Raw genomic sequence first — 51,623 nt, forward strand, 5'->3', positions numbered from 1 at the left:
ATGCAACCGTTAATGACAATTGCTGCAGAGCGTGATAAAAAGAAAAACCGTCGGGTGGTGGGCGAAGCTAAAACTGAAATGCAAGGGCAGATAAAACGCTGGAATGTTTTTCAGTAATATCGTTGTGTATAGACTGCAGGCTTTCTGAGGGTAAAAGCCCAATAGCACACATACAAATATAATTGTAACAACAGAAAGGTTTAATTTAAAAATTGAAATATTTTTTAAATTAAACCTTCATTATCATCCATTAAGTTAGACGCTTGTTTTTGGCCGGTATGTTCTCGATACCAGCGACGGCTGAGTAGTTTTTCCTGGACAGGGGCTGGAAGCTCAGTAAATTGAAAGACCTCTTTATTTATCAATAACTCGATTATATCTTCTAAAACCCTGATAAAATCCGCATCGGCATCTTCTAAAATCCGGTGTTTTAACTCTTCATCTTCATTACGAGCCAAGAACTCTCGCATGGCGTGATCTGTAAAAGAAACCAGCTGCCACTCATCACTTTCTTTGTGTTGTGAAATGGCAGTAATCAGCCCTGATTCGTCTTTTTTTGCATACAGCATACTAAGCAGCTCCCACCTTTAGCGGTACTGTAAATATACCCTTCACGAATCATTTTAGGTTTTGTTATCATTGCCCCCAATCACCTATTACTTATAGGCTCATGGATTTTCGTCGCTTGATAGCCTCACCTAAAAACCCTTCGTATTGGGTATAAGTTTAGCGTCCTTCTGGGAGGGAATACTTTTTAGTTAGTCTTCAATGGTAAATTTGTTAGTAAAGAGCTAATAAGCGGGCGGGTGATTTCGTATACCGATTGCCCTCGCATACCTTCACTACTGCCACTAATGGTCCAGAGCAGTTCATCATTCTTCAGATCATAGACTTCTAGAGTAAGGTTAATCATAGCGGGCTGATTAATATCGGCATCAGCATCATTCCAAGAAAGTACTTTGCCTGTTAGGCTGTATTGAAAATCCTGGCTTTTAGCCCACTCTTTAGCTGCTTGGATACGGTTTGCATCGTCTAGTAAACCGACTTCAGATTCAATTTCAGGGTCTGGCGGCCGTTTAAGGCTTTTTAAACCGATGGAAGGTGTTAATACTGCCATCATTCGCTCAACTTGTTCATCAGCATCAGTTGAGGGAGAAAAATTGACGATAGGCACTAAAACCCAGTTTGCATCAGCTGCTAGCTCATCGTTGCCGAATAAATTGGTTAGAGAGAGACTGCTACAGCCAGTCATGGTCAGTATACCGCTTAACAATAAACTGGCTTTTAGGCTGGGTTTTAGTTGCATGTGTTACCTCTTGGGTTGGAGGGTGTCACCTTCGCTCATTACCTTTTGCAACCCTCTCTCAAGCTAAAAGGTTGAGCTTTATGTTTGGCTAAAGCGCTCCTGGATATCTGATTTATTTAGGGCGAGCCACTGCAGAGCAATAATTGAAGCAGCGTTGTTAATTTTGCCATCTTGCACCATAGTGATGGCTTGCTTTGCCGGGATACAGCTTACGCGAATATCTTCTCCTTCTTCTGCCAACCCGAACACACCTTCAACTACAACTGAGGTATCTATAATGCCGCAAAACAGGTGAAGTTTTTCAGAGCAGCCACCAGGGCTGGGATAGTATTCACAAATAGGTAAAAGCTGTTGTATGTCACAATTGGCCTCCTCCTTGGCTTCGCGAATAGCAACATCTTCTGCAGTCTCTCCAGTTTCGATAATACCCGCGACTATTTCTATTAGCCAAGGGTTTTTGTCGTTAGCAGCCAAAGCTCCAACTCTGAACTGTTCTACAATGACAACTTGATCGTGGTGAGGGTCATAAAGTAAAACGGCAGTTGCTGGACGCCTAACCATGACCTCTCTAGACAATGGGTTGCTCCAGCCGCCCTGAAACAGGCGGTGCTTAAGCTGATAGCAATCAATTTTGAAAAAACCGTTGTATGCGCGATCTTGCTGAATAACTTCAGCATCTTGTAGTGTAAAGCTGGGTTTGGCCATAAAATTGATCACCTTATTGTGCTTGAAGAGATTGGTATAAACCTGTTTCAAAGATGTAGTCAGTCACTTCTGGAGATAACAGCCCAGCTAACTCTGACTTATCTGCACCTGCTGCAAGCAGGCTTCTTACTTTTGTACTACGCACCGTTCTCTTTTCTTGTACAGGGTATAACACCCAACGTTGTTTGATTTCATCCGCCCGATAGAATTTTTGCCAGGTCTCTGGAGCCATGTTATCAGGCCCTAAAATAAAACTAAGCTGAACTGATTGGCTGCTTGCCTGGTACTTTTCATCTAGCTTATTCAACAGATCATAGGTAAAAACAGGCTTATCGGGTTGCTGTTTTAGCATTTCCATTTCTATTGAGCAGATGCTGAGCTGGCAGGAGAGGTTTGTAAACTGGAGGATGAACTTTTCCAGCAGGGTAACCCGTTCAGCAAAGTCCAACATCTCTTTATCAAAGGCATGAGCGGCACTAGGCACTAGCAAAATTTGATCAAAATCTGTTGCTGCTTGCTCAATAACGCTGGCATGTCCCTGGGTGGGTGGATTGAAAGCTGAGCCAAAAACGCCAATATGTTTGGTTTTGTGGTCCATAGATAGGGTGGTTTCCTGTGAATCTTATTACAAAAATTTTAAAAAAATGATATCGATTAAATGGTGGTTAAATGTCTGTATTTAAAGGTTTTGTATATACATGATAAGTATTTGCCGAAGCTTTTATGTGTATAAGTACTGATACGGGCTTTGGTTTAATTTGATAGGATTGCCGCCGTTAAGACACTCCTTAACTTTATGGAATTTCTTAGATGCCCTAACTTCCCCGATTGTTAGGGCTTTTTTTTGTCTATTGTAATACCAATCCTCTCTTATCTAGCAAACCTTAATAGACAGCCTCTAATCTTAGTCAATATCTAGTGAACTAACATCAAAAGCAGAATAAACCCTACATTCTTCAGCTAACAAATTTACTAGCTTTGTTTTTAGAAACTGTCTTGTTTAAGAGCTAGTCAGGTTGCACAGTGGCTATAAACAACTATGAGAGGCGCCTAAAAAATGAACAGCAATGCTTCATACTATGTGTCTAATACGTAGTTCAACTATGCTTATATACTAGAGCTAATTGAAGTATTTATAAGTGGCCTGGTTATGAAATTGTTAATTGTAAGTTTTCTCTGGGTTTGCTTTTTATTTTCAAAATGCTTATATGCAAATCAAGGAATAATGGCCTGTAGTGTTCATTACCCACCTTTTGTAATAGAGAAAGGGGATTCATTAACGGGAATTATCCCTGAAGTATTAACAATTGTTTTTGATAAAAAGTTGGGTATTCCTATAACTTTTCGTAGGTGGGGAAGCTGGAAGCGATGTCAAAAAGCAGTTGAATCTGGTCGATTTGATATAATGATGGCTGCTGTTCACAATGACGAAAGAGAAATATATGCAGTTTATACTAAAGTCCCTATTGCAGAAGACCCACAATCAGTTTTTGTATGGAAAGGAAGGGAGTTTACATTTCAGGAGTGGAATGATCTTAAAGGTAAAAGAGCGGGTGTTAGGCTAGGAATATCATTAGGAAAAAAATTCGACTCTTTTCTATCTGAAAACTTTCCTTTAAGAGCTCACCTGCCCTCAAGAGCACAAGTTTACAAAATGCTTGAGCTTAACAGAATAGACTTTACGCCTGATGGTTTTTATCCTGGTTTCATAACAGTTAAAGAGCTAGGATACAGTGATAAAATAGTTGCTCTAAAGAATAATATTGATAGTGAATTTTTATTTGCACCTATGTCTAAAAAATCAAAACATATAGATAGTTTTAATAAATATGATGAGCTCCTTGAAGTTTTAAAAGCAGATGGTGTTATTGATAAGGTCATTGAGCATCATGAAAAAGCCCTTCTTGAGTAAAAAAAGTAGCTTCTTCTTAGTAAATATGGCTAGTATTTTTATACTAGAGATGTTCTTATGAGCGATAGGTAAAATAATGGATGTTGAGTATTTTGATTTTAATGATCACGTAGAGTCAGTTGAATGGGTTTATCAACTTCCTGCTGGGTTAGTGAGTGAAAAAATTGATTTGAGATATAACTCAGTCAATATCAAAAAAGAAAAGAATGGATACCAGATTTATATTGGCCCTAAAAATCCAAGTGATGGTGGTGATGGGCTATTAATTAATCTTGATAATAACATGAAGCTAATAGACTATGTTATTGAGCGTATAGACCCGCCGCCCCAAATTGAGGGTGAATAGCTCGTATCACTAAAAGCATGCGTAAGTAAAAAACTACCTACACATACTCTTAATATGCTGATAATTCAGCAGTCTAGCACTTTATTTATGCTTTTATACTAATCACCAACTTTATTTGAAATTAAATGCTTTCTACCATCACACGAGTATCTGGTAAAACTGACAAGTGTGGTATTTGCAAGTCTGGGCGTGACAAGCGACTGAGCGCATTCAGTGCTGATGCTATTGCTCCTTCCTGCCATCCAGGTAAAGAGGATACTTGGTCACCTACGATAAAAAAGTTTGGCTTTTCTTCCCCGTCTACTCCAGTTCCTTGAATTAATTGGTTAAAGTGCTTCACACTTTCTTGAGAGTCTTTACCAACCAAATACCACTGTGCCCAGCCACCCTTAATATACGGCATGTTTTGCCATGCGATGGCAACGCCATGGGTTAAGCCATTACCAAATGCTTCACCAAAGAGCTTGGCTCCTTCTCTTGCTTGGTCAAGTCGCTTACTAACTGGCTCGTTACCCATCTTAAAAGCATTCTCCTGAAAATTATAACAACCTGTTAATGTACCTTTTTTATCGTGGTAACCAGTTGAGGGATACCAAATTTGGGTAATTGGATTATCAGTCCAAGATATGCCGCCAAAAATTGGGACAACACCTATTTCAGAGTCAGGAACACTTAACATCTCTTCACTGACCTCTTTGTTGTATACATTACCAATTGTACTGCCTTGCCATAAATAACGATCGGCTTGCCATCCTACTTTTGTGGTACAGGCTAAAAATTTTGCTTCAGGAAATTCAGTTGTTTTACTGGGGTCTGGTGAAAATTGTGCTTGATATACCGCCTGGAGAGCCTGCTTGAAACTTTCTGAAAAACCTTTGCCTACAGTTTTGCATTGTAGACGCTCAGAAAGTAGCTCCTTGAGGAAAGGGATGGCAGCATTACTAAAACAGTAATCGGCTGTATATACTTCACATTCTGTGCTGGCCATTTTGCTAACATAAATAGTAAACTGCTGTTTTATATCATCCCAATCTATTTTTTGTACAGGGCTGTTTAGGTGTACCGTACCACCAAGCGCTGCAATTTGTTGGGCGAAAGCATGTTGCACTCTATCCATTCCTCCAACAGGCTGGAAGAGAGTGGGTTGCCAAAGAAAGTCTTCTGGTTGATAGAAACGGGTTTTCTTCCAAAACTCAGAATCTAAAAGACTATTTAAACTTAAGGCTTCCGCTACTTCTCCACTATCTACACCAGGTAGTATCGTATAGCCTGCTCTATCAGAAGCACCATCATCTTGGCCTTCGATATTGGCGCTAACTTGATATTTGCCTTCACTGGTTAAATTACCAAAAGTAACCATTAAGCATTGTAATTTATTTATCAACTCTTGCTTGCTGGTGTCATCCTTTGTACTGGTTGCACTTTCAATTAGTGTTTGTGCATTTTGATATACCATTTCAGCTAGCCAACCTCTAGTATTATGATCTAATCGCCGATTAACAATTGGCTTGCCGTGAAAAGGCCCTCCTGCCATTTGGGTGAGATTTGAGCCGCTGTTCATTACATAGACCTCTAGGTCAACACCAAACTTTTTCAAATAATGCAGCAGTCGTTTATGGCTAGAGGGAATTCGGCCAGGTCCTGCATTTAAATATGGTTCACTATCATTTAGTGGGCGATCAAAACGAACGACTTGTGTTTCTCCAGGAGTAGAGTTAAATAGTTCTCTATCTTTATCTTCAGTTAAAGTATCACCTGTACGTAAGGTTAAGCAACGGCCGCCAGTTCGGTTGTGTGCTTCCAATATAATTACTTCCATGCCTGACTGCTGAGCTAACAGCTCATAAGCAGTTGTTAAACCGCCAATGCCTGAACCGATTATTACTGCTCGTTTACCAGAGAAAGCATTATTTTTTACTTTAACTGGGCCTGGTGTAGTCTTTTGTTGTTGATTTACTGCATGATTTAATGCGGACCATGCGCAAGCGTGAGGGTTATTTTTCAAAAAATCTAAACGACTTTGCCCTGTTGTTGTCATCTCTCTTCTCCTTGATTTTGATTTGAGCAAAAACGTTAGATAAGGCTAGATTATATTAGCAAGAGCACCAAGTGAGTATTTTTACAGTCATATCATGAGTTAGTAAGGAAATATGACGTTGCTTCCTGTGGTTTTATTAAAGGAGGGTACGGGTTACTTTCTATTTATTTAAACAATATTGCCTGTACTGATTTATGCATAACCTACACAGATGCTTATTCCAACAAGTTGAATTGTCTTGAATCGGTTGAATTTTTTAGACTAAATACAGATTTGGTAGTAATTTACCGGCAGAGGTTGAGTCATATTACCAGTGAATAAAAAATATGTTTACTTCCATAACAGCGGAAAGGTATCCAATGGAAAATAATAATTATGTTATTCGAACAATGCATCGAGAAGAGGTTGCTCTTGCCATTAATTGGGCTGCTAAAGAGGGATGGAATCCAGGTGTTAATGATGCAGAATGTTACTATCATGCTGATCCCAATGGCTTTCTTATCGGGCTTCTTGATAATGAGCCTATAGCGACGATTTCAGCGGTTAAATATGGTGAGTCGTTTGGCTTTCTAGGTTTCTATATTGTTCACCCAAGTTATCGTGGCAAAGGCTATGGGCTGAAAATTTGGGAAGCAGGTATTAACTATTTGAAAGGATGCAATATTGGTCTGGATGGTGTAGTTGAGCAACAAGAAAACTATAAAAAATATGGCTTTCAACTGGCCTATCGTAATATTCGATTTGAAGGTTTAGGAGGTGGAAGTTCTACCATTCAATCAAATATTGTTGATCTCTCTACAGTGCCATTTGCAACCATTGAGCAGTATAGCCGTCCTTTTTTCCCTGCAAAAAGAACTATGTTTCTGAAGTCATGGATCAATCAGTCTGATTGTAACGCTCTAGGTGCTGTGCAAAATGATAGCTTGGCAGGGTATGGTGTTATTCGTAAAGCGTTGAGTGGTTACAAGGTAGGGCCTTTATTTGCTAATACGCCAGAAATTGCTGATGATCTCTTTTTGGCTTTAAAGCAGGGGATAGAACCATCGCAACCTGTTTATCTTGATATACCAGAGGTTAACCAAGAGGCTCTGAAGCTGGCGAAACGCTATAACATGCAAAGTGTGTTTGAAACAGCGAGAATGTACTCAATTAAAACTCCAGATTTACCTCTCGATCGTTTTTATGGTGTAGCCTCCTTTGAGGTAGGGTAAATGCTGTCTATTAGGTCAATATATAGGTAATATTAATAAAATTAATGATTGCTAAAGAGAGGCCTTAGCCAGTGAAGAAGGGGTTGATACAGGCGCTTAATTCACGTAAGTCTTGATAAATATGTAGGATACTAGGTTAGCACTCATTACATTACGTACAATCCACAGTACTGATCGTAAAATTACGGATTTGTGATTTTATGTAAGTTTACTACAATGCTGGTCAGCAGTTGAGTTAACCCCTTAACTCCTAGGCAAAGTAATTGATTCGCCCTGATCCCCCCTATGATCAGGGCTTTTTTTTGCTCGAAAACTGTAAATCCAGCCTATGTGTCTATATGTTCCTTCTCTGCATGGAAGTTGCCTACCAGAAAATAAATGGCTTTGAATATTGTTATCTGGCTTTACACAGCGCTACTAGCCGAACCTTTTTGTCTATTTGTAGAGCAAAAAATATATTAAAAACGACATTCACAAAGGCAAGTCGTGCTGAAATATTTATAGTTTTTTAACATAGAGAAACATTAATGAAACACCAAGGATGAGCTGTGATGGATTTAGAGGTTAAACTATTTGGACCTTTACGACTGCAAGCTGGGGCTGACTCATTTAAGATAAAGTTAACTAACAACAACCTTTCTTCTGCTATTAATCAACTTTCTCACTTAAATGAGCTGAAAGGCGCCTTGATAAGGCCTGATGGAAAGCTATGTCAGTCAGTTATTTACTTAATCGGCAATGAGCAGGTTAACATTGAAGATAATCCCGCTTTTCAACAAGGGGATGTATTGACTTTATTAGCCCCTATTTCTGGAGGGTGAACATGTTGAGTTGTGTTGAGCCAATTGAGCTAACAGAAGAAGAGCGAGCCATCTATCAATGGCAAATGTGGGTACCAGGTTTTGGTGAACAAGGCCAACAAGCCTTACGCAATGCAACTGTACTTATTTCCAGAGTAGGTGGGTTAGGCTCAGTGGTGGCTTATGAGCTGGCAGCCGCTGGAGTTGGACGAATGGTTTTGGCTCACGCAGGTAGCATTAAGTATTCAGACTTAAATCGGCAACTGTTGATGACATATGATGGTGTTGGAGTTACTGAGCGAGTGTACTCAGCAGAGCAGCGACTGAAACAGCTCAACCCACGTTTGGAAATCGTTTCTTATCCAGAAAATGCAAATATGAATAACATTAGTAAATTAATGGATGGAGTTGATGTTGTGATAGATTGTGCTCCATTATTTCAAGAAAGATTTGCGATGAATCAGGAGGCGGTTAAGCACGACATACCATTAATAGAGTGCGCTATGTATTCAATGGAAGCACAAATTACCACGATAATTCCTGGTAAAACACCTTGCCTGTCCTGTATTTATCCAGTTGAACCACCTCAATGGAAACGAGAGTTTCCTGTAATAGGTGCAACATCAGGTACTGTGGGGTGTATGGCTGCAATGGAAGCAATTAAGTTGATAACAGGTATTGGCAGCCCATTGACAAATACTTTGTTAACTATGGATTTAGCAAGTATGGAATTTAAACGATGGCAATTGCAACGCAGGGCAAATTGTGACGTTTGTTCTATAAAATAGTGAAAATAATCGATTTATTTTGATATAAAGCTGTAGTCGTCTAATTTATAATTGAAGAGATTCTGTGTTTAAATATAGAGTCTGCTTTACTCAATAAGTTGGGTATAAATAATAGGACGGGAACAATAATAGAAGGTTGGTATACCCTATATATTATTTTTATAGGGTATGCGGCCTTAATCTGATAATAATCTTGTAAGCTTAATTTATTACTGTAATTAAAATTGTATATAATAAGTATAGTGAAATCTGTGAGTTAGATTGCTCCAGGGTTGCTATATTTTTTCACAACTGAATCAATAAACCCTTCTGTGCGAAGCTGATTTAAGTTTGCATTTAGTGTTGAAACAGTGTCGTCACTAATATCTTTATTTAAAGCCAACCAAAGTGCACTTCTATTAAATTTATAGACAACTTCCAAGTTATGCATGCTATACCGCTTGGCTATTACAGGGCCGGAAAGTGAGCTAGTTGCCCATAAATCAATTTTACCTAGTTTTAACTTGGCTGCATTTACAACATCGCCTTTTGCTTTGATCAGTTTGACACCATTTTTAATTAGATACTTACTAATTTCATCTTGTTCATAACTACCTATACGGTATTTATGTAAGTCACTTAACTGCTTAATAACAATTTTTTTATTTTTTGGAGCAAGGATAATCCAATCTTCTTCAAAGAGAGGTCCAACCCACTTGAAAATATGTTGACTTTGTTTAGTTTTAAAGGTGGTGAATACACCATAGTTATTATTATGGGTGGCAATTTCTTGGCTTTCTTCAGCAGAGGGTTGTAAGGTTATGGTGTATTTTATATTTGAGCGAGTAAATAGCTTGTTTATAATTTCAGTTGCAAGGCCAGTAACATTTTCATCTTTCCCAAAGCCATTGTTGCTCACAGTCATGTGAAGTGGTGGAAAAGGATTGGTTAATAAATGAATAGGCTGAGAGTAGGTTTTAGTAGTAACCACCAACAAAAAAAATATAGCAAAGAGCGTTTTGATAAGATGACTCATAGAACAATCCGTATCCAGTAAAAAATCAGTTAGTATAGTATTAATAAATCATTACCCAATTCTAATATCGAGCAGTTACACCCATAACGTAGGGTTTTTAGGACACTAGCTACTAAACTGTTGAGTCTTACAACAAGCCCAAAAAATCATTCGTGAAGGGTATAATCCAACATCAGATAAAAGTGACTTATATTATAAGAAGAAACCAAAATATTACAATGGACTCTGCGTTTTATATTAGATCATTAAGGTAAGACATGAAGGCTAATGAAATCAGGGGTTTCAGGGTTATTACACTCATTATAGTTTGTACTTTAATACCGTAATCTTTGGCATTAACTATCACGCTTAGCTTGTATTTTAGTTCTTTGAAATTAGACTTTAGTATAGCTGTATCGAGTAGTTTTTGGCGTTTGTATTATTCATGTGTCATTTTGTTACAGATTTATGTGCTTTTAATGGGAAAGACTGTCTAAAAAATGCACTTTATGTGACGTGATAGTTAGTAATATATATCTATTATGGATCACTTTTAGTTGTAAAAATTAACTGACATATACTCATGTTGACAGGGACTGATAGGTTTACTGTATTTGTTCACTATATAAGATTTGTGAATATTTTATTAAGTATATTCTAATAAATATCTCTAAAAATTGGTTATTGATCTTAATAATAGGTTAATAATTACCTGCTACTTATTGTATCTAGACTCAGAATAGTGAGTTGAGCTTTCTGAATAACTTTTGCACGTACAAAAATAATAAAAAGGAAAAATTATGTCTGTCAATGTTAGCCGGAGAAGCCTTGTAAGTTTGCTTGGTGGTATAGTAACAGCACCTTATTTATTAACAATAAATAATTTAAAAGCTGGTACATATAATGCGCCAATTGAAAGCTATACAGCTAATGCCTTACCTGATAATACTACTGTAGACTCTGATCTTGCTAATACAGTGTTTCCATTATCTGTGGCCTCTGGTGATCCAAGTGATACAGGTATTATTCTTTGGACTAGGTTGAACCCAACAGAATTTAAACCTTATGAACCATTGCTTTTTGAAATTTATGCTGACCCCAAAGCAGAGTTGTTATTGATTCAAGGGCAAGTGGATACTCAACTGGTACAGTTTACTGATTTTACCATAAAAGTTGATTTATCTGAGCAGTTGCAGCCTGCTACATGCTATTATTATCGATTCATTTATAAGGGAGTGAGTAGTCGTATAGGTAGATGTAAAACACTGCCTGCAGTTTCTCAAACAGTAGATAAAATTAACTTTGCAGTATTAACCTGTCAAGATTATACCAATGGCTATTATAATGTTTATTATGAACTAGCAAATATTCATGAAATAGATTTTATTCTGCATTTAGGTGATTTTATTTATGAAAGTATTGGTGATAAACGGTTTCAAACAGATAAATATACAGATAGAAAGATTAAATTAAATCATGATTATTCAGTGGCAATGGACTTAGATGATTATCGGACTATTTATCGGACTTATCGGCAAGATCCTTGGTTGAGACAAGCAATGGAAAATCATAGCTGGATTATTACAACCGATGACCATGAAATTGCCAATGATTGCTATTGGGATTATCAACAAGATGCTTTAGGTGCGCCAGATCATCCTTATACTAATAGCCCTGAATTTGCTACTAACCGACTTGACTATTTACGGCAGTTGAAGTTGTCGGCACAACAAGCTTGGTGTGAATATACACCAACACGAATTAAGCTAAACCCAAATACGGCTCACCCTCATCGTTATAGTCAGATTTATCGCCAATTCCAGTTTGGTAATTTAGTTAATCTATTTATGTTAGATACTCGCACTTACCGTACTGCACAGCCTTGTGGGCAAGGAGATGTGCTTGAAAGATATCTACCAATAGGCTGCACTAATGGTACTAATCAAGAAAATACTATGTTTGGCAGTCAACAAAAAGATTGGCTATTCAGTGGCCTGGCAAGTAGTCGCTGTCGGTGGCAAGTATTAGGAAATCAAACCTTCATGGGACGTTTGTCTGCTACTTTACTAGGCCAGGAGCTGGCGCCTTTTTCAGTGGATGGTTGGGATGGCTATCAAGCTGAAAGACAACAATTAGCAGAGCTGTCTCAACATTATGATATTGATAATTTGGTGGTATTAACTGGGGATTTGCATGCCAGTATAGCGTCTTACTTGAAAGTTGATTACTCTAAATCATTGAACTGGAACTGGAATAACCTTGCAGGTGTTGAGTTTATGACACCTGCCGTAACTTCTGCGGGATTAATAGAAGGCGCTAGCCGACTACTAAAATATAAAGTTAAGCGACCAGAAGTAGTAAAACTATTAAGCGAGGCTGCAGTTAGGCTAAATAACCCTCATATTAAGCGTTTCAACGCTAATGATCATGGTTTTGCAACTATTGAGTTTGGTCAGTCACAGTGTGAATGGCGGGTTTATAAAGTAGATAAAGAGCAACGTCAGTCTGCTGGAAAACAATTAACAATGAAAGTGACTAAATATGATGGAGTGCCTTGGTTGTATAGTTAATATACTCATACAATGATGTAATTATCGTTAGCTACTAACTATTGTGTCATTTAGGCAGTAATCATTTAGATAATAATATAGTAGCTAACTAATATGTGTTTATAAGTGACAGCAATATTAATTACTTGATAATGGCACAGGCAAGCCTTCCTCCTGAACCGCCGATGGGTTGGCTGGTGTGGTCATCTTTATTAGCATGAATAATCAGTGCTGATCCATCTTCATCAAGCAGTTTTGCTGGCCCTTCCTTGAGTTGAACCATATGGCTATACAACTCTACTTCAACGCTGCCATCTTGGTTAACAATCAGGTTAGGTAAGTTGCCTTCATGGGGGCCTTTGGGGTTCAAATAACCATGAGGTTTCTTGTGTGGGTCAATATGACCTTCTGCCGATTTAAAAGTGGCTAAATCACTACAATCTCCCTTACGATGAAAGTGCATACCATGGTAGCCTGGTGGCAATCCTTTTGCTTTAATATTGATCAATACTCCTTCTGTACCTTGCTTTATTGCTACATTGCCAATGGTTTTGCCTTGGTTATTGATGATAGGGAAGTCCCCACCTGCCAAGATGCTTGATGAATAACAAATGGCCAGAGGTAAAAGCAGTTTTCTTAACATAGTAAAAGACCCTTTAAAATTGTTGAAAAACAAGTACTGTAACTGTTGTAGAGGAGGTTTTTGTTGTTATTTACCTATTATGGCATTTAGTTGAGAATAGTGGATAATAAATATCATTAATATATTTGATAGAAATATATAACTAAGTCGCTATGCCTTTCACTTTGGGGAGTGTAGGTATCTTACTCCACTTTTTGCAAACTTAAATTCAAATTAAGGTTCAATTAATCATAGCCAATTATTCTTGTTGCAGGTTTACAGAGAGTATCTGCCAATGCCCTAATACACGGTGCATTTGGTGTAAGTTGAAAGCTTAAGGCAAGTAGTCATCTTATTGGGAGTAGCAGCTGATGCAAAAAACTAAATTTCTTCTGAGTATACCTGTTATTACTAGTCTGGTTGGTTGTGTAATTGAACCTCAAGCAGTTGCTTGGGAATATTACGAGCCTCAAACGTCACAATATTCTTCACAAGCTGTTTACCAAACCACTTCGCCTAAACCAAAAAGAAAGCGCGTTACATTATTTAGGCATTGTGATTTTCAAGGGAATTATGCAAATTTAAAACGAGGAAAATATAATTTAGCAAAGCTTAATCGCTATGGGATATTAAATGATGATGTATCGTCTCTTTATGTACCATACGGATATCAGGTGACTTTATATGAACATGACAATTTTCAAGGTCGAGCTATCACCCTCACCGGAAATGATCGTTGCCTTGTGAATAACGGTTTTAATGATAAAGTTTCTTCATTAATTATTAGTAAGGTGCGTCACGCTCCACAGCCGCAGCAGCCTTATAGACCTTATAATCCAAATTTAGTTACTGCTTATCAACACTGTAAGTTCAAGGGATATCGTTCATCTTTACGGCCAGGATACTACAACTTACAACAGTTACGGCAGCTTGGAATAAAAAATGACGATATTTCTTCTTTTAGTGTGCCAAGAGGATATGAAGTAACACTATATGAGCATGATAATTTTAAAGGTCGGTCTATTACCTTACAAAGCAGTGATAAATGTTTAGTTAATAATGGGTTTAATGATAAACTGTCATCTTTAGTTGTTCGAAAAGTAAGCTACTCGTGGCCAATTACATCTAAACCCCCTGCAACCGTTTATCAGCATTGTAATTTTGATGGATATGGTGTTCGTTTAGCGCCTGGCCACTATAACTTACGTCAGTTAAGAGGGCTAGGGATTAGAAACGACGATTTATCATCTATTAGAGTGCCTTATGGTGTTTCAGTTACTCTATATGAGCATGATAACTTTAGAGGGCGGGCTTGGCGATTAAACTCAGACACTAGCTGCCTGGTTAGCAGAGGGGCAAATGATCAGGTGTCTTCTATAGTAGTTGAATAAGTAACAATTATTTTTTTGTGAGCGCCTCAATAACCATATTCGCTAAGTCATTAGTTACAAATTTAGTTAAAGCTGCATTGGCACCACATCGTGTAGCATTAACTGCGCTCACTGTTGTTGTTAAAGAGGTATGTAATAAAATATAGATTGAGGATAACTCTTCATTAGATTCTTGCCTAATTTCTTGTGTTAGAGTGTAGCCGTCCATAGTGGGCATTTCGATGTCTGAAATAATCATATCAACCCGCTTGTTCTGTGCATCCAGGTCATGAATTTTTTCAATGGCCTGTTTCCCGTTGCAAGTTAGTAAATACTGCACACCTATAGATTTTAGTGTATTGGCAACTTGTTTACGGGCCATGGAAGAGTCATCAACCACTACTACGAGTTTATTTTTTAATATTTGTTTAAATTCATAAGGAAGTTCATTAACTAGTTGGGTATTGTAATCTGGTGTGGGAATTACCTCATTTATTACTTTTTCAACATCAATTATTTCTACCATTTTTTCATTTAGTTTGGTAATTCCAGTTATGTAAATATTGCTACCCATGGTAGCAGGAGGAGGAACAATATCATGCCAACTACAGTTAATAATTCGGCTAACATGGTTTACCAAAAATCCCTGTATAGAGCGATTTAATTCGGTAATGATGATTGACTCTTTTCTATCAGCTGTTTGATGAGCTGGTATCCCAAGTGCAAGGGCAAGGTTAATAACGGTGAAAGGAACACCTCTTAGCTTAGCAATGCCCATTACCGCAGGGTGAGAAAAAGGCAGTTTAGCTAGTCGTTGAGTTGGAATGATTTCTTTAACTTTAAGAACATTAATACCAAATAATTGCTTGCCAGTTAGCTGAAAAATTAATAGCTCTTGCTGGTTTAGGAATGATGCTTGTTGAGCTGAGTTGAGCATGTGAGTCGTCTATCCCTGACTGGTATTGGTTATACACAGCCCAGATCCTGCAGGCAATGGGCATAACTATATCTTAGCAGTTATACCCCATATGTAGGATTTATCCGAAGCGCTCAGTTTGACTGGTTGTAAACAAAATGTCTTTTAGATAATCAAAGTATGCTGTTCTAATAGAGCTACTTTCATTCACTAAATGATGTTTGGCTGTTGGGAGATAAAATACAGTTGGCTCGCTGAAAAGCTTTTGTAAAACTGGAATATTATATTGCCAGTCAACGGTTTGATCATCTTTACCCTGTATGATTATGGGTGACAAAGAAGAAGGTGGCATGTGTTCTATTCGTTTTATCCACTCTCGAAGAGCACCTAACCATTTTACAGATGAGTGGCTAGGCTGGAGAGGATCTTGATGTTTTACAAAGTGTAAAAATGTTTCATCATGAGAGTTTGGGGCAAAACTACGTTTTACATTGCTGAGTAACGAGCCAAGGAACCGGTGAGCGAGTTCAATCATGCCCCAGTTTTTTGGACGGATAAGGGGAGCAAATAAAACAATTTTGCTGAAAGGGCTGTTATTTGGGGTGAATTTTTCGGTTAAAAGATAATCAGTTATAACGGCGCCACCGGTGCTTTGCCCTAAAAGAAACCAGGGTTTTGCAGTGGAGTCAGTTGCGATACTGATGCATTGCTTTAATGCAGTTACATAGTCTGTAAAGTCTGCAATGCAGGCTCTATTGCCTGAAGATAAGCCATGCCCTGGTAAATCAAAGCAGACGACATTCAAATTTTGATCCAATAAAAACTTAATTAAATTACCATATAGCCCAACATGATCATAATAACCATGTACAACAAATGCTGTGCCTTGGTTTGAAGCTTTCCAGTAATAATGGCAGGCTACTCGGTAGTGAATAGAATCAAAATAGCCCATACTATGATTGATTTCAGGATTTTCAGTGTCAAAGTCTATCCCATAAAAAGCACTATACTGTTGCTCTGCTTCTGTTAGTGGTTGAGGATTAGCCAGATGAAGTGGTTTAAGTTGAGCGCATAGTTGCTGGTTAATAATAGGGTGTTGCATTATGACACCTGATTCACATGATTGGCTGAAATGGCATAGATACTATTCAAACATATGTTTGAAATGGTTGCAAACCATGCTGCCTCTATAATATCTTGAGTTTCAATGTTTTTGATGACTAACTCGTTAGCGAGCAACATTTAGCTCCAACTCTTCTTTGGTAGGTACTGCGACACCATATTTTGCGTAAATTGCGTGCATTTTACCACTTTGGTGTAAGTCAGTTATGGTCTTATTTAGCTTTTTATTATCTATAAAGCTATAAGGGTGATAGTTGTCGAAAACAGTAGGCAGCACTGATTGACTAGAAGTAATTGAGCTACTAAAAGCTAAAGTCAAAAAAAACATGTAGAACAAAAAGCGGTTTTTTTTCATTGTTTTATTAAATTAGTTAGCTCTGCAGCTTTATATTTAGTTAAAATAGCTTTTCGCTTGCCTGCTTTCTTAAACTTTTGATATGCGGCCTTAAATTGTTTTAATAGAGCTTCTGAATTTGGCCAAGCTTTGCTAATGCCTGCATGAAATGAACGGATAGGGCCAATCGCTTTAGGTATATAATCGATTACTGCTTGCCACCTGGGGTTGTTTCTTAAATGGAATAGACAAACATTAACTTCACAGATAATAAGGTCTACTCGGTCATTAAATAAGTTTTTAAGATGTTGTAATTCTGGGTGTTCTAATGCAGGAGACTTTCTTGCAATAAATTCTTTATTCGCTATAGCACGTAAAAAGCTACTGTGGTAATTATATCCATCAGTATAACCAATGCGGTAGTTAGCCAAATCTGCTAATGTTTCCCATTGTATCTGCTTTGATTTTTTTTTGAAAAACACATCAGCAATGGGAAGAATCATGTCAGTGAAGTAAAACTCCTTCTTCCTTTGCTCATTCTGAGTGAAGGTAAATAATATAGCAGCTTTACCTTGAGCGGCTGTATGGTAAGCACGCTTCCACGGTAGCGTTCGTACATTAGGCTGGTAGCCCATCTCTGTGACAACACCGGTTATAATTTCATAACTGATGCCTTTCATCTTACCCTGCTCATCAACATAATTAACAGGAGGGAAGTTGGCAAATAGCAAAGGCAACTCTTCAGTCAGGGCTGACTGGCAAGCCAAAATAGTACACAGAAAAATTATTGTTATTTTAGCCACAAACAGCTCTCTTTTGCACATATAACAACGCTATGAGCAGGCTCAAGATTAAGGATAGCAAGTTTGAAAGGTAAGGTTACTATTAATGCAAAGGTTTACTAATTCATAAGATAGTTATAATTTAAATATATTCTTTGTATTGGCTATATAATAAAAAATAATTATAACAATGGAGTGTTATATGCAAAAACCAGTCAACTTCTGCTTACCTTATGCTGTAGCCATTGTGCCTGGATTGTCTTTTGCAATTGGGGGTTGGGGCTATGGAATTTTCTTGGTTGTTTACCTTGGCTTTCCCTTACTGGATTTTTTTATCGGTAAAACCTTTCGTAATCCTTCCTCTGATCAAGAAGCTACTCTTAGCCAGCAGTGGCGTTATGCCATGATTTTATGGGGTTATGCATTAATTCAGTTGAGTTATTTGGCTGTTGGTAGTTATTTGGTTGAGCAGCGGCAAAACTGGTTTGATACCTGGTTTTTTGCAATGAATACAGGGCTGTTAATTGGTGCTGCCAGTATTACCGTTGCCCATGAGTTAGTCCATAAAACCAACCGGTTTGAGCGTGGGTTAGGTGGTTTTATGTTGGCGTTAGTTTGTTATGGTACTTTCAAAGTGGAACATGTGCGTGGCCATCATGTTAATGTATCTACCCCAAAAGATGCTTCTTCTGCCCGGCTGGGGCAGTCTATTTATCACTTTGTACCTCAAGCAATGATACGTAATGTTTTCAATGGTTTTCGTTTAGAAGCAAAACGATTACAACGTAAAGGTTTATCTCCATTGCATTGGCGCAATGAAGTACTTGGTTGGACGTTATTAAGTGTTGTAGTTGCTGTTGCCTGCTTATTATTAACTGGTGCTCATGGTTTGGTTTTCTTTTTAGTCAGCAGTTTTTTTGCTGTGCTGGCTTTAGAAATCGTCAATTATGTTGAGCATTATGGCTTAGAGCGACGGCAACTGGCCAATGGGCGTTATGAACGAGTGAGCCCCCTACATTCCTGGAATGCTAGTGAAAAATTGGCCAATGCTGGCATTTATAATTTGCAGCGCCACTCTGACCATCATGCATTCCCAACCCGTCGCTATCAAATATTACGTCACTATGATCAAAGCCCGCAGTTACCTACCAGCTATGGTGGTATGATTATCCTGGCTTTGTTTCCACCTCTATGGCACAAAGTGATGGACCCACTGGCCAAAGAGCATATGGAAAAACTCCAGCAGTCAGAACCCGATCCAGTGGACTTTGAGTATAAAATAGGATAAGTCTAAATCTGTTATTTTGTGTTTGGCTTGTTATAAGCTGATGTCTATGTATAGATAGTGAGCATATTTTAATATGTCTGTTGCTACTGTTTGACCAGTGGTTGTGATTCATTCAGAATCTGTTGTCCGATAATACTTTGATGGTCGTGTTGTTTTGAAACTGAATAGCTGTATCAGCTCTCAAGACATCAAAGATATAGACTATCAGCAATAGGTTGAGCAGTAAGATGAAAAAAGCAAATATTCTGACAGCAGCAACGCTATCCCTGCTAATAGGTGGTTGTACAACCACAGGAAATTTCAATATACCCGAGAATAGTGAACTGTATATTTACAATCGAGCAGAACCTGTAGAAATGCAAGATAATGGTGATGTAACTACTAGGCCATTTTTCTGGACAGCCGCAGGGATACCACCAGGTGGTGGTATCCCCTATCGGTTAGAGCAAAATGGACAAGTGATTAAGCAGGGTAGATTGCGTACCAAGTTTAGGGTTGTGTCAGCGTTTTGGCCTCCTTTTGCTGCGATTTATTGGCCAATGGGTTTTAACCCAGATATTACTTATGATTTGATAAATGATACGCAAGAATAAAACTGGATTTTAGCTAGATAGTATTTTTCAACAATAGGATATGTTTCATTTGTTTGCTGTTGATATCCTATTGTTTTTTTATCTGTATCCTAAAAAATCTTCATCAAAGAAACTTTATAATTTTGGTATATCTGGCCATACAACTTCATTAGGGTTCGAATAGGTTTGTGGAATTTCTCTGAGTCGTTGACGATAGATCTTGAACTGCTCTTTTAGTTTTTTTTCTTCTTTGGTCCTTAATAAGGTATCTGGAAGTTGAGTCCAGTCAGTTAGACGTAATCGTTCATTTCTTTTTTGTCGAAAGCTGTTCCAGTAGTGTTTATGATAGGCTTCATCATATAGCGCTTTGGCTTTGTTAGCCTCAAAACCCATTTCAACTAATGTATTAATATCGGCAGGTACATTATAGAGTGTATGGCCGCTAGGCTTGATTAAAGTATCAATATATAACATTTTATTATCCTTTTAGCTTAATTGATATGGTATAGCTGTTGCACTATCTTGTCCGTTTAATGGATAGTCTTCACCTAGCAGAGAGTCTGTCTTCAGAAGAGGTTTGACATAATAAGATATTTCCCATTTATTTTCTGCAGAAAAATGAGTGTAAATGGTTCTCTCTTCATTCGCTTTGAGATAGTCAAGTGAATTAACCCCATTGTGAGTAAATATATAGCTAAGGCCTCCCCGTAAGTAACATCCACTAAAAACTCTACTTTCAACAAACTGATCTTTTTCATGACCTGAATATATTGGATATGTGCCATCAACGTTTGAAATAAAACAATTGAATCCAAAAGAAACTTTGCGAATAGTATGCCTATAAGTTTGTCTCAGTCTTTTTATTGTTAAGTAGTTAGCATCACCACTCCATGGGTATGCATTACCTTCTAGTTGACATAGTAAGCCTGCTACATGAGGTTTTCCACCGTCTTTGAAAGGGTCTAGTTTTTGGTCTCTTGTATAATTGCGTGATATGGTAACATTTCCATTTGGTTTTGTATTACCAGGGAAGCGCCACCAAACAGGATAAAATTTATCTGTATCTAGGTGCGTAAGATCTATTATTTCCTCATAACGGGGTTCGCCATTAATATCTTTAGCTTCGGCTGATGCTTTCCATCCGTTTAGTTTTTGAATAGTATCATTAAGTTTACTATCAATTCCTTTTATCTTTTCATCTACGATAGTTGTCAACCGATTTGATGCTTCAACCAGGCGACTAATGTCCTGTTCTAATGCCATAAGACTAAATCACTCCTTTTTCCAGTAAAATAAATTTTTGTTTGATATATCGATACATATTTGTTATTTCAGCCGTCGCCATTTTGGCGAGTTCTGGGGCGATTAGAATATTCAAGTCTACTCCTTGGTCTTTTATGGTCACCTTATTGGCAGGCAGCGCTGTTAATGCCAAGTCGAAGGCCAGTAGTAAATCAACCTCTGGTGATTTATAGGCCAGTGCTTTAGTTGGATGTGAATAGACGGCAAATAAAGTACCATCTTCTAAGTAAAAACCAACTTCTTTTACCCAGTAACTTTTGTCGCTGTCTTCAAGAATATTAAGGTGCAACTGGTGTTTACCGACCTTTCTGCCACTGGCTATGCCTATGGTATTTTTTACTTCTTTTAACCTGGTTTGATTAGGTTTTGGTGTATAACCTGCTGTACCTAAACTGACTTTGGTAATTTTTGCTGCTAAGCCATTATTATCTGCATTAAATACAGCTTGTAACCCCTGGTCAGTAATTACCGGAGTGAGTATTGTGCTCACACATTTTTCTCCTTTTTATATATAATGCCCTATGATTGTTAAAAACACCGCTTATGCCCCCTCTCCCTCTGGGAGAGGGCTGGGGTGAGGGTGTCGCAAAAGTTACTTCCCCCCTTTAATAAAGGGGGGCTAGGGGGGATTTAAATGGATCAGGGTTATAAACCATCTTTGCCTTATTTGTATGTAAAAATCCCCCTCAATCCCCCTTTTGCAAAGGGGGGAGCTCGATTGTGCTATAGTTCTAATGCCCCTGTTTTTGACAGCAGTTTTAGAATACCCTGTTACTTCATATTTACTCTCCAGAACCCTTTCGCGACACCCACTTTGGGAGGGGGCCGGGGTGAAGAACGATGGTAACAAAGCTTAAAAATCATTCGCGAAGAGTATAGTATCTTGCCACACTCATGGGGCGTCTCGTCAGGTGAAATATTGCACTTAAGTTATTTTTATAACTTGAATTTTCAACTTGTAATTGACAACTGTTGCGGCCAACTTGCTGCCAGCCACCACTTACACTGCCAACAAGAAAAGTATTTTGTAGCCTGGCACCAGTATAAAGCTGATATTGGCTTCGTTCTGGCTTGACTTTATCAATTGCCTGTTTAATTGCTAGGTATAGTTCAGGGTTTAAAAAAGTTTCGTGGCTGGTATAAGGGTTTTCGTTGGCCCATGCGATTAAAATAAAAGTATGAGGCTTGGGTTGATTATTATTTTCAAAAAGGGGGGCAATACTTATATCATCACGGTCTTGAAACCACTCGATAAAATCCAGCGAAACCCCTAATGGTTTAACTGCACGTTTTACTGCTCCTACTGTACCTTTATAACGATGTACTGAAATAGCTTGTTGAATTTTTTCCCGTTTGGTTCGCTCTGTCCAATTATGGTCCCAAGAATCAACTGATAAAGACCAGGCAAGCCAAGGTAATAGCTCGCTGGGGCAGGTTGCGGGGTTCCATAGGTTGCCTAATTCTGAAGGTACTTCAGTTGCTCTGGTGATAATCGCTTCTAACTTCTGTTCTAGCAGATCAGTATTGGGAGGCAGTAGGTGTTTATTTTCCATACTAGTAAGTCTTTCTCCAGTAAAAATGAGTTGATTTACTACAGAAGATTACGGGAATTAACGCTGAACAGTCAGGTGAAAAATTTCACCTGATATTAGTTGCTATAAAAGGCTAAAGTGAGCAACTTAAGAGGAGGGATCAGTTGTCTTGAGCTGCTTTTTCTTTGTTGGTCATAATACGCACGATCAGCCTGGCAAATACAGTAAATAAAATAAGCGGATAGCCTAAGCTAATATTGCCAGCAAATCGTAGAGCAGTTGGGTCTTGGAATAATTGATAGGCAAAAATACCAATGCCTGCCATACCGGAAAGAACGGTGAGAGTGCCAAGTAGTGTTTTCATCTTACAACCCAAAGTATCATAATAATGGATAGATATTATACTGTCTTGATGACGTAGGAGAAATGACTTGTTACAACTTGGCCCAAACCTGATTCAATTTCAAACAGTTAAAGAGCTTACTGAGCATTGTCCGGCAGCAAAGGAAATTCAACAAGAGCTAACCAATGTCAATCAGCAAACAGGGATAAAATGGGTGTTTGCGAATGGTTTTTGGGATCAGGCAAAAAACAAATGTAGTGTGATTTATCACCACTCTGATGAGCCAGCCAATGAAGAGTACCAGCTCACTGTGTTTGCGAAGCAAGCTGGGAATAGCTGGCAAGTTAGTCATCAACTAAAGCAGCCAAATTGAAAGCATGATTAATTTAGTTAAAACTTAAAAACTTTAAGTTTTAATTTGATTGGTGGTCTGTGAGTGAAGTTATTTCTGATTTTGTGCATAGACCACTAGGAGCCTGTCTGAGAATAGAAACCGTAGTAGGTTCTCTATTCTCAGACAGGCTCCTAGTGCTGTATCTAAAGTGCCCGTCCAGTAAAGATAACCTTCCCTACAATTGAGCAGGTGCCTTTCATTGGGATGATTTTGTCTGGCCAGTCTGGATTAAGCGGCTTTAAGAAGTGATGACCATCTTCAATAATCAGTTGCTTAAAAGTCGCCTCATTTGATTCATCCAGTCTGGCGACAATGAAAGAGCCGCTATGACAATGTGCCTCGGGGTCAACGAATAATAGATCCCCTTCATGAAACACAGGTTCCATGCTAATGCCTTGCACTCGGAGTACAAAGGTTTGATCGCTGCATTTTACTGGACACGGAATCAAATCTGCGTCGTTAGCATCAACTTCGTAGATGGGTTGCCAGCTGCCTGCTTGAACCCAGCTAATAAGAGGGCAAAGGCCTTTTTCTCGGTATGGTGTGCGTTGTTCAATAGTGCCTTCAAGCCAAAAAGGCGGGTTAATACCATATTGCAACCACTCTGGTGATACGTTTAATGCTTGTGCCAGTTTTTTGGTAGATCTCGGTTGTTGGGTAATTCCATCTTCAATTTTATAGATAGCTGTTTGGGAAATACTGACTAACTCGGCTAGTTCTTCTTGGGTCAGTCCCAAGTGCTCCCGTGCTTGTTTTAATCGTTTGCCAATCATAGCTTATAACTTTTTGTGGTAGCGAAATTCAAATTTAGGTAGCATTATACAACTTATAGTTGTATAATAAGTGCTGATGATGGTCATTGGCAATATTAATAAGCTTATTAATAGTGATCACTCGACTAATATAGAGATATTTACTTGGATATGCTTTGTGAGAAAGCTTGCTATGACTTATTTATAACCTATGAGGCATTATATTGAAAGGTTGAGTATATCTAAAAGTTGTTTAAACAAGGAGAAATTAACAGTCTATGACTTTAAAGGAAGTCACCCGTAATCAAAAGACTAGTGAAATATCTGGTCTACATAGCATTTTTCTGTGGTTTGATAAAATATTCGGGCTAGGGCATCTATGTAGTAGCTAATGCAGTGAAAAAGCTTTCGTGAAGGGTATACCAGTCTGTAACTCTCATATTGTATAGGTTTAAGCAGACATTGAGTTGCTAACCAACTACCTGACAGATATTTGCATTGTGTCAGACTTACACAACGTAAGTCGTTTTGTATAAGATCCTATCTGGTTGTGTAAAAATTATAAACCGGGGGTAGAGCTAGTATTTATTTATATAGTAACCTGGATACCTTTACATTAAAAATCTTAATTTTTCTATAACAGCAACAACAAGAGAAAAACATGGGATACACATTAACACCACAAGACCTAAATGGTACTCTTGAAGAACTGGCCCAGGTTATAGGCGTATCTGCAGCTATTATGTTGGCGCAACGCATGGGTGGTGCAAGAGTTTATATTCCGGAAACATCAAGGCAAGATCACCCGATAGCTATAGCTATTGGTTTTGATAATGCCAAAAAGCTAAGTGAAAAGTTTCCCGGAGAATATCTGGAAATACCAAGTAAATCAGCATTTCGCAAAGTAAGAAATAAACTGATTTGCAGGTTATATATCGATGGGAAAACAGCTAATGCAATTGCCCCTTTGTTTGGTTTAACAAGAAGGCAAGTGTTTAATATCGTTAATGAGCTTAAAAATCATACAGTACATTAAACTGAATCTTCACTAAGATCAAGAATGATTTCTATGTAAACTATTGGCTTATGCATAAAATAAGGTAGCTATACCTTCTTCCCTTTCCCCTGGCAGTATTAAAGATGCCTGTATTTATATTTGAGCCAGCATCTTTGATTTCAGATAAAACATTCATATTGAAACTCCCTCCAAAAGCTTATTTCTGGAGGGGAGACTTTTTTAAAAAAGAGTGAAATTTTTCACCTGATCAAAGTCAAAAACTCCTGCTAAGCTATATCAAAGTAAGTAAAGAGTATTAGCTAAAATGCAATTGAATAATACTTCGTAATACAACTCATAAAATCATGCATTAAAATAGGAGCATACAATGAATTCGGTGGGACAAACCAATACACTAGAAGCCACTCAGATAAAGCACTGGCATTTAGATAGAACTGTAAGTATAACTCATATAATTAGCACTATTGCAGTAGTCGTTTCACTATTTGCCTGGGGTGGGTCAATTGACAAGCGTATTGATCAAAATGCACAAACGATAAAACATTTAACAGAGTTGCAACAGAGACAAGAAAACAGAATTAATGAAGTAAAAAGTGAAATAAGATCTGATCTAAAAATCATCAATGGCAAATTAGATAGAATGATGGAAACTAGAATAAAAAAATAAAATGCTTAGATTATGTATTGGTTTGCTAAGAATCTAAATGAATAAATTCACCTGATTTTTGTAGTAGGTATCTCATGAAAGATAGTCTCTGCTATTAGAGTAACAAACTAATAGATTTAAAAAGGTATTCATGAAAAATATACGGTAAATAATATGAAACTCTCTATCATCACTAATAAAATGATTGAGTACATCGAACAAAACATCACTGAAGTTGATAATGTTGGTAGCCAATCGGGTTTAGTATATGAAAGAAAACCAATTATCTTAACAGATATATTTCCAGCAATTCGAATAGTACCAAAACTGCTTAAACCAAAGCAACAAGATCTTTTTGATACTCAAGAATATGAAGCAACCTATGCGCTGTATTATTTTAATCAAGTTAAGGATGATTGGGCTGATGATATGATTGCCTTGAATCATCTAGATAAACTACTTCGTTTGATTAAATCAAGCAAATGGGGATTGGGTATTCTAACGCCTGCATCAAATGTAACGGCTGATGCGTTAAATATACATGAAGCGGATGGGAAACTAATAAGTGGCTGGAAAATTGAGTGGCAGCACCTAATTCAGTTACCTCATGATAGCCCAACGACAATTACACCAATAAACCCAGAAAACCTGTATATCAGCACTGATCGTGATGACTTTGGTATTGCTGAAAAATATAATGAGGTAAAGCATTAATGATACAAAATTTGCTTTATCGAGTATCTCAACTAGAAAGAAAACTGGCAAATACAGTCATTATCGGAACTATATATGATGTGGACTATGATGAGGCTTTAGTTAGAGTAGAGTCGGGCGATTTTATTTCAGGGTGGCTACCCTGGTTGACCACCCGAGCTCATAATGATACTGAATACTGGGCACCAGAAATGGGAGAGCAAGTAGTGATGTTTTCCCCTGATGGAGAGCCTGAGCAAGGTGTGGTATTACCTGCCTTATATCAACAGCAGTATGATAAGTTGGCTAACAATCCAGATGTTCACATAAAAAAATATAAAGATCAGACCACTTTTTCGTATAACCGAAAAGATAAAAAATTAACAATTGCGTTAGCAGCAGGTGGAAATACTGAATTAATAAGTGATGGAGGAATAAGTATTAAAGGCGATGTCTCTATTCAAGGTAATCTTAAAGCATCAGGCGATATTGCTGATAAGACAAGAACTATGGCAGGTGACCGAGAAATATATAATGAGCACACTCACAAAGTACCTGGCTGTAGTGAATCAAAACCAACAGGAAAAATACAATAATGATAGGAATGAACCGAAAAACTGGTAAAGAAAAAGGAGGCTTAGAGCATTTAAAGCAGTCTATTGTAGATATTCTAACCACTCCTTTGGGTAGCCGGGTAATGAGAAGGAGCTATGGCAGTAGACTCCATGAATTAATTGATTCTCCTTTAAATCAACAAACTATTGCGGCTTTTTATGCAGCTGTCGCTGATGCATTGGTTTTATGGGAGCCAAGATTTCGTTTGCAACAGGTTAGTTTAAAAAGTCTGACTAATAATAAAGCTCTGTTTGAACTCAAAGGTATATATTTGCCTGAGCAACAAGTTGTTACACTTGAAGGAATAGAAATATGACAACAGAAATTAATTTATCTCAACTGCCATCACCAGATATTGTAGAGCAGCTTGATTATGAAGTTATTTTGAAGGAAATGGTTGATGACTTGCACAAAGATTACAGTGCAATTGTAGAGTCTGATCCAGCTTATAAAATACTGGAAATAGCTGCTTACCGTGAACTGTTGATTAGACTACGAATTAATGATGCAGCTCGTTCAGTAATGGTGGCTTATGCTAGAGGAGCAGATTTAGATAACCTAGCTGCTTTGATTGGCGTAGAAAGAAAAGTCATCCAAGAAGCTGATTCAAAAACTGAACCACCCAAGAAGCTTATACTGGAAAGTGATGAAATACTGCGTCAGCGAATAATTCTAGGTCCAGAGGGTTTTAGTACTGCCGGGCCTAAAGGGGCTTACCGTTTTCATGCATTGGCTGCATCAGATAAAGTGAAAGATATTCATGTAACGGGTAAAGAAGATGAGCCAGGTACTGTTTATGTGACTGTGCAAAGTTATGAAGGTGATGGTACGCCAGATGAAGCGACTTTAGAAAAAGTGACTAAAGTATTAAATGATGAAGATATCCGGCCGTTAACCGATAAAGTAGTTGTTCAAGCAGTAGAGCCTATTCATTATAAAATTGAAGCTGACATTACCTTTTATTCTGGGCCAGATAGACAAGTAGTTTTACAAGAATCAGAAAAAAGAATAAAAGCGTTTGTTAAGGAGCATCATTATTTAGGGCATGATATTACTGAATCAGGGATTTTAGCTGCTTTACATGTTCCTGGAGTACAGAAAGTAAATTTAAAGACACCTGTTAATGGTATAAAAGTAGAGCCTAACCGAGTCGCTTATTGCAATCCTGGTGATCCAGAAAACCCAGAAGTTCCTTCAGATATTACAATAAATGTCGTAGGAGTAGACCTATAATTTTTAAACAAATAAGTAGCTAACTAATGAATGAATCACTACTACCAGTTAATAGCTCTGATTTAGAAAAAAATATTGAGCTATTAATTAAACGAGCTGCAGAAGTTAATGTAGATTTCAGCAAATTATGGAACCTAGAAAAATGCCCTACAGAATATTTGCCTTGGCTAGCCTGGGCATTATCTGTTGATGAGTGGGATAATGGCTGGGATGAACAAACCAAACGTAATGTAATCAGGGAGTCGATTAAAGTTCATCGGCAAAAAGGTACAATTGGTGCTTTAAAAAAAGCATTAGCTGCAACAGATGTCGATATTCAAATTGAAGAGTGGTTTAAATACGAAGATGAAGCAGAACGAGTGCCTGGTACATTTAGGGCAAATGTATATAGTCGGTCTAGAGGCATCAATGAGTCTGAATATAACAATATAAAGCAAATAATTGAAAAAACAAAAAATGCTCGTAGTCAGTATGACTTGCGATTATATCTTGCTAATGAGTCAACAACTCCTTATGTAGGCGTAGCAGCACAGAGTGGTAATACCACAACAGTTTATCCATTTATTATTAAAAATATAGAAAGCAATTTATGCTATTCAATAGCAAGCGGTTATCAGTCGGTTAATACTATTACTATATACCCAAAAGGTTATGTTGCAGTGGTTTAATTCTGGGGGCACGAAAGACGCTTTAGCGCTCTCTATCTGAGAATGTGTCACGCAAGGAACCCAAACCAAGTCCCTTCTCCCCAATGGGGGAGGGAGCTAAATACAACTTCCCCCTTTAATAAAGGGGGATTGAGGGGGATTTTTACATACAAATAAGACTCAGATGATTCAATGGTTCGGGTATCGATAAATCCCCCCCTAGACTCCCTTTTTCAAAGGGGGGAAAGTGAATATCGAGATAACGATTTAGAGAAAAAAATCGGATTGATTTTGAGTTTTTTAAAACATCTCCTTTAAAAATAATTCAAATAAGGAATCCAAATAATTGGAAAACAAATTCTACAGTATATTTACAGATATAGGTAAAGCTCAGCTGGCAAATGCCACCGCATTAGGGCAGACATTAAATATTTCAAAAATAAAAATAGGTGATGGAGGCGACGACAATGGTGCTGAGAGTAACCCAAAAGAAACGGACACAGATATTGTACGTGGTCGATGGGAAGGGCCAATCAATGACCTGAAAAAGCACCCAAAGAACGATAAATGGCTAGTCACTGAAACAATAATTCCTGATACGGTGGGAAATTTCTACATTACTGAGTTTGGTTTGTATGATGACCAAGATAATTTGATAGTCATTGGGAAATACCCAAAAACCTATAAACCTACGCTTGAGGAAGGTAGTGCTAGTAGTTCCTATATTAAAGTCATTATAGAATTGGCGAATAGTGATACAATACAACTGAAGGTTGATCCAACAATAATGTTGGCATCTAAAGAATATGTGGATCAGGAGTTAGCTCTGCATAAGCAACAGTCAAATCCTCACCCACAGTATGCATTGCAGCTAGAGCATTTATCTAAACTACCATTTTATCCTGAAGTACTTAATTCAGATAATAAACTACAGGTTAAAAAAGTAAGTAATAAAATCGTTGTTTTGCCTAACCAAGTAATCTGTTGGCGAGGTTGGAAAGATTTTAGTACATCAGATTATACAGCTCAGCAGCGTACATTTGTTGTCGATGACACGAAAACCTACCATTTACGATGGGCTCCAGAACAGGGATTTAAGCTCTTTGATGTTAAAGACTTAACATATAATCCAACTGAGTTGCCTGAGGAAAACATTAAGTTTGATACGACATATGATGATATGTTGGTAGCACTTATTAAAAATGGAAAAATAAAACTACTAATAAATGCAATTGAACTTTCTAAAGAAACAATATTAAATTGGATGATAACACAAGTACCTGATGATCTTAATCCAAGTGGTGTACTCAAGAATGCTTCATATATTAATATTAAGTTAGAAAACCTTAACTGGAGTAGAAGGCCTTTTTGTAGTTATCAGGGCACTACTGATGCTTTAGAGTTTACCTCAGAAAATACAACTGTGCTACTACCACATTTAATAAGTAGATACGCAATATATGGAATACATGGATGTATAAAAGAAGTTAATAGAGAGTCAGATGGTGGCTTCATTCTTTTTTTTGTTGCAAGCATGATAAAGCCAAAATTTTAAATAAGAGGTATAAGTTTGTCTAATAAATACTACAGTATCCTAACAAAAACTGGCCAAGCCCAATTTACCAACACAGCTGCTTTAGGTAGCAAACTAAAGCTACAAACGATAAAAATAGGTGATGGTGGTGATGATAATGGTAAAGAAACATCACCTAAAGAATCTGATACACAATTAATAAGAGAGCGTTGGAGTGGTCATATTAATGACCTTTATGTAAACCCAGAAAATCAAAACTGGTTAGTGATTGAAGCAACTATACCAGATGACGATGGTGGTTTTTATATCACAGAATTTGGTGTTTACGATGATCAAAATAATCTGATTGCTATTGGTAAGTATCCTAAAACCTATAAACCTAATATCACTGAAGGAAGTGGTAGTAGTCTATTCATTAGAGTCATGCTACAGGTATCCAATGCCAACCAGGTAGATATGAAGGTTGATCCAGCAATTATGCTGGCTTCAAAAAGGTATGTAGGAGATAAATTTAAAGAGCACCAAAATTCTACAAATCCACATGAACAATATGAATTAAAAATTAATTTACAGGACGCTGCATATAAATCAATTTTAGAAATTACAGATAATATATTACCTGTAGGGACACCTATACCTTGGCCTTCAAACATTTTGCCAGATGGATGGGGGTTTATGGAGGGCCAGAAATTCGATTTAGATGCTTTTCCACGATTAGCAAAAATATATCCAAGTGGTGTGATACCTGACTTACGTGGACTTGTCATTAAGGGTAGAAAAAATGAGCGTGAGCTTCTTAGCTTTGAGAGCGATCAGGTAAAAAGCCATACTCATACAGGTAGTGTTCATGCAACAGATCTTGGTACTAAAAATACAAATACTACTGGTGCGCATACTCACAGTACAACGGCCTATCATGCTGAAAGCAATGATAGGCCTGGATTAGCAGGAGCGGGAGGTAATATTACTGCCTATCCAAATACCGCAAGTGCTGGAAATCATTCTCATTCTTTGCATATTGGAGCGCATAAGCATAGCCTTACAATTAATGAATTTGGAGAGTCAGAAAATACAGTTAAAAATATTGCTTTTAACTATATTGTTCGCATGGCTTAAAAATATTGAAAAGTGAAATATTTCACCTGACCAAATCAAAAAACAACAAGTAAAATAACAAACACAACAATAAACAAAGGAAACAAAATGTCTGAAAATTTTTTACATGGTATTGAAATTGTAGAGGATAACAGTGGGCCTCGTCCCATTAGAACGGTAAGAAGTTCTGTTATTGGTGTTGTTGGTACAGCACCTGGAGCGAAGGAAGAAGATTTTCCTTATCATAAACCAGTATTGATTGCTGGCAAGCTAACCGAAGCGGCTGGTTTAGGGGAAACTGGTACATTACCTGATGCGATTAAAGGTATTTTTGATCAGGCTGGTGCGACAGTAGTAGTCGTTCGGGTGCCTGAACAAGCGGAAGCGGATGCGCAAAAAGCTGAGTTTTTAAAAGATATGTCTGATGATGGGGTACATTATCAAGGTATTATGACCCTGGTCAGCTCAGAATCTGTGCTAGGTGTGACTCCTAGAGTTTTGATTGCGCCTAAATTTAGCCAGCAATTTGATGTAGCAGATAAATTAAAAGTGGTTGCTGAACGGTTGCGGGCAATTGCCATTGTTGATGGACCAAATACCAACGATGCTGAAGCTAAACAATATGCTGAAAAGGTATCTTCTGAACGGGTATATATGGTTGACCCTTTTGTTAAGGTATTTAACGCGAATGCCAAGGCTTATGAAGAACAACCTATGAGTCCTCGTGCAGCGGGTGTCATTGCACGTACTGATAATGATTCAGGTTTTTGGTGGTCCCCATCTAACCAGCAGATTAATGGTATTAATAATTTAGCACGAGCCGTTGATTTTACTTTAGGTGACACTAATTGCCGAGCCAATCTGCTAAATGAAAAGCATGTCACTACTGTTATTCGTAAAGATGGTTTCCGTTTATGGGGTAACCATACAACAGGTAGAGAAGAGAAATGGCGATTCTTGTCTGTTCGTCGTACTGCAGACATGATTTATGAAAGCCTATTACGAGCACATATGTGGGCTGTGGACCAAAATATCACTACTTTATATCTTGAGCATGTCTCAGAAGGAGTAAATAATTATTTGCGTGATTTACAGGCTAAAGGAGCGATTATTGGTGGCAGATGCTACCCAGATCCTGAACTTAATTCTCCAACACGTATTCAGCAAGGTAAGGTTTATTTTAACGTGGAGTTTACCCCACCTTACCCAGCAGAACATATTACATTTACATCTCGCTTAACCAATGAATATCTGGAGGAGTTAGTTTAATGGCCTTGAGTGATAAGTTTAGCATGCCAAAAGTGCTGCAAAATATGAACCTGTTTATTTCCGGTAAAGGATATGCAGGGCGAGTATCAGAAATTACGCTACCAAAGCTTACTATAAAAACGGAAGAGTATAGCGCTGGTGGTATGGACCTTCCCTTGAGTATTGATATGGGGATGGAAAAACTGGAATGTAGCTTTACTGTTCATGAATGCAATAAAAATATCTTTGACTGGTTTGAGTTAAATCACGATAAAAAAGAAAACCTTATTATTCGTGGTGCTATGGATCAAGGTGGTCAAGTTCATACGGTAGAAATTGTTTTATCGGGTGGCTTTAAAGAGCTTGATATAGGGGGCTGGAAGCCAGGTGATAAAGCAGCAACCAAAATCCAAGCTGCGCTACGTTATTACAAATTAACTATTGGAAGCGAAGTACTGGCTGAAGTTGATGTTGTCAACATGAAGCGTATTATCAATGGCAAAGATAAGTTGAAAGATATTCGAAAAGCCATTGGTTTAAGTTAACAATTAAATTATTTGTTATACCTCACACGACAGGTATATCTTTACCCCTTCTTTGGTGATGATGTCGCAAGAGCTGGTTTTAACTCCCTCTCCCTCTGGGAGAGGATTGGGGTGAGGGTATATTTATTTAAGATAGCTTCTACGCAGAACAGCCAGCACTTTTATTTCAATTAAAGTTGCTGTCGCTAGTTTTGCAGTAGCAAACTAGCCCCTCATCCTAACCTTCTCACCCATGGGGGAGAAGGAACTTGGTTCTGAGTCCTCTCCCTGAGGGAGGGGTTAGAAATTTAAAAACTATCACAAATTTTTAAGGTAAAAAAATGAAAACAAAAATCGAACTAGCATATCCAATCACAACAGAAGGCGTTGAGGTTGATACTATTTACCTGCGCCGTCCACGTGCTAAAGATTTAAAACGAATGGAAGACTCTAAAGGTGGTGATATTACTAAGTCTATTGAATTAATTGCTGACTTGGCTGAACTAGCACCATCAGCGATAGAGGATCTAGATGCTGCGGACTTTCAAAAAGTAAATGAAGTGGTTGCTGATTTTTTAGGTCAACGGTAATTCCTGCTGATATCCATGGTGTATTAGCTGATCTGGCGGTGGTGTTTCATTGGCCACCCTCAGAATTATGGGAGCTGGAATTATCTGACTTGATGATATGGCACAAAAAAGCAAAGGAACGAACAGCACAGGAATATAACAATGACTGATGCAGTAACATCCACATTAAATCAACTCTTTGAAAACAATATTGCAGCAGTCAATAAACAAGCACAAGCTGCTTCGAATAGTTTATCGAAGGGGTTAAATAATAGTTTTCAATCGATCAATAGAACATTAGAAACTAAGTTACCAAAAGTAAGTCAAACAATTGCTGAAACACTTAATCTGCAAGATAAGCTAGTACAAAATTCACTAGAAGACATTTGGCAGGCATCTGGCGGAGTAAATAATTTATTAACTAATACCACTTCCGCTTTAAGCAGTGTAAAAGATGCATTAATTGACTCCGTGACTAATGACATTGGTCCAGCGCTACTTGATAATGCGCAAGAAGGCATAGCAACGAGTATTGCTGATAAACTAAGTATTAATACAGAAGTTGTAAATAGTTTTGTTGGTGATGTTAGACAAGCGATTGGTAACCCATTTGATCTGACAGAAAATTTTTCTGCGGTAGGTGAAAATCTGCAAAATGCTTTATCTGGAGATTCTGCTATTAGTTTATTGCAGTCTTTAGGTGATGCGCATTTACCTAAAGTTGGGCAGTCAATAGCCAATGCGTTAAGTTTGGATGAAAGCCTAGTAACCGGATCACTGGAAAGCATCTGGCAGGCATCTGGAGGGGTAGATAATTTAGTTAATAACTTTGAAGGCGCTTTCAGTGCAATCAAAGCAACGGCATATAATGAGCTGAAAGATGTTATTACGCCAGCACTATTAGATAATGCACAAGAAAATTTATCTAATGCTATTGCTAATAAATTTAATGTTAATGCTGGTTTGGTCAATAGCTTTGTAGGTGATATTCGACAGGCTATTGGTAACCCTTTTGAACTGAGTGACAACTTAGCTAATGTTAGAGGTGCCATTGTAGAGCTGGGTCAGCAACACTTAGCAAGTTATGGTAAATCTTTAGCTAATAATACAGCTGCGTTAGTGAGCCGTAGAGCAAATCTGGTAAAGAATACCTTTGCTACTCAAGGCTTTTCAGCTGGAGTAAAATCATTAACCAGGCAATTTAGGTTGCTTAGTCGATTAGGCGTTTTAAAATTTAAAAGAACACTATCAACATTGGTTGGAGGAATTCGCCTAGCAACTGCACAATTCTGGTTATTTAATGCTTCTATTTTGGCAAACCCACTGGTAGCAATAATTGCAGGTATTGTTGCAGCTGTAGCTGTTGTTGGCGCGATTATCTATAAATACTGGGAACCTATTAAAGCTTTTATGTCAAGTATGTTTGATGGCTTGATTAGTGCACTTGGGCCTGTTAGACAAGCTTTAGCACCTGTTTTCTCAGCTCTAGAACCTATTTTTTCAGGTATTGGCTCTGCTATTAATTGGATTGTTGATGCTTTTAGTAATTTATTTACGCCAGTTCAGTCCACTGCAGCAGAATTAGCTGCATTTGGTTCTATAGGTGAAAGTGTGGGTAATGTACTGGGTGCAGTATTTGCCTTTTTATTAACACCAATTGCATTAGTTGCTGAAGGTATTGGTTGGTTGGGTGATAAGGTTTCTGCATTTGCTGATTTTGCTGGTGATTTACTTGGTGGGATAGTAAGCTTTTTTGGTGGTGGAGATGAAGACGAAGGAGAGGAGAAGAGAAAATCAGCTAAAAAAATAGCTAAAAAAGAACAACAGGCTAAACAGCGAATTAAAACGGTAGCTTCTCAAGTGACTACCGTTAGTACCTCTGCAGCAGGTAATGTAGTAGACTTAAATAACTATCGAGTTGCGCAATCGAGTAATCGTACTCAGCGTGCATCGTTATCAAGTAATCAAAGTATTAGAAGCATTCATCCTCAACGACAGAATGTAGTGCCAATTAGATCTCAGGTCACTAAAAGTAATGTCGCAGTCAATGCACCGATTACGATTAATGCTACGGCTAACCAAAATCCACAAGTAATAGCAGCAATGGTGAAAGTAGAGCTTGATAAACGAGAACAGCAAGCACAATTAAAACAGCGAGGGGCGCTCTATGACATCGGCTAATATAGAACAAAGCCTGGTAATGATGACTTTGTCACGCCCAGGTACCAAGGCAGGGTATTTTCATTTTTCGATATCGACAGCCGCTTATGATGATTTAACGATTACAGATAGTTATCGCTGGGCTACACAGGATAGGATTAGCTATTTACCTGCTACTCAATATTTGGGACCAGGACTAACAACAATTTCACTCAAAGGTATCATTTATACTCAACTTAATAAAAACAGTTATTTTTTACTGGATAAGTTACGAAACCTAGCGGGTAAAGGAGAGCCTTTTTTGCTGAGTTCTGGCACTGGAAAAATACAAGGTCTTTATTTAATTGAGTCTATAACTGACCAGCAAAACTTCTTTTTTTCTGATGGTTTGCCAAGAAAAATAAATTTTACTATTAATTTGAAACAATTTGGAGGAGTAGTGTGTCGACAACCGATAACAGTGAAGTCTCAACAACAAACGACGTTGAATTACCAGAGCGACAGCAAGAGAAAGAACAGCAGTTACAAGTCTGGCGAGAGCAGCAGGAAAAATACGCCGAGCAAGCAAGGCAACAAGGAAAAGCTGTTTACCGGACGAGTGGGGGAGAAACCGCCGATTGGATTGCATGGCAGCTCTTCCAAGAAACCCGCTATATCACGGAATCTATTTACGAAGAAAACCCGGGGTTAGCAAACTTAGGAGTATATTTACCAGAAAATATACCCGTTATACTACCGACAGTTGAGCTGCAAGAAAATAATGCTGATCAGGTGGTGCTATGGCAATAAAGCCTGTTTATACATTATTGGCAGATAATGAAAATATTACCAAAGTGATTTACAATCGGCTACTTGATATTACTATTACAGACAATGCCGGTTGGGAATCTGATTCTCTGGAAGTGACTCTTGATGATACCGGGCATGCGATCGCATTGCCTGATACTGGAGCAAAACTAGAAATTTATCTAGGTTATAAAGAAAAAGAGCTGGAGTTGATGGGGGCTTATACTGTTGATGAGATTGAGCTGGCCAGTCCACCTAATACATTGAAAATAACAGGTAAAGCAGCCAATATGGGTTCCAGTTTGAAATCACCAAAAACCATAACCTGGAGTGAAAAGGGAGGTGCACAATCAAAGGCGAATCAAGTAAACTTAGAGACTATTTTTAGTAAAATAGCTAAGGATAATGGCCTGAAAATAAAAATAGATAAAAAATATAAAAATAAAAAATTCGCTATCCTAAACCAACGGAATGAAAGCGATATTAACTTTTTAACCAGACTAGCCACCAGTGTGGGTGGTGTTCTGAAGATTACTGATGATACTCTGTCACTTAAGCCAAGAATACCTGAGACTGGCGTCATTGAGTTAATACCTCAGGATGTAACTCAGTGGCGGGTTAATATTACTAAACGGACTTCTTATAATTCAGTTACAGCTAACTATTACGATAAAAAACGAGGTAAAAAGTTTAAAGTAACCGTTGATAAATCTAAAAAAGGTAAACAAACAAAACCTGCTAGGCAGATTAGAACTGATGCTATTTCAGAAGTTGCTGCAACCGCTTTAGCAATAGCAGAATTGGAAAATGCTGCTCTAGGTGAAAAGCAGTTAACCATAACACTGCCAGGAAATACAACTATTAAAGCAGAGCGACAGCTTAAATTAATTGGCTTTAGAGCGGGTGCTAATGGTTTGTGGATAATTGATACGGTTAAGCATCAGTTAAACAATTCAGGTTATATAACTGAGATTACAGCGTCATCAATAAACTAGTGTTTTTACATCCTCTCCTAGAGAGAGGGTGTCACTAGTCTTGCAGTAGCAGACTAGCCCCCTCATCCTAGCCTTCTCCCCGCCGGGGAGAAGGGACTTGATTTGGAGTACTTTTTTCTCATTTTTTAAGATTTCGGCCCCACTGTAATAACCAGCATATTCTCCGGATCGACATATTTAGCAAAGGCTTGTTTAATATCCTGAACCGTTACTTTTTGAATACCGGCAACAAAATCATCTAAATAAGTAAGAGGTAGTTGGTAAAAACCAATTGATCCTAATTGACCTACTATACTGCTATTACTTGCATAGCTAAGTGGAAAGCTACCAAGGATATTTTGCTTAGCATCACTTAGCTCTTTTTCAGTAGGTCCTTTTTTAATGAATTCATGAAGTGTTTGTTTTACAATAGCTAATGCTTGTTTTGCTTGTTCCGCTTTGGTTTGCAGGCTAATTAGGAAAGGACCGGCTGCTCGCATTAAGATAAAGCCACTACCTACACTATATGCTAGCCCTTGTTTTTCACGTACATTTTCAAATAGCCGAGAACCAAAGCCACTGCCACCTAGAATATGATTCCCTACAAATATAGCAGGATAGTCTGGATTGCCTTTTTTAAGCCCTAAAGCTCCCATATAAACATGGGTTTGGCTGGAGGGAAATTCTACTTGATTTGATAGTTGTTTAGTTTTAATGGGTTTGATAAGTGGCTCGGCATGTCCGCCTGCGTTCATTGGCTGAGTAATTTGATTAGCGATTTGTTTCGCTTGTTGTTGGCTGATATCTCCTACCATAGCGATAATTAAATTTTTAGCTACATAATATTCTTTATAAAAAGTAATTAGGTGATTTTTCTTAATACTGGGGATCGACTTATCAGTTCCCTCTTTAGGTGTGCTATAAGGGTGTTCACCATAAAGGTTTGCGTAAAATGCTTGTTCTGCTAGTTTACCTGGTTGTTGTTTTATATATTGCAAACTGCTGAGAACCTGGTTTTTTACCCGGTTAACTGCATCGTCAGGGAAGTTCATATCTGTAACAACTTCGGTAAATAACTTTACAGAAGGTTTAAGGTATTTCTCGTCAGTTAAGGTACGTAGAGAGGCCGTAGCCATATCACGATAAGAGCCATTACTGAATTTTGCACCCAAAGACTCAAACTGCTCAGCAATTTGGTTGCTGTTAAGGTTTTTAGTTCCTTCTCCTAACATACCGTTGGTTAAGTAAGCTAAACCAGGTATATAAGCATCTCTTGCTGAGCCTGCATCAAACACCAGTCGTATATCTAACATGGGAATTTCTGGTGCAGCCACAAAATAAACCTGAGCACCTTTATCTGTTTGCCACTGTTGGATTGAAATTTTTCTTTTGGGTAGATCTTTACTAACCAGTACTTCCAGAGACTCGAAACGTGGGTCAACCATTTTTTTTACTGGTTCACTGGGCTTGGTTGATTCTGATGCTGTTTGTGGGGATTCTTTAACTAAAGGTTTTTGCACTTCAGTTAATTTAGGCGCAGGTGGAATTTTTTTACTGTCGGGCTTTGATTTAGTGACTTGCTCTGGGGCCTTAACTACCGGTTTTGTAGTTTCAGATTTTGGTTTTTGCTCTGGTTCTGGTTTGGATGGTTGGGTTACTGAAATGGGAGCTGGTGATGGTTGAACTGGTTTCTCAGGAGTTATTGATGGTTCTGATTCAGGAAGGTCTTTGCTAACTGGTTTATCTACAGTGACAGGCTCTGCTGTTAACTGTTGTTTTCCTGGTTTTTGTTCTTCAACTGTTGGTTGTGGTGTTTGAGTGACGGTTGTTTGATTAATAGCCTCTGTAGTGACGGTTTCTTCAGGTTCTGTTTTTTTTGGGGTATCTTTTGGCTGGGCAGTAGTGACTGTTATTTCAGGCTCAGGAGAAGCAGGCTGCTTAGGAGGAAGTACTTTTGGGGGCTGCTCAGTAATGGATGTTTGTGTAATGGTTTCTGCTTTTTCAGGTTTTGACGGTGTAGATTGCTGTTGATCAGTCTGGATAATAGGCTGGGTTTCTTTATCCGTGTCAGGTGTTGTAGTTTGTTTTTGTTGTGTATCAGGCTCAGTTAAGTTAACTGCAGGTGTTTCAGCGGACTGTTTAGGAGGAAGTACTTTTGGGGGCTGCTCAGTAATGGATGTTTGTGTAATGGTTTCTGCTTTTTCAGGTTTTGGCGGTGTAGATTGCTGTTGATCAGTCTGGATAATAGGCTGGGTTTCTTTACCCGTGTCAGGTGTTGCAGTTTGTTTTTGTTGTGCATCAGACTCAGTTAAGTTAACTGCAGGTGTTTCAGCGGGCTGTTTAGGTGGAATTATTTTCGGGGGTTGCTCGGTAATGGGGGCTTTTGTAATGGTTTCTACTTTTTCAGGTTTTGGCGGTGTAGATGGTTGTTGATCAGTCTGAATAAGAGGTTGAGCTTCTTTATCAGTATCAGGTTTTACAGTTTGTTGTATTGGCTGTTCTTGAGACTGACTAGTGGAGGTGGAGGTGGAATTGGCTTTGCTGGCTGTTTGGCTTTCTTCTTCTGGATCTTTTTCTTTTGTAGCTGTTTTTTTTACATGAGATGCCGGTACGCCAATTAATGTTGCGCTGGCTTCTTCGTAACCTGTTTTATGTAAAGCTAGGATAATTATGGGTAAAATAAAGATAATGCCCCATAAAAATTTCCGCTTATGCTTTTGACTTTTTAATAAATACATCATTTTAGGTGCAGTCCTTTAGGTTTCAATTCCGCTACAGTGAGGCGATCTTTTACCAGGTATTTTTTAGCCACTTGCTGGATTTGTTTGGGTGTAATAGCTTTGAGTTTATCAAGGTCTTGGTCAATTAATTGCCAGTCCAGGCCAATGACTGTCAATCCCCCAATAAGGTTTGCCTGAGCTCTTATAGAATCTTGCTGATAGACTAGCTCGGAAATAACCTGAGCAACAATTCTGTCAAGTTCTGCTGTTGTAGGTGGCACCTGTTGTATTGATGTTATTTCTTCCCATAAGGCTGTTTCTAAATCTGAAATACCTTTTTGCTTTTGCCGGTTAGGTGACCCACTAAACATAAATAACGAATCAGAGCGGCTAAAAGCGTTATAGGAAACATTAGCAAAAGCAGCAATTTCTTTGCCCCTGACGATATTTTTTTGGATGCGGGCACTATAACCACCATCTAAAACCGCTGCGAGTAATCGGAGTGCATAAGGCTCCCAGTCTTGTTTAGTGGTTTTAATGACAGGCACATTAAAGCCCATCATTAATACTGGAAGTTGAGCAGGCAAGCTGACAGTCAGTCGGCGTTCACCTGGTGTATTATGTTCATAAACGGGTTTAATAACAGGCAACTGTTTAGGTTTAATCGGGCCAAAATATTTCCTGGCCAGATCTAGTACAGCTATTGGCTTTACATCGCCAACTACCACAACAATTGCATTATTGGGGGCATACCACTGTTGATACCAGTATCGTATGTCTTCGCTGGTCATAGCATCTAAATCTCGCTGCCAGCCAACAATAGGGTTTTTATAAGGACTGGTTTGGTGGGCTGTAGCGAGAAACCGCTCATAAGTCAATGAAGTGGGTTTATCCGTCGTTCGTAATCGACGTTCCTCCATCACCACCTTAATTTCTTTGCTGAACTCCTTATCATCAATCGTCAGGTTTTGCATCCGCTCTGCTTCAAGCTCGAAGCTAACGGGTAGTCGTTCTGCACTTAACATTTGGTGGTAGCTGGTGGCATCTTTACTGGTAAAAGCATTATCTTGAGCACCAATTCTGGCCATGATTCTTGAAAACTCACCTGTCTTGAGTTTTTTGGTGTCTTTGAACATCATGTGTTCTAACACATGAGATACCCCGGTCAGCCCTAATGGCTCATAGCTGCCACCCACTTTGTACCACACCATTGAAACAACGACAGGAGCGCGGTGGTCTTCTCGCACGATCAGTTTTAACCCATTCTCCAGCTGAAATTCATGGGTAATGGTTGGCTTGGCATAGGAGAAAGCGGCTAACAAACTTAGCCATATTGCTGTCATCAATGTATTAAGCGGGTGCCAGTTCATCAAACGATTCCTTAAGTCAGCGATTTTTCGTACCCCCAAACTATGAGAAGTGTTACGATATCCAGTATAGATTTATCAAACCGATACAGCTGCTAAGTGCTCAAATATGACCGTATTTGTTGTTTTCATTGAGTAACGGGCAAGCTTAAAAACTTCTGTAAACTTGGGAATCACCCCGCAAGCAATAGATTACGTAATAGATATGTTTGGTTCACGTAAAGGGAAGAAAACGACTTCCAATTCTGCGGCTAGCCCTGATGAGCAAACCGTAAACACAGACCAAGAAAAGCCAAAAAAGCGCTTTTGGCAGTTTGGTCGTAAGCACAAGCAAGAAGCCACAGCTGAACAGGTTGAAGCTAAGGCAGAGCAGATTAATGAACAGTCCACAACTGTCGAACAAACAGTAACTAGTAATGAAGCTAGCACAGCAGTTGAGAGTGCTGAAACTCACTTGACTGTTGATAATAAGCCTGCGGTAGAGTCAGTAGATGCTGAGCAAGCAGCTGGAAATTTGGCCAAACAAGCTGAAACAGCCACAGAAACCGTAGAAACAAAAGCAGCTGGGCCAATAGAGCAGCCATCAACGCAAGCTCAACCTAATACGGTTAACCAGGAAACGACTACAGCAAGTGCTAGTGAAAAAGCTGTAGTTCCACCCACGGCACCTTCAGTAGCTGAGGCCTTAGCAGCAACGGAAACAGAAGAGCAAACTAAGCCGAAGAAAGCAGGCTTTTTTGCGCGAATGAAAAAAGGTTTGACTAAAACCCGTTCTAGCTTTGTAGAAGGGGTGACCACGCTTTTCATTGGTAAAAAAGAAATTGATGATGATTTACTGGAAGAGCTCGAAACACAGCTACTGATGGCAGATGTGGGTATCGCAGCCACCACTGAAATTGTTGAAGGGCTAACCCAACGAGTCAAGTATAAAGAGTTGGACGATGCTGACGCCTTATTAAATGCGCTTAAAAAAGAGCTGCGTACACAGCTTGAGCCATCCAATGAGCAGCTAGTTATTGATACATCGAAAAAGCCTTATGTCATCTTAGTGGTGGGTGTGAATGGTGTCGGCAAGACCACAACCATTGGTAAACTGGCAAAACGGTTACAGATAGAAGGTAAAAAGGTCATGTTAGCTGCAGGAGACACTTTCCGTGCAGCCGCTGTTGAGCAATTACAAGTATGGGGCGAGCGTAATGAAATCCCAGTTATTGCCCAGCATACGGGAGCAGATAGTGCCTCTGTTATTTATGACGCCGTAGAAGCAGCAGCAGCTAGAGGAACAGATGTACTAATTGCTGATACTGCAGGGCGTTTACATAACAAAGATAACCTGATGGAAGAGCTGAAAAAGGTTAAGCGGGTAATCCAAAAGCTAGATGGCACAGCGCCACATGAGGTCATGTTGGTAGTAGATGCATGTACAGGCCAAAATGCACTTAGCCAGGCTAAACAATTTAATCAATGGATAGACCTGACAGGTATGGTACTTACTAAGCTGGATGGTACCGCAAAAGGTGGAATAGTCTTTGCGCTTGCTCAAGAAATGAAACTGCCTATCCGCTTTGTTGGGGTGGGTGAGCAAATAGATGACTTAAGGCCATTTAATGCTGATGAGTTTGTGGATGCACTGTTTGACATGGAAAAGCTCGCATAAAAGCAATTATAAAATATAATATAAATTATAAAAAAAGCCCCGCAGGATAATTGATTCTGCGGGGCTTTTTTTATACTTGCACAAACCTGATTAATTTGGCAGTCTGGTAATACTAATAAAATTATATTTAATATAAAAATATAATTTATAAAGATTTTATCTATAAAAGTTTAATCTATAATTTTTCTATTAGCTGCATTATAAAGTATTAATTAAAAGTAGGTGTTTCTAAATGATTACCAGAAGAGCCTTTGTAACTTCTATTGGTTGTGCATCTCTTGCTTCAACATTCAGTAAACCAGTCTTTGCTAGTACAACAGCTAAACTGGCATCACACCAACAACATGAATGGCTAATGCCAGATGAGGCGGCTCCCCATAGCAGAACCTGGCTATCATTTGTGGCCAAACCTAAAGTATGGGGCAAGCGGCATGCTTATGCACTGCAAGATACATTGGGCCAGCTAGCAAAAACGATCGCGAAATACGAGCCTGTTACAGTAATAGTTAATAAGGAAGATCTGGCGCTGGCTAAGCAAAAGTGTGGCGATTCAGTGGAGTTTATGGTGGCACCCTTAGATGATTTCTGGATTCGTGATCATGGCGCTGTATTTGTTACAAATAATAAAACTAAAACATTAGCCGCAGTCGATTTTAATTTTAATGGCTGGGGAAATAAACAATATCATAAAAATGATAAGCAAGTTGCTCGCAAGATGGCTGCGAACCAAAGTATCGAATTAATTAATACACCTCTGGTATTAGAAGGAGGAGCATTAGAAGTTGATGGAGAAGGTACAGCTATAATCACAGAAAGTTGTGTACTTAATAAAAACCGCAACCCTGGCATGACTAAAGCGCAGTGCGAAGTCCATTTAAAAATTACCCTCGGTATAGAAAAAGTCATTTGGTTGCCCGGTATAAAAGGTAAAGATATAACCGATGGCCATACAGATTTTTATGCTCGATTTACTCACCCAGGTAGAGTAGTGATCCACATGGTTTATGATCGTAGCTCCTATGAATATGAACTTACTCGTAAACACAAGCGTATTTTAGAACAAGCAACGGATGCAAAAGGAAGGAAACTTAAATTAATTACCATGGATGAGCCAGAAAAACTACGAGAAGACTTTTTAAATGATGACTTTGCTGCAGGGTATGTAAATTTTTATGTAGCCAATAAAGTAGTGATTGCACCTGAATTTGGTGATTCTATAGCAGATGAAAACGCTTATCGTATTTTGCAGGCTGAATACCCTAATCACACTATAGAAATGCTAAATATTGATCCAATCGCAGCGGGCGGAGGTGGAATTCATTGTTCAACCATGCAACAGCCCGCAGTGTGAAAAAAGCTTATTCTATTAAATAAAATGAGTTGTTACCTTTGATGAAGTAATATAAAAATTAAATTATTAGAAAGCCCATTAGGGCTTGATTACACTCAACTAAGATTGCTTTTTAGCCTCTGGAGAAAAGGGCACTTTATCCCATGTGGTAGTCGGATAGGCTTTATTAGGTTGCTTTTTGGAGTCCAGTTCAAGGTAAGTATGGCCAGGTATTTCAATATATAATTGGTAGACACCGTCAGCCCTTCTTACTGGCCCTAAAAAGGGGACATTATTAGCAGTAAGCTTTTTTAAATAGGGGGTTAAATCATCCACTAAAATAGCACCATGGTTATCCATAAAAGTGGTAAAAATGGTCATATCTTGATCTAGTTCATCAATAAACTGATAATATTCTTTGGTTTTATCGTAACCATAACGGGATTGAGCATCAACGAAATGCAGCTCCAAACCTGAATTGGGAAAGCGAACCCAGGAGCGGCCTTTAGCAAGGGTTGGGTCTGGTATCTTTATCTTTTCCATACCCAGTATATCGACACAAAAATCTGCAGCCTGTTGTGAGTTAAGCACACTATAGGTTATTTTCCAGACAGTAGGTTGTTGAACTTGCGTTTGGCCATTAGAGGATAAACTGGTCAGCGTTAAAGTGGCTGCTAAGCAAGCCGTTACTATTCTTTTCATACTGTTTATTCAATATTTGTTTAATCTATATACACAACATAATGTGTATAAAATTTATTATTTTTGTCGCATAGATTACGGAACGACGGGAAACTGAACTGAGTTAACAACTTAATAAAATTCAAGTCAAGTATTTTTATATTGAGGGCTCTATCATCCAGAATAAAGACTTGATCGATATAAATTCGTACTTAATCATTCATATAATTTACTCATCGTTCAGTATAGTAAATATCAACTTCCTTATTTTTGACCTTGTTAGAACCCAAAAAATATGAAAAACAAACTGTATTATATAGGTGTGCCTATACTTACAGCAAGTGCTGTATTTATTGCGCAAGACTTTATAGATAAAGATAGCATTACATCAAAGCAACAAATCACAAATGATGCTGTAAGTGTTAAACAAGTCAATCAAATAGAAAGTAATCAATCAATAAAAAAGATAACTATCGAACCCGAGGCAATCAATACTGAAATAGTTAATCAAGAACTAGCTTCAGAGCTACCAGAGGCTGAAGTCAATGCAATTAAAGCTGCAATTAGTGATTTGCCTTTATATACCGAGAAGCCAGCTAAGTTAGAACTTTGGTCAAACATTGATAGTGAAGTAAATACCAACTTGGAAGGAGTTCGAACGCTGTCATTTAATGTGGACCCAACTGTGTTGGAACAACTTGCAGTTGGGCAGCAACTTTCTGTGCAGCTGCCTGGGCAACAAGCGCTTACGGCTACAGTTAATAAAACAACTAATGGGGTTTACTCAGAAAGCTGGAATGCCAAGGTAGATAATAACTCCCCTTTTGGTTCTATCTCTATTACAAAAAATAAAGAACAGTCCATTATTTATGTCAATAGTGAGCAAGGAGAATATGAAGCTTATATTGATAATAAAACAGGAGAGGCTTCACTTATTTATTTAGCCGATGTTAGAGCTAAAACCAACTTTAAAGATGACACTGTTGAATATCAACCACAAAACTAAAGATAAGCTTGGTGTAAAAATGTTAAAAAAAATATTTTCCGTTTCCTGTTTGTCGATGGCTGTCTCATCTGCATATGCCATCGAGACTATTGATGTAGCTATATTGTACACGCCTGAGGCAGAGCAAAATATTGGCAATGTTTCACGTTGGAAAGATGATAAAAATAAACGAGGAAATATTAAGTTATATATTGACTATATTGTTAATCATGCCAACTTAATATTGGAAAATAGTCAGACTAATTTGCGCGTTAGAGCTTTGCCTATTAAAGATCCGGTGATTAAAGGGATTAGTAATAGGGAGTTTTTAAAAAGAAGTTGTATAAATATAGTACGGGATTATCAAGGTAATGAAACTCAGCAAGATATAGAAGGTTGTCGTGATACCTCATTAAATTGGCTAAAGGAAAACTCAAGGGTTCAGGAAATTAAGAAAAAATACGGAGCAGACTTAGTTTCTGTTATTGTTGATAAATCCTGGGGAACATGTGGGCTTGGTAACTTAGCCCATTATAAGTATAGTCGTAGAAGTGGTAATCGTTGGGTACCTGATACATCAAGTGGGTTAAATAGTAATGCAACATATAGTTGGATTGGCTCGAGATGTAGTGCAGATGCTTTAATACATGAAATTGGACATAATTTAGGCTTAAGTCATGGCTTTAGAAGGCGTGATGGATCTATTGAAACAGGGACCATTGTTGATTCTGCTAGAGGCTATCGAGTGCCAGGGCAGTTTGCAACAATCATGTCCTATACTGGCCAGAATACACCTCATGTTAATTATTTTTCTAGTCCATATTTAAAAGCCCAATTGAAAACTGGTGGCTATGTTACGCCTAGTGATGGAATTGCAAACTCAGTACAAGGTATTAAAACAGTAGCAAATGAAATAGCTAATTTTATGCCCACAGTAGTTACGGTTGGGGAGCCAACACCAAAGCCAACTGAGCCTAAACAGCCTCCAGTACAGCCAACTCCACCGAAAAAGCCAAAACCGAAACCGCCGGTAACCACTAGACCAGCAACTCCAGTGGATGATGATCCTGTTAACTTTCCAGATCAACCACCTGCAACCCCCGAGCCAAAGCCGCCTACTAGTAAGCCTAAACCTCCTAGTAAACCAGTACCGCCTGTCACTAATAATCCGGTGCCTCCCACGGCTAAACCACCGGTTAATCCTGCACCGGTGCCACCAATTTCAAAGCCAGAAAATCCATCTAAACCGACAACCTGTACAGTTAAATTACGGTTGCCATTTAGCCTAAATAAATGGTTCCCCATGAGTGGGTTTAACTCATTTGGTGGCGGCTATATGAACTCTGTTAGTGTGGAAGGAGAAAACTGCCAGTCTATATTAAATAGCATAAACTCAATTTGGGGGCTGTTTAAAGGCATGATTTATAAAATATCTGGTAATAACTGGTATAAAGGCATAAGTCAGGATATTACCCAGCAGTTGCGTCCTAATCAAAGCCTGCGTTTTAGTGCGCAAATGGCTATTAATAGTATGCAATCAATGCGGCGCTGGGGAGTTGCCATGCTAAAAATGGAATACGGCAATGGTAAGCCTACTACATACCGTCGTGTAGCACAGCGAAGTTTGACTTCTGGTTATTTTTCTAAAATATCGGGTAAGGTTCGTGTAAGTGATGAAGAGTATGTTGGCTTACAAAAAGCCAGTCTGGTATTTATGACACCAAATAATAATCAGGGCTTCTATTTCCGTCAGGGGCGGATTCGTAACTGATATACCCTTCACGAATGATTTCTAGGTTTTGTTATCTTCACTCCTGGCCCCAATCACCTATTACTTATAGGCTCATGGGGCCTCGTCACTCGATGGGCGCACCTAAAAATCTTATGCGATAACCTTGATTAGCTCAATTACTTGCCACCAATTACTTGCCACCAATTACTTTATCTAAAGCCGCTTGTGCACAAGCTTGATCAAGATGCCCACCTGGTGCTCCTCCAACACCAATGCCTCCAATTTTTTGGCCATTGACTTTAATTGGTAGTCCGCCCCCTAAAATTAAAATATTTGGGTCCATATCACGCAATCCTGCTAATTCGGGTTTATTTTTTATAAGGTTAGTAAAATCAGCAGTGGGTCTTCCCATACTTGAGGCAGTAAAAGCTTTTTTACGGCTGCTTTCTAATGTATGCGGGCCTGCTTTATCAGCTCTGATTAGCGCTCTTGTTAGTCCTGATGCATCCACTACTGCAACACTTACGTTGTAACCTTGAGATAAACACTTTTTTAGGGCTACATTTGCAAGGCTTTGAGCAGTAGTCAAGTTCAAATAGGGTTGCTGTGGCAATGTAGCTGCATGGCTTTGAATAGCTGTTATTACAGTTAATGCTGAGGTGAATGCAATGATCATTTTTTTCATATCGGATCCCCTTTGTTGAATTGTGGTAGAGAGATCCTGCAATAACTAGATTACTTGAACCTTGCTCGAACATTACAGTTTGGAAAGGTAGGCGTGGAGATAGGTGATAAAGAATGGCAGGCATGCTAACGTAAATAAAAATCAATATATTTTAACTACTATGAAACTCTTACTAATTGAAGACGATCAGAAAATATCTAGTTATCTGGTACAAGGCTTCCAGCAGTCAGGTGATGTAATTGATGTAGCTAATAATGGCAATGATGGGCTAATTTTGGCTCTTGAGGGTGATTATGATCTGCTAATCGTGGATGTCATGTTACCTAGCAAGGATGGGTTAGCTATTATCGCTGAGCTAAGAGCAAAGGGCTGCAATGTGCCGGTTATTATTTTAAGTGCTAAGCATTCTGTAGAGGATAAAGTGCGGGGGCTTGAAACGGGAAGTGATGATTATATGGTAAAGCCATTTTCATTTACCGAATTACAAGCACGTGCTCAAGCATTATTAAGAAGAACACAACAGGCCACGAGTAGTGATAATCACTTTTCAGAACTCAAAATGGCTGACCTGGTATTAGACCCATTTCGAAAGGTTGTAACAAGAAATAGTAAGACGATACATTTACAGCCCAGAGAGTTTCAGTTATTAGAGTATTTGTTGCGAAACCCTGCTAGAGTTCTGTCAAAAACCATGATTTTAGAGCATGTATGGGATTATAGTTTTGATCCACAAACCAATGTAGTGGATGTACTGGTTTGCCGGTTACGAAGTAAAATTGATAAAGATTTTTCAGTAAAACTACTTCATACACTAAGAGGAGTAGGGTATGTTCTTAGGATTGACGGATAAGTGTCAGCGAAATACAGCACTTAATTTAACGATACGCTTTGCGTTGATATTTGTTTTTTCTGCACTGATAATATTTGCAACAGTTAACTACTTAATCAACAAAACTCAACTAGATAAAGATCAGCAATTTATTAATTCATTGTTGGATAGCTATCAACGTCTAGAAGCTCAGACAGGACGGGAAAAACTATTGCATGTAATCAAGCGCGATATTCCATATATTCAAAAAAGCTTTCTGCGTGTAGAGCTTTTCGATGAAAATGAAGAGTTGCTGCTGCTCGTGCAACCTGAAAGCTGGGGTAAAAAAATAACCAACGAAAGCCTTTTAAATAAAAGTACTTGGTTCATAAGTGAAATTGTCGATAATGGAATTAAAGTTTTATGTAGAAATATAGCTCTAGAGTCGGGAGGAAAGGTCAGGGTTGGTTTGTCAGTTCAGCCGCGTGAAAACCAGGTAACAGAATATACAATAATTATACTTCAAGTAATGCTACCACTCATTATTTTTGGTTTGATTATCACTGCTTGGATGAATTGGCAAGCTTTAAGACCCGTAACAGATTTAATAAATACAGTACAAAGTATAAGAGAAAAGGATCTTAAAGCTCGGGTCACCATTCGCAATCCTAGTTCAGAACTTGGTGAGCTGGCAAAACTGTTTAATCAGATGTTATCGCAAATTGAAAGGTTGATTAATAGTATGCAGCAGTCGCTTGATGCTGTTGCACATGATATACGAACGCCGCTTGCTCGAATGCGCTTGAGTCTTGAGTCGGCACTTACCCAACAAGACTCTATTCAGATGAGAGAAGCACTTCTCGATTGTGCTGAAGAAGGTGAGCGTATTGAGTCGTTGTTAAATGTGCTTATGGATATTACTGAAGTTGAAAGTGGTATTTTAAAACTGCATATTGAAAAGCTAAATTTAAGTAAACTAGTTTTTGAAAATCTAGATTTATACCGATTTGTTGCTGAAGAGAAATCAGTAGAGTTGCTCTCCTCCATTGATCAAGACTACTTCATTCAGGCTGATAAAGTTCGCTTATCTCAAGTGATTGGTAATTTAATCGATAATGCTATTAAATATACGCCTACTAATGGCAAGGTTTGGATAACGCTAAGAAAAAACCAATCCTGCATTATATTGGAAGTACAAGATACAGGAATTGGTATTTCTGAAGAAGATATTCCACATATATTTGAGCGTTTATATCGTGCAGATCAAAGTAGAACAGAACCAGGTATGGGGCTTGGATTATGTCTGGCTAAAGCTATTGTAACGGCACATAATGGCACTATTAAATTAAATAGTATACAAGGAAAAGGGAGTTGTTTTAAAGTATGCTTACCTATCGAGTTTAAAAGATAACTTGATTTTTTTGAAATTTTAGTGTTAAGGACCACTATAAATTTATGATAGAGTACTATGAAGTACCCTCAATTTTCATTTATATTTTTGGAGTAAAATAAGAGATTTTTTCTTTGTTCCAGCATAAAAGACGATAAGTTCTGTTGGGGTGTCAGATTCATTTTTACCATGATGCCATTGGTTAACAAGCTATACAGATGAAGCACCAGAAGGAATTTTTAAACAGAAACTATTTAGTGACAACTATGCGATCACAATGCCAAGCAAGTTAATCAAATATGTAGGAGAAACCAAAAATATATGCTAAAAAAATTGCCTTTTCATATGGAGCATTTTTATATAGAACAGTTTTGGCATGAATTGAACCACTATGATCCTACTCATTGTTGGTTGAGACAATAAGTTAAGAGCGTTGTGGCTGGCATATAGCATGAATTTCTATATACTCTAATATACCCATAACGAATCATTTTTAGGTGTAACTGAGTACCTAATCTGCAAACTCAGCTAATCCATTACCCATGATT

53 protein-coding genes and 1 pseudogene (1 of these 54 only partly in view) are annotated in these 51,623 nt (G+C 38.3%); 34 read left to right on the top strand and 20 right to left on the bottom strand.

Annotation, left to right across the window (positions count from 1 at the left end; translation table 11 throughout):
• Window positions 1-117, top strand: partial view of an OmpA family protein gene (locus ORQ98_RS15270; protein WP_274689671.1) — the 3' end only. It extends 531 nt beyond the left edge of the window; 117 of the gene's 648 nt are visible here — the last part of the coding sequence; the start codon falls outside the window, past its left edge; its stop codon occupies window positions 115-117.
• 107 nt (window positions 118-224) lie between these two features.
• Here the strand turns inward: ORQ98_RS15270 and ORQ98_RS15275 are convergent, their stop codons facing one another.
• The 4 genes from ORQ98_RS15275 to ORQ98_RS15290 form a co-directional block, all read right to left on the bottom strand.
• Complete coding sequence (locus ORQ98_RS15275) at window positions 225-569, bottom strand: hypothetical protein (RefSeq protein WP_274689672.1); 345 nt, start codon at window positions 567-569, stop codon at window positions 225-227.
• 185 nt (window positions 570-754) lie between these two features.
• Complete coding sequence (locus ORQ98_RS15280) at window positions 755-1,306, bottom strand: hypothetical protein (RefSeq protein WP_274689673.1); 552 nt, start codon at window positions 1,304-1,306, stop codon at window positions 755-757.
• Window positions 1,307-1,384: 78 nt separating this feature from the next.
• A complete protein-coding gene (locus ORQ98_RS15285; RefSeq protein ID WP_274689674.1) occupies window positions 1,385-2,011 on the bottom strand; it encodes an NUDIX domain-containing protein in 627 nt (208 codons plus the stop codon).
• Window positions 2,012-2,024: 13 nt separating this feature from the next.
• Window positions 2,025-2,609 (bottom strand): adenylyltransferase/cytidyltransferase family protein, encoded by a 585-nt coding sequence (locus ORQ98_RS15290; protein ID WP_274689675.1) that lies wholly within the window; start codon window positions 2,607-2,609, stop codon window positions 2,025-2,027.
• 552 nt (window positions 2,610-3,161) lie between these two features.
• On the opposite strand from ORQ98_RS15290, the gene ORQ98_RS15295 reads away from it, so the two are divergent.
• Window positions 3,162-3,923, top strand: coding sequence for a substrate-binding periplasmic protein (locus ORQ98_RS15295; protein WP_274689676.1), 762 nt, complete (start codon window positions 3,162-3,164; stop codon window positions 3,921-3,923).
• A 76-nt stretch (window positions 3,924-3,999) separates the two neighbouring features.
• The gene (locus ORQ98_RS15300) at window positions 4,000-4,269 is read left to right on the top strand and encodes a hypothetical protein (protein ID WP_274689677.1); all 270 of its coding nucleotides are present in this window, start codon (window positions 4,000-4,002) and stop codon (window positions 4,267-4,269) included.
• 121 nt (window positions 4,270-4,390) lie between these two features.
• Here the strand turns inward: ORQ98_RS15300 and ORQ98_RS15305 are convergent, their stop codons facing one another.
• The gene (locus ORQ98_RS15305) at window positions 4,391-6,307 is read right to left on the bottom strand and encodes a flavin monoamine oxidase family protein (RefSeq protein WP_274689678.1); all 1,917 of its coding nucleotides are present in this window, start codon (window positions 6,305-6,307) and stop codon (window positions 4,391-4,393) included.
• 359 nt (window positions 6,308-6,666) lie between these two features.
• On the opposite strand from ORQ98_RS15305, the gene ORQ98_RS15310 reads away from it, so the two are divergent.
• From ORQ98_RS15310 to ORQ98_RS15320, 3 genes are all read left to right on the top strand, one after another.
• The gene (locus tag ORQ98_RS15310) at window positions 6,667-7,518 is read left to right on the top strand and encodes a GNAT family N-acetyltransferase (RefSeq protein ID WP_274689679.1); all 852 of its coding nucleotides are present in this window, start codon (window positions 6,667-6,669) and stop codon (window positions 7,516-7,518) included.
• Window positions 7,519-8,066: 548 nt separating this feature from the next.
• Window positions 8,067-8,339, top strand: coding sequence for a MoaD/ThiS family protein (locus ORQ98_RS15315; protein ID WP_274689680.1), 273 nt, complete (start codon window positions 8,067-8,069; stop codon window positions 8,337-8,339).
• A 2-nt stretch (window positions 8,340-8,341) separates the two neighbouring features.
• On the top strand, window positions 8,342-9,106 hold the full coding sequence (locus ORQ98_RS15320) for a HesA/MoeB/ThiF family protein (protein ID WP_274689681.1): 765 nt from the start codon (window positions 8,342-8,344) through the stop codon (window positions 9,104-9,106).
• Between the two features lie 256 nt (window positions 9,107-9,362).
• Here the strand turns inward: ORQ98_RS15320 and ORQ98_RS15325 are convergent, their stop codons facing one another.
• Entirely contained in the window at window positions 9,363-10,121 is a 759-nt protein-coding gene (locus ORQ98_RS15325; RefSeq protein WP_274689682.1) for a substrate-binding periplasmic protein, read from the bottom strand.
• A 779-nt stretch (window positions 10,122-10,900) separates the two neighbouring features.
• On the opposite strand from ORQ98_RS15325, the gene ORQ98_RS15330 reads away from it, so the two are divergent.
• The gene (locus tag ORQ98_RS15330) at window positions 10,901-12,670 is read left to right on the top strand and encodes an alkaline phosphatase D family protein (protein WP_274689683.1); all 1,770 of its coding nucleotides are present in this window, start codon (window positions 10,901-10,903) and stop codon (window positions 12,668-12,670) included.
• A gap of 121 nt (window positions 12,671-12,791) precedes the next feature.
• Here ORQ98_RS15330 and ORQ98_RS15335 read toward each other — a convergent pair whose 3' ends face one another.
• On the bottom strand, window positions 12,792-13,292 hold the full coding sequence (locus ORQ98_RS15335; protein WP_274689684.1) for a superoxide dismutase family protein: 501 nt from the start codon (window positions 13,290-13,292) through the stop codon (window positions 12,792-12,794).
• A gap of 350 nt (window positions 13,293-13,642) precedes the next feature.
• On the opposite strand from ORQ98_RS15335, the gene ORQ98_RS15340 reads away from it, so the two are divergent.
• The gene (locus ORQ98_RS15340) at window positions 13,643-14,662 is read left to right on the top strand and encodes a beta/gamma crystallin-related protein (RefSeq protein ID WP_274689685.1); all 1,020 of its coding nucleotides are present in this window, start codon (window positions 13,643-13,645) and stop codon (window positions 14,660-14,662) included.
• A gap of 7 nt (window positions 14,663-14,669) precedes the next feature.
• On the opposite strand, the gene ORQ98_RS15345 is transcribed toward ORQ98_RS15340, so the two are convergent.
• The 3 genes from ORQ98_RS15345 to ORQ98_RS15355 form a co-directional block, all read right to left on the bottom strand.
• Entirely contained in the window at window positions 14,670-15,578 is a 909-nt protein-coding gene (locus ORQ98_RS15345; RefSeq protein WP_274689686.1) for a chemotaxis protein, read from the bottom strand.
• 100 nt (window positions 15,579-15,678) lie between these two features.
• Entirely contained in the window at window positions 15,679-16,659 is a 981-nt protein-coding gene (locus tag ORQ98_RS15350) for an alpha/beta hydrolase (RefSeq protein ID WP_274689687.1), read from the bottom strand.
• A 371-nt stretch (window positions 16,660-17,030) separates the two neighbouring features.
• Window positions 17,031-17,816, bottom strand: a complete 786-nt coding sequence (locus ORQ98_RS15355) for a substrate-binding periplasmic protein (RefSeq protein WP_274689688.1) — start codon at window positions 17,814-17,816, stop codon at window positions 17,031-17,033.
• Window positions 17,817-17,997: 181 nt separating this feature from the next.
• Between ORQ98_RS15355 and ORQ98_RS15360 the strand changes: the two genes are divergently transcribed.
• On the top strand, window positions 17,998-19,083 hold the full coding sequence (locus ORQ98_RS15360; RefSeq protein WP_274689689.1) for an alkane 1-monooxygenase: 1,086 nt from the start codon (window positions 17,998-18,000) through the stop codon (window positions 19,081-19,083).
• A 227-nt stretch (window positions 19,084-19,310) separates the two neighbouring features.
• Complete coding sequence (locus ORQ98_RS15365) at window positions 19,311-19,676, top strand: hypothetical protein (protein ID WP_274689690.1); 366 nt, start codon at window positions 19,311-19,313, stop codon at window positions 19,674-19,676.
• 114 nt (window positions 19,677-19,790) lie between these two features.
• Here ORQ98_RS15365 and ORQ98_RS15370 read toward each other — a convergent pair whose 3' ends face one another.
• The 5 genes from ORQ98_RS15370 to ORQ98_RS15390 form a co-directional block, all read right to left on the bottom strand.
• Complete coding sequence (locus ORQ98_RS15370) at window positions 19,791-20,129, bottom strand: phage tail assembly chaperone (protein ID WP_274689691.1); 339 nt, start codon at window positions 20,127-20,129, stop codon at window positions 19,791-19,793.
• Window positions 20,130-20,141: 12 nt separating this feature from the next.
• The gene (locus ORQ98_RS15375; protein ID WP_274689692.1) at window positions 20,142-20,918 is read right to left on the bottom strand and encodes a hypothetical protein; all 777 of its coding nucleotides are present in this window, start codon (window positions 20,916-20,918) and stop codon (window positions 20,142-20,144) included.
• A 4-nt stretch (window positions 20,919-20,922) separates the two neighbouring features.
• Window positions 20,923-21,447 (bottom strand): phage tail-collar fiber domain-containing protein, encoded by a 525-nt coding sequence (locus ORQ98_RS15380; RefSeq protein WP_274689693.1) that lies wholly within the window; start codon window positions 21,445-21,447, stop codon window positions 20,923-20,925.
• 370 nt (window positions 21,448-21,817) lie between these two features.
• On the bottom strand, window positions 21,818-22,510 hold the full coding sequence (locus ORQ98_RS15385; RefSeq protein WP_274689694.1) for a phage tail protein I: 693 nt from the start codon (window positions 22,508-22,510) through the stop codon (window positions 21,818-21,820).
• Window positions 22,511-22,649: 139 nt separating this feature from the next.
• Window positions 22,650-22,853: a hypothetical protein gene (locus ORQ98_RS15390; protein WP_274689695.1), complete on the bottom strand. Its 204-nt coding sequence runs from the start codon at window positions 22,851-22,853 to the stop codon at window positions 22,650-22,652.
• Window positions 22,854-22,920: 67 nt separating this feature from the next.
• Here ORQ98_RS15390 and ORQ98_RS15395 point away from each other — a divergent pair, with 67 nt between their 5' ends.
• Window positions 22,921-23,205 (top strand): hypothetical protein, encoded by a 285-nt coding sequence (locus ORQ98_RS15395; protein WP_274689696.1) that lies wholly within the window; start codon window positions 22,921-22,923, stop codon window positions 23,203-23,205.
• Window positions 23,206-23,369: 164 nt separating this feature from the next.
• Here ORQ98_RS15395 and ORQ98_RS15400 read toward each other — a convergent pair whose 3' ends face one another.
• A complete protein-coding gene (locus ORQ98_RS15400; protein ID WP_274689697.1) occupies window positions 23,370-23,999 on the bottom strand; it encodes a LexA family protein in 630 nt (209 codons plus the stop codon).
• A 640-nt stretch (window positions 24,000-24,639) separates the two neighbouring features.
• Here ORQ98_RS15400 and ORQ98_RS15405 point away from each other — a divergent pair.
• The 17 genes and pseudogenes from ORQ98_RS15405 to ORQ98_RS15480 all read left to right on the top strand — a co-directional run bounded on the left by ORQ98_RS15405 (window position 24,640) and on the right by ORQ98_RS15480 (window position 37,741).
• Window positions 24,640-25,014 (top strand): hypothetical protein, encoded by a 375-nt coding sequence (locus tag ORQ98_RS15405; RefSeq protein ID WP_274689698.1) that lies wholly within the window; start codon window positions 24,640-24,642, stop codon window positions 25,012-25,014.
• Between the two features lie 349 nt (window positions 25,015-25,363).
• The gene (locus ORQ98_RS15410) at window positions 25,364-25,663 is read left to right on the top strand and encodes a lipocalin/fatty acid-binding family protein (protein ID WP_274689699.1); all 300 of its coding nucleotides are present in this window, start codon (window positions 25,364-25,366) and stop codon (window positions 25,661-25,663) included.
• A 153-nt stretch (window positions 25,664-25,816) separates the two neighbouring features.
• On the top strand, window positions 25,817-26,356 hold the full coding sequence (locus ORQ98_RS15415) for a hypothetical protein (RefSeq protein WP_274689700.1): 540 nt from the start codon (window positions 25,817-25,819) through the stop codon (window positions 26,354-26,356).
• Window positions 26,356-26,931: a phage baseplate assembly protein V gene (locus ORQ98_RS15420; protein WP_274689701.1), complete on the top strand. Its 576-nt coding sequence runs from the start codon at window positions 26,356-26,358 to the stop codon at window positions 26,929-26,931. Before ORQ98_RS15415 ends, ORQ98_RS15420 begins: the two co-directional genes overlap by 1 nt.
• On the top strand, window positions 26,931-27,266 hold the full coding sequence (locus ORQ98_RS15425; RefSeq protein WP_342455206.1) for a GPW/gp25 family protein: 336 nt from the start codon (window positions 26,931-26,933) through the stop codon (window positions 27,264-27,266). Before ORQ98_RS15420 ends, ORQ98_RS15425 begins: the two co-directional genes overlap by 1 nt.
• A complete protein-coding gene (locus ORQ98_RS15430) occupies window positions 27,263-28,183 on the top strand; it encodes a baseplate assembly protein (protein WP_274689702.1) in 921 nt (306 codons plus the stop codon). Before ORQ98_RS15425 ends, ORQ98_RS15430 begins: the two co-directional genes overlap by 4 nt.
• 26 nt (window positions 28,184-28,209) lie before the next feature.
• Entirely contained in the window at window positions 28,210-28,851 is a 642-nt protein-coding gene (locus tag ORQ98_RS15435; protein WP_274689703.1) for a phage tail protein I, read from the top strand.
• A 325-nt stretch (window positions 28,852-29,176) separates the two neighbouring features.
• Window positions 29,177-30,385, top strand: a complete 1,209-nt coding sequence (locus ORQ98_RS15440; RefSeq protein WP_274689704.1) for a phage tail protein — start codon at window positions 29,177-29,179, stop codon at window positions 30,383-30,385.
• Window positions 30,386-30,400: 15 nt separating this feature from the next.
• Entirely contained in the window at window positions 30,401-31,480 is a 1,080-nt protein-coding gene (locus ORQ98_RS15445; RefSeq protein WP_274689705.1) for a phage tail-collar fiber domain-containing protein, read from the top strand.
• An 87-nt stretch (window positions 31,481-31,567) separates the two neighbouring features.
• Window positions 31,568-32,728 (top strand): phage tail sheath subtilisin-like domain-containing protein, encoded by a 1,161-nt coding sequence (locus tag ORQ98_RS15450; RefSeq protein ID WP_274689706.1) that lies wholly within the window; start codon window positions 31,568-31,570, stop codon window positions 32,726-32,728.
• Complete coding sequence (locus ORQ98_RS15455) at window positions 32,728-33,252, top strand: phage major tail tube protein (RefSeq protein ID WP_274689707.1); 525 nt, start codon at window positions 32,728-32,730, stop codon at window positions 33,250-33,252. The genes ORQ98_RS15450 and ORQ98_RS15455 overlap by 1 nt, the downstream gene beginning before the upstream one ends.
• A gap of 320 nt (window positions 33,253-33,572) precedes the next feature.
• Window positions 33,573-33,821: a phage tail assembly protein gene (locus tag ORQ98_RS15460; RefSeq protein ID WP_274689708.1), complete on the top strand. Its 249-nt coding sequence runs from the start codon at window positions 33,573-33,575 to the stop codon at window positions 33,819-33,821.
• A gap of 32 nt (window positions 33,822-33,853) precedes the next feature.
• Entirely contained in the window at window positions 33,854-33,970 is a 117-nt protein-coding gene (locus ORQ98_RS15465; protein ID WP_274689723.1) for a GpE family phage tail protein, read from the top strand.
• Window positions 33,963-35,981, top strand: a complete 2,019-nt coding sequence (locus ORQ98_RS15470; protein WP_274689709.1) for a phage tail tape measure protein — start codon at window positions 33,963-33,965, stop codon at window positions 35,979-35,981. The genes ORQ98_RS15465 and ORQ98_RS15470 overlap by 8 nt, the downstream gene beginning before the upstream one ends.
• A gap of 22 nt (window positions 35,982-36,003) precedes the next feature.
• Window positions 36,004-36,381, top strand: a pseudogene (locus ORQ98_RS29615) (phage tail protein); the annotation flags it as partial.
• Window positions 36,382-36,401: 20 nt separating this feature from the next.
• Window positions 36,402-36,749 carry a tail protein X gene (locus ORQ98_RS15475; RefSeq protein WP_274689710.1) on the top strand — a complete coding sequence of 116 codons (348 nt, stop codon included), beginning with the start codon at window positions 36,402-36,404 and terminating at the stop codon, window positions 36,747-36,749.
• On the top strand, window positions 36,740-37,741 hold the full coding sequence (locus ORQ98_RS15480; RefSeq protein WP_274689711.1) for a phage late control D family protein: 1,002 nt from the start codon (window positions 36,740-36,742) through the stop codon (window positions 37,739-37,741). Before ORQ98_RS15475 ends, ORQ98_RS15480 begins: the two co-directional genes overlap by 10 nt.
• A 125-nt stretch (window positions 37,742-37,866) precedes the next feature.
• On the opposite strand, the gene ORQ98_RS15485 is transcribed toward ORQ98_RS15480, so the two are convergent.
• Window positions 37,867-40,461 carry a M16 family metallopeptidase gene (locus ORQ98_RS15485; protein WP_274689712.1) on the bottom strand — a complete coding sequence of 865 codons (2,595 nt, stop codon included), beginning with the start codon at window positions 40,459-40,461 and terminating at the stop codon, window positions 37,867-37,869.
• Window positions 40,458-41,810: a M16 family metallopeptidase gene (locus ORQ98_RS15490; protein WP_274689713.1), complete on the bottom strand. Its 1,353-nt coding sequence runs from the start codon at window positions 41,808-41,810 to the stop codon at window positions 40,458-40,460. The genes ORQ98_RS15485 and ORQ98_RS15490 overlap by 4 nt, the downstream gene beginning before the upstream one ends.
• Before the next feature lie 202 nt (window positions 41,811-42,012).
• Here ORQ98_RS15490 and ftsY point away from each other — a divergent pair, with 202 nt between their 5' ends.
• Both ftsY and ORQ98_RS15500 read left to right on the top strand, forming a co-directional pair.
• Complete coding sequence (gene ftsY, locus ORQ98_RS15495) at window positions 42,013-43,464, top strand: signal recognition particle-docking protein FtsY (RefSeq protein WP_274689714.1); 1,452 nt, start codon at window positions 42,013-42,015, stop codon at window positions 43,462-43,464.
• A 232-nt stretch (window positions 43,465-43,696) separates the two neighbouring features.
• Window positions 43,697-44,815 (top strand): agmatine deiminase family protein, encoded by a 1,119-nt coding sequence (locus ORQ98_RS15500; RefSeq protein ID WP_274689715.1) that lies wholly within the window; start codon window positions 43,697-43,699, stop codon window positions 44,813-44,815.
• A 99-nt stretch (window positions 44,816-44,914) separates the two neighbouring features.
• Here the strand turns inward: ORQ98_RS15500 and ORQ98_RS15505 are convergent, their stop codons facing one another.
• On the bottom strand, window positions 44,915-45,496 hold the full coding sequence (locus ORQ98_RS15505) for a VOC family protein (RefSeq protein ID WP_274689716.1): 582 nt from the start codon (window positions 45,494-45,496) through the stop codon (window positions 44,915-44,917).
• A 274-nt stretch (window positions 45,497-45,770) separates the two neighbouring features.
• Between ORQ98_RS15505 and ORQ98_RS15510 the strand changes: the two genes are divergently transcribed.
• Both ORQ98_RS15510 and ORQ98_RS15515 read left to right on the top strand, forming a co-directional pair.
• Entirely contained in the window at window positions 45,771-46,481 is a 711-nt protein-coding gene (locus ORQ98_RS15510; RefSeq protein WP_274689717.1) for a hypothetical protein, read from the top strand.
• A 19-nt stretch (window positions 46,482-46,500) separates the two neighbouring features.
• The gene (locus tag ORQ98_RS15515) at window positions 46,501-48,231 is read left to right on the top strand and encodes a M12 family metallo-peptidase (RefSeq protein WP_274689718.1); all 1,731 of its coding nucleotides are present in this window, start codon (window positions 46,501-46,503) and stop codon (window positions 48,229-48,231) included.
• A gap of 151 nt (window positions 48,232-48,382) precedes the next feature.
• Here ORQ98_RS15515 and ORQ98_RS15520 read toward each other — a convergent pair whose 3' ends face one another.
• Window positions 48,383-48,877, bottom strand: coding sequence for a GlcG/HbpS family heme-binding protein (locus tag ORQ98_RS15520; RefSeq protein WP_274689719.1), 495 nt, complete (start codon window positions 48,875-48,877; stop codon window positions 48,383-48,385).
• Between the two features lie 160 nt (window positions 48,878-49,037).
• On the opposite strand from ORQ98_RS15520, the gene ORQ98_RS15525 reads away from it, so the two are divergent.
• A complete protein-coding gene (locus ORQ98_RS15525) occupies window positions 49,038-49,727 on the top strand; it encodes a winged helix-turn-helix domain-containing protein (protein WP_274689720.1) in 690 nt (229 codons plus the stop codon).
• Window positions 49,705-51,096, top strand: coding sequence for a sensor histidine kinase (locus tag ORQ98_RS15530; protein ID WP_274689721.1), 1,392 nt, complete (start codon window positions 49,705-49,707; stop codon window positions 51,094-51,096). Before ORQ98_RS15525 ends, ORQ98_RS15530 begins: the two co-directional genes overlap by 23 nt.
• Window positions 51,097-51,623: the final 527 nt, after the last annotated feature.

Origin of the sequence: Spartinivicinus poritis, from assembly GCF_028858535.1 — a bacterium.
GTDB classification, from domain to species: Bacteria; Pseudomonadota; Gammaproteobacteria; order Pseudomonadales; family Zooshikellaceae; genus Spartinivicinus; species Spartinivicinus poritis.

Bases quoted from the DNA above. Each gene is read 5' to 3' on its own strand.
- ORQ98_RS15275 (WP_274689672.1), bottom strand. From the start codon at position 569: ATGCTGTATGCAAAAAAAGACGAATCAGGGCTGATTACTGCCATTTCA.
- ORQ98_RS15280 (WP_274689673.1), bottom strand. From the start codon at position 1,306: ATGCAACTAAAACCCAGCCTAAAAGCCAGTTTATTGTTAAGCGGTATA.
- ORQ98_RS15285 (WP_274689674.1), bottom strand. From the start codon at position 2,011: ATGGCCAAACCCAGCTTTACACTACAAGATGCTGAAGTTATTCAGCAA.
- ORQ98_RS15290 (WP_274689675.1), bottom strand. From the start codon at position 2,609: ATGGACCACAAAACCAAACATATTGGCGTTTTTGGCTCAGCTTTCAAT.
- ORQ98_RS15295 (WP_274689676.1), top strand. From the start codon at position 3,162: ATGAAATTGTTAATTGTAAGTTTTCTCTGGGTTTGCTTTTTATTTTCA.
- ORQ98_RS15300 (WP_274689677.1), top strand. From the start codon at position 4,000: ATGGATGTTGAGTATTTTGATTTTAATGATCACGTAGAGTCAGTTGAA.
- ORQ98_RS15305 (WP_274689678.1), bottom strand. From the start codon at position 6,307: ATGACAACAACAGGGCAAAGTCGTTTAGATTTTTTGAAAAATAACCCT.
- ORQ98_RS15310 (WP_274689679.1), top strand. From the start codon at position 6,667: ATGGAAAATAATAATTATGTTATTCGAACAATGCATCGAGAAGAGGTT.
- ORQ98_RS15320 (WP_274689681.1), top strand. From the start codon at position 8,342: ATGTTGAGTTGTGTTGAGCCAATTGAGCTAACAGAAGAAGAGCGAGCC.
- ORQ98_RS15325 (WP_274689682.1), bottom strand. From the start codon at position 10,121: ATGAGTCATCTTATCAAAACGCTCTTTGCTATATTTTTTTTGTTGGTG.
- ORQ98_RS15330 (WP_274689683.1), top strand. From the start codon at position 10,901: ATGTCTGTCAATGTTAGCCGGAGAAGCCTTGTAAGTTTGCTTGGTGGT.
- ORQ98_RS15335 (WP_274689684.1), bottom strand. From the start codon at position 13,292: ATGTTAAGAAAACTGCTTTTACCTCTGGCCATTTGTTATTCATCAAGC.
- ORQ98_RS15340 (WP_274689685.1), top strand. From the start codon at position 13,643: ATGCAAAAAACTAAATTTCTTCTGAGTATACCTGTTATTACTAGTCTG.
- ORQ98_RS15345 (WP_274689686.1), bottom strand. From the start codon at position 15,578: ATGCTCAACTCAGCTCAACAAGCATCATTCCTAAACCAGCAAGAGCTA.
- ORQ98_RS15350 (WP_274689687.1), bottom strand. From the start codon at position 16,659: ATGCAACACCCTATTATTAACCAGCAACTATGCGCTCAACTTAAACCA.
- ORQ98_RS15360 (WP_274689689.1), top strand. From the start codon at position 17,998: ATGCAAAAACCAGTCAACTTCTGCTTACCTTATGCTGTAGCCATTGTG.
- ORQ98_RS15365 (WP_274689690.1), top strand. From the start codon at position 19,311: ATGAAAAAAGCAAATATTCTGACAGCAGCAACGCTATCCCTGCTAATA.
- ORQ98_RS15370 (WP_274689691.1), bottom strand. From the start codon at position 20,129: ATGTTATATATTGATACTTTAATCAAGCCTAGCGGCCATACACTCTAT.
- ORQ98_RS15375 (WP_274689692.1), bottom strand. From the start codon at position 20,918: ATGGCATTAGAACAGGACATTAGTCGCCTGGTTGAAGCATCAAATCGG.
- ORQ98_RS15385 (WP_274689694.1), bottom strand. From the start codon at position 22,510: ATGGAAAATAAACACCTACTGCCTCCCAATACTGATCTGCTAGAACAG.
- ORQ98_RS15390 (WP_274689695.1), bottom strand. From the start codon at position 22,853: ATGAAAACACTACTTGGCACTCTCACCGTTCTTTCCGGTATGGCAGGC.
- ORQ98_RS15400 (WP_274689697.1), bottom strand. From the start codon at position 23,999: ATGATTGGCAAACGATTAAAACAAGCACGGGAGCACTTGGGACTGACC.
- ORQ98_RS15405 (WP_274689698.1), top strand. From the start codon at position 24,640: ATGGGATACACATTAACACCACAAGACCTAAATGGTACTCTTGAAGAA.
- ORQ98_RS15410 (WP_274689699.1), top strand. From the start codon at position 25,364: ATGAATTCGGTGGGACAAACCAATACACTAGAAGCCACTCAGATAAAG.
- ORQ98_RS15415 (WP_274689700.1), top strand. From the start codon at position 25,817: ATGAAACTCTCTATCATCACTAATAAAATGATTGAGTACATCGAACAA.
- ORQ98_RS15420 (WP_274689701.1), top strand. From the start codon at position 26,356: ATGATACAAAATTTGCTTTATCGAGTATCTCAACTAGAAAGAAAACTG.
- ORQ98_RS15425 (WP_342455206.1), top strand. From the start codon at position 26,931: ATGATAGGAATGAACCGAAAAACTGGTAAAGAAAAAGGAGGCTTAGAG.
- ORQ98_RS15430 (WP_274689702.1), top strand. From the start codon at position 27,263: ATGACAACAGAAATTAATTTATCTCAACTGCCATCACCAGATATTGTA.
- ORQ98_RS15435 (WP_274689703.1), top strand. From the start codon at position 28,210: ATGAATGAATCACTACTACCAGTTAATAGCTCTGATTTAGAAAAAAAT.
- ORQ98_RS15450 (WP_274689706.1), top strand. From the start codon at position 31,568: ATGTCTGAAAATTTTTTACATGGTATTGAAATTGTAGAGGATAACAGT.
- ORQ98_RS15455 (WP_274689707.1), top strand. From the start codon at position 32,728: ATGGCCTTGAGTGATAAGTTTAGCATGCCAAAAGTGCTGCAAAATATG.
- ORQ98_RS15460 (WP_274689708.1), top strand. From the start codon at position 33,573: ATGAAAACAAAAATCGAACTAGCATATCCAATCACAACAGAAGGCGTT.
- ORQ98_RS15470 (WP_274689709.1), top strand. From the start codon at position 33,963: ATGACTGATGCAGTAACATCCACATTAAATCAACTCTTTGAAAACAAT.
- ORQ98_RS15480 (WP_274689711.1), top strand. From the start codon at position 36,740: ATGGCAATAAAGCCTGTTTATACATTATTGGCAGATAATGAAAATATT.
- ORQ98_RS15485 (WP_274689712.1), bottom strand. From the start codon at position 40,461: ATGATGTATTTATTAAAAAGTCAAAAGCATAAGCGGAAATTTTTATGG.
- ORQ98_RS15490 (WP_274689713.1), bottom strand. From the start codon at position 41,810: ATGAACTGGCACCCGCTTAATACATTGATGACAGCAATATGGCTAAGT.
- ftsY (WP_274689714.1), top strand. From the start codon at position 42,013: ATGTTTGGTTCACGTAAAGGGAAGAAAACGACTTCCAATTCTGCGGCT.
- ORQ98_RS15500 (WP_274689715.1), top strand. From the start codon at position 43,697: ATGATTACCAGAAGAGCCTTTGTAACTTCTATTGGTTGTGCATCTCTT.
- ORQ98_RS15505 (WP_274689716.1), bottom strand. From the start codon at position 45,496: ATGAAAAGAATAGTAACGGCTTGCTTAGCAGCCACTTTAACGCTGACC.
- ORQ98_RS15510 (WP_274689717.1), top strand. From the start codon at position 45,771: ATGAAAAACAAACTGTATTATATAGGTGTGCCTATACTTACAGCAAGT.
- ORQ98_RS15515 (WP_274689718.1), top strand. From the start codon at position 46,501: ATGTTAAAAAAAATATTTTCCGTTTCCTGTTTGTCGATGGCTGTCTCA.
- ORQ98_RS15520 (WP_274689719.1), bottom strand. From the start codon at position 48,877: ATGAAAAAAATGATCATTGCATTCACCTCAGCATTAACTGTAATAACA.
- ORQ98_RS15525 (WP_274689720.1), top strand. From the start codon at position 49,038: ATGAAACTCTTACTAATTGAAGACGATCAGAAAATATCTAGTTATCTG.
- ORQ98_RS15530 (WP_274689721.1), top strand. From the start codon at position 49,705: ATGTTCTTAGGATTGACGGATAAGTGTCAGCGAAATACAGCACTTAAT.